We start from the raw sequence: 55,580 nt of genomic DNA, 5'->3' as shown, positions 1-55,580 counted from the left end.
GCCCGGCACGAAGTTCATCCGCTCCGCCTGCCGCAGCGTCGTCGCGTGGCCCTCCACCCACAGCAGCCTGCCGTGCGCGTCGCACACCGCCAGCAGATGCCGGCCGTCGGCGGCGAACGACCCCAGCAACTCCCGCATCAGCGGCATGACATGGGCCAGTGGGTGCTCCGAGCGACAGGTCCCGAGGTCGCTGTCCGCGAGTTCGATGTCGGCGCTGCCGTCCGGGTGGACGCCCGCGCGTGCCGACCGCCGCCAGGAATCGGCGACCACACCGCGCACCGGACGCGGCACCGTGCCCGCCTCGGTGAACGCCGCATGCGCCCGGTGCAGGGCGCGCACACGCTCGGCAGGGTCGGCTCCTGGCTCGAGGGCCACCCAGGAATCGGTCACCTTGGCCTCCCGCGGGGGCGATGTGCTGGGGACATCGTGGCCCGGGCCGGGCCCGGCGACAACCGTGCCGACCCACAGTCCCTGCCCGTGCCGCGACCACCCGCCCCGACCGGCCTCGTGAGCGGGCCGGGGACGCGACGCCGTACCGGCGCGCGGGAAGGAAAACCGGTCATGACATCACCGCAGGTGGGAACCCGGCAGGGGCCGGGACGCGCGGCCGGCGATCACGATTCGCCACCCAGGAGGTCCCGGGGCACAATGTGTCGTTCATCCCCCGCAGGTCCCGGACCCGCGGGGGAGTGACACCAGTCCCACCAGCAACAAGGGAGATGCACATGTCGTCCAAGAGGCGTCGGAAGAAGAAGGCGCGTCGCAAGAGCGCGGCGAACCACGGCAAGCGTCCGCAGTCCTGAGCCCCTTGCGCGCTTAGGCGGAGTTCCTCCGCCCACCGGCGGGACGGGAGACGTGCGGACCGCACGTCTGCCGTCCCGCCGGCCCGCCCGGCGCCGCTGCCCGGCATCCCCGTCCGGCGACCGCACCCCGCGCCGACCGGATCCTCCCCGGGCACGGCACCGGACGTCCGGACTCCTCCGTGCCGCACCCGACCCGGCGGTTTCCCGACGGGCCCGGGCCCCCGGCCGTGCAGGCCCGCCACCCGCTCCTTCTTGGGGCACCATGTGGGGCATGGCCGAGAACCGGATCGTGAACACCCACCAGTCCGAGGCGTGGAACGGCTACGAGGGCCGGCACTGGGCCGAGCACCAGGCGCGCTACGACGCGCTCAACGATCCCGCCAACGCCCCGCTCCTCGACGCCGCCCGCATCCGTGACACGGACCGGGTCCTGGACATCGGCTGCGGCAACGGCCGCCTGACCCGGCTGGCCGCCCGCACCGCGGCCCACGTCGTCGGCGTCGACCTGTCGGAGCCCATGCTGGAAAGGGCCCGGGCGAGCGCGGCCGAGGAGCACCTCGACAACGTCTCCCACCTCCGGACCGACGCCCAGGTCCACCCCTTCGACGAGGCGTCGTTCGACGTCGCGGTGAGCCGCTTCGGGGTCATGTTCTTCGCCGACCCGGTCGCCGCCTTCACCAACATCCGGCGCGCCCTGCGGCCGGGCGGGCGGATCGCCTTCGTCTGCCCGCAGTCCGTGCTCCGGATGGACCAGGCGGTGATCTTCGCGGCGGTCGCGGAGCACGTCACGCTGCCCGATCTGTCCGCTCCGGCGGAGACGGGCCCCGCCGCCTTCGCCGACCCGGCACGCGCCGAACGCGTCCTGACGGACGCCGGGTTCGACGACGTCAGCGTGGAACCGGTCGAAGTACCGCAAGGGTGGGGCCCCGACGCGGCGGACGCCGCGACGTTCCTGTTCGGCTGGGGCCCCATGCGCCACTGGCTCCGCGATGCCGCCCCCGACGCCGTCGACCGTGCCCGGGAGGCGGCCACCGAGGCGTTCCGCGCCTACGAGACGGACGACGGAGTCCGCCTCATGGCCCGCCACTGGCTCGTGACAGCCGTCCGGCCGGGCGGCCCTGTACCCGGCCCCGGGGCGTGAGGGCGACCGGCCCCCCAACGCCCCGCAGCCGCCGCACTCCGTCACCGGTCCCGATGACCGCCCCGGTCACGGAGACCTGACCGTCGCGTTCGAGACCCTCGCGTCGCCCGGAGACCCCGTCACGACCCTGGTGGTGCACACCACCGGACCGGGGTCGCTCTCAGCGCGCGCCCTGGCCCCCTCTGTCGTGCTGGACCTTCCCGGAGGCCACTGCCGAACCGGGGCAGTGACGCCGCGCCCCCAGCCAGAGCCCGAGCGTGAGCCCGGGCGCGAGCCCAGCCCGCCCCCGGTAGTTCGCGGCCGGCCACTCGCAGGTCGCGCGGGCCGCACCGGGGCCCGGGGTGGGCCATTCGGCTCCGGCCGGCTCGCCGGTCGCACGGCCTGCCTGTGGGGTGGACACGAATGCGCCGCCGACGTCCGCGCAGCCGCAGCAGGGCGTCCGGCCCCCTCGTGGAAGGACAAGGCATGCACATATCCAGAGCGACCGCGGGCCGCCGTGGCCGCGCCGTGGTCGTCGCCGCAGTGGTGGCCTGCTCCGTCACCCTGACCGGCCCGGACTTCGCCGCCGCCGGGGGCGGTCCGACTTCCGATGTGCCCGTCCCGGAGCTGGACTGGCAGCCCTGCGTCGCGGGCAGCCCGTTCGACTGCGCGACGGCCGAGGTGCCCCTGGACCACCGGAACCCCGCCGGCCGCACCATCGAACTGGCCGTCGTCAAACGCGAGGCGACCGACCCCGCCCGGCGCATCGGCACCCTCTTCTTCAACCCCGGCGGACCCGGCGGGCCCGGGACCGTGCAGATGCCGCAGAACTACGAGGCGTTCCCCCGCGAGGTGCGGGAGCGATTCGACATCGTCAGCTGGGACCCTCGCGGGATCGGCAACAGCACCGCCGTGAACTGCTTCGGCAGCCCCGAGGAGGCAGCCGCGTGGGAGGAGACCAAGGCGGCCGGCTTCCCGGTCGGGGCGAAGGAGCGCAAGGCCTCGACCGCCGCATACGAGGAACTGGCCCGCAACTGCGAGAAGCGCGACGCCGACCTCCTGCGCCACGTGTCGACCGCCGACACCGCCCGGGACCTGGACCTGCTCCGCCGCGCGGTCGGTGACGAGCAGCTCACCTACCGCGGCAACTCCTACGGCACCTACCTGGGCGCCACCTACGCCAACCTGTTCCCCGGCAAGGTCCGCGCGATGGTCCTCGACAGCGACTGGAACCCCTCTGCCTGGACGAACAACGGCTCCGCCGACGCTGCCCGGAGCACCAGCTTCACGCGCCTGGGCTCGGACCTCAGCGCGGCAGGCGTCCTGGACCAGTTCCTGACCCTGTGCGGGTCCACGACCACCGCCCACTGCGCCTTCTCGGCCGGCAGCCCGGAGGCCACCCGGGCCAAGTACGACCGGCTGATGGAACGGCTCCGCGACCGGCCGATCGGCCCCTGGACCTACGCCCGCACGGTCAGTGCCATGGTCAGCGGGTTCTACGTGGTGCACCCCGGATGGACGGAGGTCGCCCGCGTCCTGCAGGAGCTGTCGCAGGGCCGTGAACCGCAGCCGGCCGCGTTCCCGCCCCCGCCCCCGGTGAAGAACCCCACCCCGTACACGGGCGAGGAACAGAGCACCGCCGTGCTGTGCGGCGACAGCCCCAACCCGCGCGACCCCGGCGTCTACCACGGCCTGGAGGAGGAGAGCGCCGCGCGAGCGGGCGACGTCGGACGCCACTGGACCTGGGCCACCTTCGGCTGCACCGCCTGGCCGGCGACCGCCGCCGACCCCTACCGCGGCCCGTGGAACACACCGACCGCCAACCCTCTCCTGATCATCGGCACCACCCACGACCCGTCCACGCCGCACCAAGCCGCCGAGGCCATGGTCGAGCACCTGGCCGACGCCCGTCTCCTCACGGTCGAGGGCAACGGCCACACGACCCTGCTGAACCCCAGCAGCTGCACCAACGCACACGAGAGCCGCTACCTCGTCGACGGCGTCCTTCCCCCGGCCGGAACGACGTGCCGTCCGGACACGCCGCCCTTCGCCGACCCCAGGCCGAGCGGCGGCGTCGCCTCCGGAGGGGGCGGCACGGCGGAGGGCGGTGCCCGGACGGCCTGACCCTGACCCGGAGCGGCGGACGCCGCGGGCGTGAGAGGCGTGAGGCCGGCCGCCTCCGGGCGGCCCGAGACCTGAGAACGGCGGGAGCCGACCCCCGGGTCCCGCCCGCGCGGCCCCTGTCACCGACCGGGCGGCACCTGCGGCCCGGCCCGGCGACAGGGGCCGTACACCAGCCGTCCTACCAGCGGTTGCGGTGCACGACCTCGGCCACCGGACGACGGCTGACCGGGCCGAACGTGCCGCGCGGCCACCCCACCGGGATCGCCGCGAAGGTGTTCATGTCATCGGCAATGCCGAGGGCGGCCTTCCACTCGTCCTCCAGCATCAGGTGCCAGATGGTGATGTTGGCGGCCAGACCCAGCCCGCGCGCGGCGAGCAGCAGGTTCTGCACACCGGGATAGACGCAGGACCCTTCCGCGAGGGCGTTGAAGCGCTCCTGGATCCGCCCCATGCGCGCCGTGGCGTCGGGTCCCAGTTCCTCCGCGTACCGCTGGAGTCCCTCCGGCTCGAGCCTCGGCTCCGGGAACCGGTAGCACGGGATGATCAGCGCGGGGGTCTCGGCGAAGTGGTCGCGCTGGTATTCGATGGCCGCCACCATGCGCCCGTACGCGGCCTCGTCCATGCCGGCCGGGGCGTACTTGCCGGTCGTCGCCAGGTAGGCGTCCACACAGCGCTTCCACAGCGGCGCCAGCTCGGCCATCACCGCCGGGTCGGTGACGACGACGTATTCGTACCGCTGCATGTTGCCGCCGCTGGGGCCCCACACCGCTGCCTGTATCAGCCGGTCCAGGAGGTCGTCGGGCACCGGGTCGGGCCGGAGCCGGCGCATGGCCCGCATGGTGGACATGGTTGCGAAGAGGGCAGGATCGAGAGCGCCGTCGGCCGGGGCCTCGGACGGCGTGACGTCAAGGTTCATGATCGCAGTGTATGGACGACCGGCAGCGCGCAGGAACCCATCTCGTATACACGTTCACCTTCTTGACGACCCGTCGGAACGAGCCCCGCGTGCGGCCGGCCGGCCCAGGTACGGCCGTCCCCCGGGGCCGCGCCCTGCCGTCAGCCCGGTGAGGGAATGGCCCTGCCCCGCTGCTACGGCCGCAGGACGGGGTCGGTGACCCCGCCGGGACAGGCCAGGCCGTCGACATCCCAGCCCGCGCCGCGCGCACCCGCCAGGTAGGCACTCTCGTAGAAGGCGAGGACGGCGGCGCGTCGGTCGCTCTCGGTACGGACGTCGTCGTAGCGCAGGACGGCCAGGTGGCTGCTTCCGCGCGGCTGCCACCGGGCGGCCGCCGGCTCCAGCGGTGCGTCGGCCAGGCCCGCGGGCTCGGGCGCCGTGTACGCGTAGAACGCGGGCTCCGGGAAGGTGTCGTCCCCGAACCAGAAACCGAAGCTGATCACTTCCCGGGAGTACGCCTCCCGGGTGACCGCGTCCGCCCCCTCGGGCTGCTGGACACGGCGTTCGGAGAAGCGGGTGTGGGCGAGGTCGAAGGTGTGCCAGAAGTGGTGCACCGGACTGACCTTCCCCGAGTAGCCCGCCGCGAACTCCTCCAGAACGGAGGCCACTTGACTGAGAACCCGCCAGTATCGGTTGGCGTGCACGGGATCGTAGGTGGCGTGTTCGGTGTCGTCGGCGAACGGCCGCCCCGAGTCCGGCAGGTCGAACGGCCGGGGCAGCGCGGGCCGGGTCCGTACGCCCAGTGTGTCCAGCGCGTCCATGACCGCCGCGTAGAACGACGCCACGGACCGGCCGGCGAGGGGGAACGAGACCTCCCGGCCGTCGAGGGCCGACACGACCAGCCGGTGCGCGACGAAGTCGAAGTCGATGGTGAAGATCGGGTTGCCGTCCACCTGTCCCATGGGGGAGGTGGTGGTGCCCCGCCCCGTGAGCCGGAAGGGGACGTTCCACCAGTGGTTCCGCTGGACGCTCGCCGCGAGCCGGATCTTGCCGACGACCTGGGCGAACCGGTGGAGGGTCTCCTTCGTGTCACGCCACTCGGCGAGCGGGATCGGCGGAAACAGTTCCATGATCTTCCCTCTCCTCTCCCGCAACGCTGCCGGCGCCCGGCCGAGGGCACTGAAGACCATCATGACCACTGCGGTCCGGTGTGGCACGTCGCCGGACCGGCGGGAGGGGCGCCGGGCGGGGGAGCCGGGCAGGCTCAGTGCGCCGCGAGGACGCAGAACTCGTGGCCCTCGGGATCCGACAGGCACGTCCACGGGACGTCACCCTGACCGACGTCGAGACCGGTGGCCCCGAGGGCACGCAGACGGGCCACCTCGGTGGCCGTGTCCTCCCCGGGGTGCGGCAGGTCGAGATGGACACGGTCCGGCGTGGCCTTCCGGTCCGGCGTGCGGAGGAACTCGAGGTACGGACCGGAGTCCGTCGGCGACCGGAACACCGCCCAGTCGTCGGTCACGTCGTGCGGTGTCCAGTCAAGGGCCCCGCCCCAGAAGCGGGCCATGGCCCACGGGTCGGCACAGTCGACGACGACCGCGGCGATCGGCCCGGTGTCCCGGTAGACATCCCGGGGCTCCAGGACACAGAACTCGTTGCCCTCGGGATCGGCGAGGACCTGCCAGGGCACGCTGCCCTGGCCCACCCGCGCGGGGGTCGCACCGAGGCCCCGGAGGCGGGCGATCAGCGATGCCTGATGGGCGGCCGAGGTGGTCGCGAGGTCGAGGTGCACACGGTTCTTCACCGCCGGTTTGGGATCCGGCACGGGGACGACGTCGATGCCGAGGCCCACCGGGTCCGGCCACACGAGGCCGCCGCCCGGGCCGACGTAGGTCGTCGCACCGGCGTCGTAGGCACTCCACCCGAGTGCCTCCGCCCAGAAGCGGCCGACGGCCCGGGCGTCCACCGCCTTGACGTTCATCTGCACAGGTCGCAGCCCCATGCCGCAGATCCTATGGCCGGTGTCCCGCCCCGCGCCGTCCGGTGGCCTGCGGGACATCGACGGCAGCCCGGCCGGGCGCCGCGCCACGCACAGCCGACGTGACGGGGGAGTGGCCACCGACGGGACCGGGCGGCAACCGGCTGCCGCACCGACCGCCCTCACGGCTTGACTTCGCAGGTCGGAGCGTGTTCTCTGCCGATGCGCGGGTTCGTCCTGACGGGGGGTCACCTCATGAAGTCCGTACGTCGTACCTGCACCACCGCCCTTGTCGCGGCCGCAGTTGTGCTGGGCCTCGCAGCCTGCTCCGGCGTCGGTGACGAGGCCGCCGAGAAGGTCGACGACGAGATGATCCGTGAAGTCGACCGGCAGATCGACGAGGTGTACGAGGTCACCTACGAAGTGACGGGCGAGAAGGCCGACTTCATCGAGTTCAACGCGGGCGGCGGGGACGCGAGCGACCCGGAGTTCGAGACGGTGGACGACCCGGCACTGCCGTGGAAGAAGACGGTGAAGCTGCGCGGCATCGAAGCGCCCACCGTCCTGCCCGTGCTGGTCGAGCCCGACGCCGGCTCGGGGCGGCTCACCTGCAAGATCGTGTACCGGGGCAGGACGCTGGCCGAGAAGTCGGGCGCCGCGGCCGTGTCGTCGGCCGGCTGTGTCGCGGTCTCGCCGATCACCGGGTGACACCGGTGTGGTGGGCCTCCGGGGAGCCTGCCGCGTCCAGTGCTCCGCCGGAGGGGAGGGACGCCCCCGGCTCTGGCGGACGCGTCAGCGCACCACGCGATAGGTCACGTGGGTGACCAGGCTCGCCGACCGCACCCGCAGCTGCTCCAGCTTCATCCCCGGCACACCGTCGAACAGCCGTGTGCCGGCGCCGAGCGTGAACGGCGCGATGTGCAGGCGCAGTTCGTCGACCAGACCGGCGGCCAGGTACTGGTTGGCGGTGGTCGCGCCGCCCATGATCGAGACGTCGCCGTCACCGGCCACCGCCCGCGCACGGTCCAGTGCGCCGCCCCGGATGCCGTCCGTGACGAAGTGGAAGGTGGTGCCGCCGTCCATCGGCTGCGGGTCGCGCGCGTGGTGGGTGAGGACGAACACCGGCGCGTGGAACGGCGGATCGTCGCCCCACCAGCCGTTCCACGGCCGGTCCCAGGCACCGCGCACGGGACCGAACATGTTGCGGCCCATGAGGAACGCCCCGGCCTCCGTCATCTGTTCGGCCTCGGCGCGGTTCTCCTCCGGCGTGTCGAACATCCAGGCGTGCAGCAGGGAGCCCGTGCCGTCGGCGCCGTCGTCGCCGAACGGGCGCTCCTCGCTCTGGTTGAAGCCGGCGGCGTACCCGTCGACCGAGACCGTGAGGTCGCAGATCACCTTGCCCGTGCGTGCGTTCATTGCCGTGGGGCTCCTGGTGGGCGGGTCATGGGCGGGTCACGAATCGAGCGGGCGGCAGCGCGGTGCGGGCCGCCTCTAGGAGGGCTGCCACCGCTGCCACAGCATCTCCAGCCCCAGCACAATGGCACACAGCACCGCCACGGATCCGGGAACGGCCACGAACACCACGTGGATCGGGTCCCTTTCATCCGGAAGGAAGAGGTCCACCCATCCCAGGGACAGGGCGAGAGCCGTGGCGATTCCCCCTACTCGCGAGGCCCATTCGAAAAGGCGGGCGTGCCACGGCTTGGAAACGTCGGAATTCCTGGAGCGCACGTCGATGCTGAAGAAGATCAGCAGCACGGCGAGGAAGGAGATCAGGCTGACCATGTCGGCCGACGGCATCTGACGCATGGCGCGACCATAGCCCCGGCACCCCGCGAATTCCGTGAACCGCGGGCGCGCGGTCGTCACCGCAGCCCACCCGTTCCCGACGGTCACCGGGCCGGCTGTTCCCGCCCGGCGCCGACGTCCGTCAACGGGGCTCGGGACCGGTCCTGGGCGCGTAGCACGCCGGCAGTGCGCGCTTCACGTCGTACGCATGCGTCACGCCGTCGGACCTTCCTGTGAGTGAGCGGCGCTGCGGATCATCGCGGGGGCGGGGCGACCGGTCAAGGGCGGAGCGGGACCGAGGGCTCACAACCGGTCGAGCAGGTCGGCGGCCAGGGCGCGGGCCTGCCGCAGGCACCGGCTGTCACCCTCCAGACCGGCCCGGGTCATGGCGCCCTCCAGCAGATACGACAGGTGTTCTGCCGTGGTCCGTACCGTGTCGGGACGATCGGGCAGCAGCTCCCCGAGGTGTTCCGCCATGATGCGTTCCACCTCCGCCTTCTGCCGGCCGACCAGGGCCCGGGTCTCGTTCCCGACCGGCATCTCCGCCGCGGCGTTGAGCAGGGCGCAGCCACGGAAATCCTCGTCGTCCACCGGCGACGTGCTGTCGATGTACGTGTCGAAGACGATCAGAATGCGGTCGCGCGGATCCTGCCCGGGCCCGAGGCGGGCCTGATAGCGCGCGAGCCACGCCGCGTGCCGGGCTTCCAGATAGGCCCGCACGAGCTCCGCCTTGGACGCGAAGTTGTTGTACAGGCTCATCTTGGCGACGCCGGCCTCGGCGGTGATCGTGTCGATTCCGGTCGCCGTGATGCCGTCGCTGTAGAAGCGCCGTGCCGCCGCGGCCAGGATGCGGTCCCGCGCCGGCCGCCGCCGTCCCCCGCTCGGTACCTGTCTGCTGTCGCTCATCCGGCTCATCCCTCGCCTCACTTCGCTGGGTAGACTAGTCTACCTAATGTCGGCGCGTGTGGTGGTCGTCCGTGATCACGGCCCGTGCCCCCTCCGAACGTCAGCAACCTGAGGAAGGCACCATGACCGTCCTGACCGACAGCCTCGTCGTCGACGGAGTGCGTCTGGCCTACCGGGACCGTGGCCGAGGCGAGCCCGTGATCTTCATCCACGGCACGCCCTCCCACTCCTACGAATGGCGCGACGTCGTCCCCCACATCGAGGCCAGCGGACTCCGCGTCATCACCTACGACCTGCTGGGCTACGGCCGGTCCGAGCGGCCGGCGGACCGGGACACCTCGGTCGCCGCCCAGACCGGCCTCCTGGAACACCTGCTGGACACGCTGGGCCTGGAGCAGGTCGACATCGTCGCGCACGACATCGGCGGCGCCATCGGTCTGCGCTTCGCCATCGCCCACCCCGAGCGGGTGCGCCGACTGATGATCATGGACGCGGTCAGCTACGACTCCTGGCCGTCCCCGACCTGGCAGAAGATCATCGACGAACAGCTGGACGAGGCGGCCGCGATGTCGCAGGACGACTTCAACGCCCTGCTGACCCGGCAGCTCACCATGGCCGTCGCCGACCCCTCACGCATGACGGGCGACGTCCTGCGGGCCTACCTGGAACCCCACCAGTCCCCGCTCGGCCGGGCCTCCTTCTTCGAGCACCAGGTGCGCCACTACGACTCCAGGTACACGGAGGAGATCAGCGACCGGTTCGACCGCCTGACCATGCCGGTGCGCATCGTGTGGGGCGAGGAGGACCAGTGGCAGCCCCTCCACTACGCGAAGCGGCTCAGCGGCGACATCCCCGGCGCGGAACTCGTGGTCGTCCCCGGCGCGGGCCACTTCCTCATGGAGGACGCCCCCGACCGCCTGGTGCGGGAGATCCGCGACTTCCTGGCCGCCCCGGTCGGTTGATCATGCACCGATCCGCCCGGTCGCGCGACCCCGGTACCGGTCCGCCCGGTCGCGCGACCCCGGTACCGGTCCGCGCGTCGGCGCGGGGCACCCGTCCCGCCGGGCGCCCCCGTCTCAGGCGCCGACGACCGCGTCGTGCAGGGCCCAGCCCATCGCGCCCGCGCACCAGCTGATGTTGCCGAGCACGGCGACGTCCAGGTCGTGCCGCGGGTAGTGGTACAGCCGGGCACTGGCACCGTCCTCCTCGCCGGTGTGCCCCCAGCGCACCACGGTCCCCTCGGCGTCGAGGAGGTGGGTGAGACCGAAGCCGTACATCCAGCGGTAGCCCCGCACCCTCTCCTCGCGTTCGTCGACCTGCGGCGTCAGCGCCAGGGACGTCAGCTCCTCGCCCAACAGCCGCCCGTGCCGCAGCGCGTGGGCGAAAGCCGTCAGATCGGCCGCGCTGCAGGTCGCCCCTCCGTCGGCCGCCGCGTGGGGCGTGGTCGCGTAGTGGTTCGTCCGGTACGGGGCCGGGCCGTCGGCGGCGGTGAGGTAGCCCTCGGCGACACCCGGCCCCGGCTCGTCCAGGGCGGGGAAGCCGGCCGAGGTCATCCCGGCCCGGGCGAAGACCTCGTCGGCGACGACCTCGGTGGAGGGCCGGCCGGTCACCGATTCGATGAGCAGCCCGAGCAGGATGTAGCCGGCTCCGTTGTAGAGGTGGCGTTCCCCGGGCGGGAAGTGGGGCGGCTTGCCGGCGAACAGCGGCACGTAGTCCCGGTCGCCGCGCAGCAGGTACAGCGGGTGGGACGCGGTCAGGGCGGCCCACTCGGCCTCCCAGTCGTCACTGCCCTCCTCGAACCAGTCGCCGATGCCCGACGTCATCGTCAGCGCATGGCGCACGGTGACGCGCGGATCGAGTCCGGGCATGTGCTTCCGTACGAAGTCCACGAGCGCATCGTCCAGACGGACCAGCCCGTGCTCCACGAGCTGGAGGACTGCCACCGCGGTGAACGTCTTGGACACCGACGCCACGCGGAAGGCCGTGTCGACGGTGTTGGGCACCGCCCAGCGTCGCGACGCCATCCCGAACGCACCGGTGTACACCGGCTCTCCGCGACGCGTGACCCGGACCGTGCCGGAGAATCCCTGATCCTCGGCCGCGGCGCGCACCACCTCGTCCAGGCAGCGCGCATCGAATCCGTCCGTCGTCGCGACCGTCACCCGCAGACACCTCACCGTGGAAGTTCCCCATCGAACGGTGACGATTGTCCAGCACGGCCACCGGCCCGCTACGGCCGCCCCACCCCGGACACCGCGCGCCCCGGCCACGCCCCGCGCGAGGGAGGCGACGCCCACCCCGGCCGGCGGCGTTCTCCTACGGTGTCCTGCACGCCACGCCCCCTCTCCCCGTCCACCGAACGGGGCCTACGCGTGGGCATGCGGATCGAAGCCCTCCGGCGCCTCGTCCAGAAAAGTGGTGACCGTGCCGATGCGGCCGTCACGGTCGAAGGCGAGGACGTCGGTGCCCGTGGCGAACTGCTCTCCGCGGACATCGAGCTGCCACAGCAGCCGGGCGTGACCGTGGTGGATCTCCGGCTCCCTGCGCGCCCGGAACGCGACGTCCCCCATGTGCTGCACGAACTGCCGGCGAAAGCCGATCAGCGCCTGCCGCCCGGCGAGGACGCCGACCGGTGCGCAGTAGCGGACCTCCTCGCCGAAGACGTCGGACGCCTGGCCGGCCCCCTCGTCGTCCGGCGAGGTGTTCCAGAACCGCAGGTAGCGGTTCAGGTTCTCCTCGCACCGGTCGATGGCCGGGGCGTCGGTGTCGGTGGTGTGCGTCATGGCTGATGTCCTTCCGTGAGGTGCTCGTGCGCCGCCGTGGCGAGTGTCCGACGGCCTGCGCGGTCCATGTCCCGACTGTGCGGCGGGCCGCCGTCCGGTGTCGATGACCTGTGAGGTCATTGCCGCCGGACACTTCATGGGAGAGCCTCGGAGCATGGTCACCTCGGAACCGGTCGGAGTGCTCGTACGGCGTTGGCGGGACCGCCGCAGCCGGTCACAGATGGACGTGGCGCTGGCGGCGAACCTGTCCACCCGGCACCTGAGCTGCATCGAGACCGGACGTGCCGTCCCGAGCCGGCAGATGATCGAGCGCCTCTGCGACGAGCTGGACGTGCCGCTGCGGGAACGCAACGCCTTCCACCTGGCTGCGGGCTTCGCACCCGTCCACCCCGAGCGGCCGCTCGACGATCTCGGTGCCGCCCGGGAGGTCGTCCGGGCGGTGCTCGCCGGCCACGAACCCAGCCCGGCGCTCGCCGTCGACGTGCGCTGGGAACTGCTGTCCGCGAACCGGGCCGCGACGGCCTTCTTCACCGGCCTGCCCGCCCCGCTCCTCGCCCCGCCCGTCAACGTGCTGCGCGCCACGCTGCATCCGGACGGCCTGGCGCAGCGCATCCGGAACCTCGCCCAGTGGCGCGCCCACGTACTGCGGCGCATCCGCCGCCAGCTCGCCCGTACGGCGGCCGAGGGCCTCGCGGACCTCCTGGCCGAGCTGGAGTCCTACCCTGCCCCCGCCGAGGAGGAGCCGCGCAACGATCTCGCCGTTCCGCTGCTGCTGTCGTCGGACGACGGTGATCTCGCGTTCCTCTACACCACCACGGTGTTCGGCTCTCCCCGGGACGTGACCCTGGACGAGATCGCCATCGAGACATTCTTCCCCGCCGACGCGGTCACGGCCGAGGTGCTGAGGAAGGCGGCCGGGGCAGACGGACGACCGGAGGCGGGCTGACCGGAGTTCGCCCGCCCCGGCCACCGGTGACCCACCACCACGGACGGGAGCGGGGAGGCGTCGGCGACCTACGGGGCCGTCAGGTCCGAGGAACGCGCCGGCCGGAGCGGGGGACCGCACGCCTCTCACCCCGCATCGAACCCCTCACCGGCCGCCACGTAACATCACCGTGCTTGCTCTGACTTCGCGGTTTCACTGGGGGAACATCGTGGGTACCGGCGCTCGGAAGCGCCTCGCTGTCATGGGCGGAACACTGGCCGCCGCGCTGCTGGCGACTGGCCTGGGTCTGTACGCCACGGACAGCGGGCCGTTCCGCGACAACTACTGCTGGGGCGCGTGGGAGGCGAACAGCGGCCCGTCGTTCCTCGACGACGGGAAACTGGACGAGCCCGGATCCCACCGGAAGAGCAGGGAGACCGCCACGCCGTCCGCCGGGCACCCGCGCGGGTCCTGCTGGGTCGAGGTGACCTCGGGCGACGACGACGACACCACGCAGGACGCGGTGCGCTTCAGTGAGAAGGTCACGGTCCAGGTCGGCCCGCTCCCGGCGGCGAAGGCGGGGCGGCACGACTGGCTGGCGCAGCACTTCCACGGATCGGCCGCGCCGCTGCCCGACGGGCTCGACGGCATGGTGGGCCGCCACCGGGCCATGCTGGTGCTGCCCGAGGAGTGCGACGTCGACGGCACACCGTCGGTGGTGACGCTCCGGGGGGAGAGCTGGGGAGACGGATCCGCGGGCAGGAAACCCATGCCCTTCGCCATCGGCACGCACTCCGACATGGCACGCCTGCTGCTGGACGTCGCCAACACGACTATGCGGCACATGGGTTGCGCACCCGAGGAACCTCTGACCATTTCGTCCCCGTTCGTCACCGTCGCGGAGGACAGCGAGATCTTGGGCGACCCGCTCTGCCGCATCCCGGGCGTGCGCTTCGAGCTGGGACGGGACCGCACGGTGCGCTTCCAGGAGCAGGTGGGCGCGGTGACCGACCGGCTGCAGACCTGTTCGCTCGTCTGGAGCGCCACCCCCGGAAGCGAGGACGAGCCGGTGGCGCAGTACGTCATGACGAGCTCGCCGCGGATGACCGCCCTGTTCGGCGGACTGCCGGAGGGTGAAGACCACGGTCTGGTCCGCGCCACGTGCGACGGCCGGGAGACCGTGTTCTACGGGCACGTCCAGGGCGCTGCCGCGGTCGACCTGGCCGCGGTGAAGCGGTCGTTCAAGAACTTCGTCGCGTCCGTGGGCAACCGCATCGGATGCAGGACAGAGGGCAAGGCGTGACCAACGAGGGCAACGACGACCAGAACACTCCCGGCGAGGCGAACGGGAACGGGAACGGGAACGGGAACGGCCACGGCAACGGCGACGGGAACGAGGCCGTCCCGGACGCGCCCGCCGGCGGGGGCACGCCCGGCGAGCCCGCCCCCTCCCGCACAACACCCCCCGCACTCGGCGACATCACTCCCCGACGGTCATGGATACGCCGGGTTCTCGGCCACCGCACCGCGGTCGCCGCCACCGCGGCCGGCCTCGTCGGCGTCCTGCTGGGCGCCGGAACGGTGGCCTGGCGCACCGGCACACTGCCCCTGGCCACGTCCGACCCGTGCTGGGACTCCCTCAGCGAGGGCAGCGTCTCCGCACTGTTCGGTGACCGCCGGCTGGAGGTCGAGGAGCAGGAGCTGCGCCGCGACCCGCGCGTGGCGTCGCTCTCGTACGGGCAGTGCAGGATCACCAGCTACGAAGGCGAGCGGGCACGCCGGCAGGCCATCGTGAAGGTGCACCAGCTCGACGGTCTGTACGGCAAGGACGGCCATACGTGGCCGGCCGAATTCCTTTCCAGCCGCATGGTCGCACTGGGCGGCGACCTGCCGGGCATGGTGTCGGCGTCCCGCGCGTGGCTCGCCCTGCCCCAGAGCTGTGTGGGGCGGCCGGGCAGGATGGGAGGCGCCACCGTGGTCGACGTGGCGCTGGGCGAACACGACTTCGACTCCCAGTTCGACTTCGACCGCAGGGACCGTGCCGCCATGGCCCGCGTGATCGTCGACGCGACCAACGGCGTCATGCGTGATTTCGGCTGCACGGGAACCTATGCGGCCCCCGGGAAGCTGCCCGATCTGCCCACCTGGGGCGACCTGCGGCCGGACTCCTTCTGCGGTGTGAAGGGGCTCGAACTCCCCGCCCGGCACCGTAAGTGGCTGGAGGTCAGCCGCGTCGGCGGCGACGGCGGAGCGGCCCGGACCTGCGAGGCGGGCCAGGACTATGGCGCGCGAGTACGGATGTCCACGGTCGTCGACCCGACCGTCTCCGGGATCTACAGCCTGCAACTGCGCAGCAGCAGTGCCTCGGTGGGCGGGACGCGGGGACGGGGGGTGATCAGCCCGAACCGTGCCGTCTACCGAATCGAATGTCAGACGGGTGACGTCGTCATGACCGTGGAAACCGTGGACCGCACCGACGGCGCCGACTTCGTCAGGGATCTGCTGCCCGGATACGTCAAGGCCGAGACGGAACGCATCGGCTGCGGCTCGGTCGACATCGAGCTCCCCACACCCTGACGGGAGCGCCCCCTCTGCGGCGCGCCCCAGGAGTCAGACGAGAGGGCAGGTGAACGGCAGGACGCGCTCGCTGAGTTGGCCGGTGAGGTGGGTGGGGCCGAGAGCGGCGTCGGTGAGCCAGTCGGCCCGTGTCAGCTGGTCCAGCATCGGCTGCAGTGCGGCGGAATCCGTCGCCACCCAGGCGGCGAGCGCGTCGAGGGGGATGCCCTCCTCGCCCCCGCCGAGGCGCCCCGACGCGTCGGTCCGGGTCGCCAGCTGCAGGGCGAGCAGCCGGACGGCCGAAGTCGCCCTGGCCTTGCGGAGCTTCTTGTCGAGGACGACTCGCTGCGCCCAGCCGCTGAGCTTCGGCCGCACCTTCCTGCCGAACGAGAAGGGGCCGGAACCGTCCGCCGGGGGCCGCAGACTCGGCACGGTGATGGGCGTGGGGCTCTCGGGCCGGGAGGCGAGCAGGTCGTCGACGGTACCGGGCATGCTCAGCCAGCCGCAGCCCGTCAGCCGTCCGATGAGTTCCTCCGGCTCGTCCAGGTTCAACGCCCTGACGTCCTGCCCGACGAGGTTGCCGGTTCCGGTGTGCGCGGCGCGCAGCGTCAGCATGAGCACCAGCAGCCGGGCATCAGCGCCAGGCAGCGGGCTGTGGTCGGCGACGTGGGCGAGGACGGAACGAGCGTGCTCCCACTGCGTCGGTGAGGTCAGCAGGCGCGCCACGGCCGGCGTGTCGCCGTCGGCGCACTGACCGGTGCGCTGCAGGTGCTGCATGCGGGCCGTGGCCGCGGCCTGCTCAGCCCGCTGGGCCTCCAGCCGCAGGCTGATGTCGCCGGTGACGTCGGCCCAGGCGGCGAAGGCACGCGCCTTCCGCTCGTGCAGGCCGGCGAGCAGGGCCAGATCGGGCTCGGGCCGCTGCTGGTAGTCACGGAACTGGCTGCCCAGTTCGACGAGTTCGTCCCGCAGCACGACCGGCTGCAGGTCGTGCGGCACGAAGCGCTGCGCGATCCTGCCCAGCGGCGGGCGACGTCGCGCAGGTGCGGAGCGGGGCTCCGGCACCGCGCGCGAACGGGCCGGGGACGAGGGAAGATCGGAGAACTGGGGCACGCCGACGGGCGACGACGCCGGTCGGTCGGCGGGAGGCGGGGGAGCCTCGCCCGCGCGCCCACCCGCCCGCGCGGTGTCGACGACCTGGGCACCGGGTGTCGCGGCAGCACAGCGTGAGCAACACTCCCACGCCTGCCACCAGCGCCCTTCGCGGTCGGTGATCACGGCCAGCACGACCGCCCCGCCGCACCGCCAGGGCGGGACCCGGTCCTGCCGTTCGGTGGACCGGACGTGCATCCGGCAGCTCTCGGAGCGGCACGCGCAGTACGTACCCTCCCGCGGCTTGGAAGCCGCGCGCAGGTGGGCCTTCAGATGGGCGACCGCGGCGGCCCGGCCGGCCGCCATCGACGGCAGGCGCTGCTCCGCGCAGGCGGGGCGACTGCACGAGACCCGCACCACCGAAGTGTCCCGGCCTGCCGGGTCCAGACGCACCGTCCACCGCCGGCCGAGAACCCGCTCGTCCGGCTCGTTCGCAGCGACCTCCGCCATCCTGCCCTTCCTTCCGCGCTCCGCGTCCAGCCCCACCCCGCCTCACCGCACCGGACACGGCACAGCGGTGCGCTCACGGTACGCGGCCCCGGCACCCGCACCGCACACGAACGGGAGCGCCCCGGACCAGCTCCGGCCCCCGCAGACGGGCCGCCCTCACGCCCTCGCCCGCGCGAACCGAACCAGGCCCCGCGTCTCCCGCACCCGCCAGGAGCCCGGCCCTCGGGCCCCACCGGACTTCACCCGCCCAACCTGGCAGCTCCGGCCCCCGCTGCCGCCCGTACACACCGGCACTCTGACGACGGAGCCCCGCCTCACTCCAGGGGAGCGGCAGAATTCATTCATTCGGGTGGGCGCCCTGTTGACGAGCTGAAGGCGCCCATCGACCCCGGCAGGCCTCCAGAGGCGCTGCCCGCAATCGCCCCTGCCCCACATGCCCGGCGGCCCTCACCCTGCGGACCTCACATCTTCCCGGCCTTGCTCCACCGGTCCGCCTTGCGTGCCAGGGCCCTGGCCTTGCGGCGCGCCCCGGGCGGAAGCTGGCCGAGAAGGATGCGGGCAGCGCTGCGGAGCCGGGGCGCGGCAGAGGTGCGCTGGAGGACGCGCTGGGGGAGCGTGGTACGGCCGGGCCGGCCGACCGACAGCCGCAGTTGACCGGACGGGCCGCCCCAGTCGGGAATGACGAGCCGGGGCTGCATCCCGTCCGCCGTCGGACCCGGCATCAGGAGGGACCCCGGTTGTGCGGGCGAGGAGGACCTTCCCCGGGTGATGCGTGCCCGGCGGCCGACGCCGAGCAGTTGGGCGCTGCACCACACCGTATAGGTGCCCGGTGGCAGCGCCTCGCCGTTCGCCACGGTCCCGGGGTCGAGAACCGTCTCACCCGTGACGACCACACGGTGGCGTCCGGGCCCCACGGGCTCGGTGCGGGCCGTCAGGTCACCCTCCAGGAACCACCACTGGTTGCGCTCCGTGTCGTGGAGCAGGAGGTCACCGTGGGCGTGTCCGAGCGGGTGCGGGACCTCCCAGTCCTCGGCCCCGTGGATGCCGGCCAGCAGCTCGGGGTCGAGGTGGAGGCGGCCGTAACGCTCGACGAGGGTGAGGCGACCGCCGTCGGGGCGGACCATGCCGGCCGTGACCTTGAGGTGGAGTCTGCCGTCCCGCCAGCGGACGTCGTCCACGGTGACCTGCGGCCTCACTCCCGCCGTCCGGCGGGCGAGGTCGATCAGGGAGTCCAGGCGGCCCTCCTCCAGCAGGTGCGCCCGGAGCCGGCTGATCGCGGGCAGGCCGTCCCGGACGCCCGGCGGGAAGCTCTCGCGCGCCAGACGGCGTACGACGGTGAAGTACCGCTCGAGATCGCGGCCGGTGCGCTGCAGGACGCGGGGCTCGATGACCGGGCGGAGGAGCTCGACGCGGTAGGAGCGGCGGAGCAGGTGGTCCTGGAGCGGACCCGCCGGGATGACCTCCTTCACGGCGTCGACGACGTTCCGCAGATGACCGTAGTAGTCCTCGGGGGTGGTGGCGCGGCTGCTGGTGTTGCCGCCGTCCTCACGGCGGTTCCACAGGTAACAGGGGGGACCGGCGAGGATCGAGACGGTCTTGGCGCGTACGTAGGCCCGGGCCATGAACAGCTGGTCCTCCAGGCGGACGGGTCCCTCGGGGAACTCGATGCCGTGTCCGAGGAGGAACTCGCGGCGGAACATCTTGTGCGGGGTGAGGCTCTCGAAGAGGGGCGCGTCCTCGATCGTGCACTGTTCGACCGTGCGCTTGAAGACGTTGCTGGGGCCCGCCATCGTGCCGCCGACCTTGCCCATGACGATGTCGGAGTTGTTGCGGACCGCGAGGTCGTGGAGGCGTTCGAGAGCCTGCGGGGTCAGTTCGTCGTCCTGGTCCACGAACTGGACGTACTCGCCGCGCGCCACCCGTACCCCGACGTTGCGGGGCTTACCGGGCCACCCTGAGTTCTCCTGGTGGATCACGCGCACGTGGCGGTGCTCGGCGGCCAGCCGGTCCAGGCGCTGCGCAGAGTCGTCGGTGGAGCCGTCGTCGACGTAGATGATCTCGTAGGCGTCGGCGCCGATGCTCTGACGGAGCAGAGACGGGGCGCAGAGGTCGAGATAGGGACCCCCGTTGTACACGGGCACCACGATGCTGACCTTGATCACTGATCTCCCTGGAATCCGCGCGATTCAATCCCTTTCGGGAGAAATGGTGTCCCACATGTGGGGCCAAGGGAACGATTGGGGCGCACGAATGCCGACCGCGAGGCGGGTGTTGGCGTCGCGCCGCCGTCTTTTCGCTGGTCAACACCTCTCTCGCGCGTACTGCCGTCGATGACGACGGGCGGTGCGTCCGGCGCGTCGGGAGCCACGCCATCGGATCATCGGACGTGCGGCGCCCGTCGACTGCGGGACGTACCGCCCGCGGGGCGGGCGCCGCCGCCCCTGGTAAAATGTCCGCGTTGGCCTTCGGCCCCCTCAACAGGGGCGCGCGAAGGCTTTTTTCATGCCCTCACACCCCTCACACCCCTCCGTGCCCGGCACGTCACCCACGACCACCGCCTACCGGTCCCTCCTCCGCAACCGTGAGTTCGCGGGCCTGTACGTGAGCTTCGCGCTGAGCGTGGCCGCGAGCACCCTCTCGGGCTTCGCGCTCGGCACGCTGGTCCACCAGCAGACACGGTCACCCTTCCTGACCGCCGTGAGCATGTACGGCGCCACGTTCGCCACGGTGCTCGGTGCCCTGACACTGATGTCGGTCGCGGACGGCCACCGTCCCCGCCGTACCCTCGTCGTCCTGCAGGGCGTCGCGTCGGCGGGCGCCGCCGCCCAGGCGGTCCCGGGGCTGCCGTTGACCGTCCGGTTCGGCCTGCTCGCCGTCCTCGGCTTCTTCCAGTCGCTCGGTACCGGCACCCGCATGGGGCTGGTCAGCGAGGTGGTACCGGATACCGCGTACGCGACGGCACGTTCGCTGATGAACATCACCGCGGGCGGCACGGCGATTGTGGGGTACGCGTTCGGCGTCCTGCTGCTGCGCCACCTCACCGCGCGGGACGTCTTCGTCCTCGCCACGGCTCTGACCGGCCTCGGGCTGGTCGTCGTGGCCGCCACCGTGCGGGACCGTTCGATCCGCCCGACCCGGCGCCCCGGGCTGCGGCAGACCTGGACGGCCAACACCGCCCTGTTCGCGCACCCCGGCCGACGAGCACTGCTGCTGAACCTGTGGGTCCCCAACGGGCTCATCGTGGGCTGCGAGGCGCTGTTCCTCTCGTACGCCCCGGATCTGGCCGGAGTGTTCCTGTCCGCCGGAGCGGCGGGCATGCTCCTCGGGGACCTGACCGTCGGACGGCTGCTCACGGGCGACCGACGGAGACGCAGTGCCTTCGCGCTGAGGCTGCTGCTCGCGGCGCCGTACCTGCTGTTCGCCCTCCAACCGCCCGTGTTGGTGCTGACGGTGGCCGTGTTCGTCGCCGGTGCCGGGTTCTCCGCCACCCTGCCGCTCCAGGAACAGCTCCTCGCGTCGACCCCGCACCAGGTGCGCGGCCAGGTCCAGGGCGTCGAGTCGGCCGGCCGGATGACCTGGCAGGGCCTCGGCGCGGCCGTGGCGGGAGGGCTCGCCCAACTCCTCACCCCGGCAACGGCGATCACCGCGCTGGCCGCGGTCTCGGTTACGATCACCGTCGCCTCCCGGCCCTTCGTGGCCCGGGCAGGTGCGGCTGCCCCCGCCGACGGGTGAGTGAGTGCTGCCCCGGTGGCGCGGAGCCCGAGACCCCAGCGGGACGGTGTGCCACGTGCCGGCGCCACGCGCAGCCGGGTGCCCGCTCCGCCCGTGAGCCAGCTCCGCCGGTGTGCCCGCCCGGACGCGGCACTCGCCGGGTCGACAAGCCGCCCCACCGCCCCGCAGTCCCGCCGCCCGCCGACCTGAACGGGTCGGGGCCGAGATGCGGACGCCAGAGGGCCCGCTTAGCGTCGAAGAGTGCGGGCCGATACGCGCGCAGGGAGAAGCCGATGGCGGACGAGCAGCTGGAGCGGTTGGCGACGGAAGCATGGCTGTACGGCTATCCGTTGGTGACCGCCGGGGTGACCAAGGACGTCATGACGGCGGTCGCCGAGCGGGACGACGAGCGGCGCAAGGCTCCGGTGAACCAGTTCTGTCACATGCGCCGCACACCCGACGCCGCCTTCACCGAGGTGGTGTCGCCCAACGCCGACACCCTGTACTCCAGTGCCTGGCTGGACCTCTCCGAAGAGCCCCTGGTGCTGAACCTGCCGGAGTCCGAGGACCGCTACTGGATGGTGCCGATCCTCAGCGCGTGGTCCGACGTCGTCCACGCGCCCGGCAGCCGTCAGGACGGATCCGCCGCGGGACCCTTCCTGCTGACCGGGCCCACCTGGTCGGGCCGGGCACCGCAGGGCATGACGGTGCTGTCGTCGCCCACGGCTGTCAACTGGATCATCGCGCGGTACGCCACCGCCGGGCCGTCCGACTACGCGGTCGTTCACCGGCTTCAGGACGGCACCCGGCTCATCCCGCTGTCGCAGTGGACGGGAAACCCGGAGGACTACACCCCGCCCACCGACGCGACCGTCGCCGAGGGAGTCGACGCCGTCACCGCCCCCGTCAACCAGGTCCACCAGCTCGACGGCCGGGCGTTCTTCAGGCGGCTCAACCAGCTCCTCGTCGACAACCCGCCGAACCCCGCCGACGCGCCCTTCCTCGAGCGGGTGGCCCGGCTCGGCATCGCTCCCGGAGCGAAGCTGGAGGACCAGCCGCCGGACGTGCTCGCCGCGCTGGACACGGCCGCCGCCACGGGCCCCAAGACGCTCCAGGGGTTCAAGTCGCAGGCGGAGGCACCCGGGAACCAGGTCAACGGGTGGACCGTACACCGCGGGCTGGGCGACTACGGGACCGACTACCCCAAGCGCGCCATGGTGACCTGGGTCGGCTACGGCGCCAACCTCGACGTGGACGCCCTGTACCCGCACGCCACCAACGACGCGGACGGCCGGCCCCTCGACGGCGCGCACCGCTACGTCCTGCACTTCGACGCGGACCGGATCCCGCCGGTTCGGGGCTTCTGGTCGCTGACGATGATGAACGACCGCCAGCTGTTCGCCGACAACCCCCTGGACCGCTACGCGATCGGCGACCGCAGCGGCATGCGCACCAACCCGGACGGCTCCCTCGACATCTACGTCCAGCACGACAACCCGGGACCCGGCCGCGAGGACAACTGGCTCCCCGCGCCCGAGGGAAGTTTCAACGTCTTCCTGCGCCTGTACTGGCCGGACGAAGCGGCTCTCGGCGGGGCCTGGACCCCGCCGCCGCTGCGACGAACCAGCTGAACGGAACACGGGTACGGTTCGCGCGCGGACCCGCGTCCCCGCGTTCCGAGCCGCCCGCGCCGCCGGCCGGCCCGTCCGCCACGGGCCCGGGCGGCCCGACCGACCGGGAGCGACAGATCCGATGGTCCTCGATCTTCTGGTGATCGGTGCAGCCATCACTGCGGGGCCCCTGCACAACAGCGCCTTCATCCTGCTGCTCTCCGCGCGGAACGGCGTGCGCCAGGGCATGGCGTTCCTGCTGTCGTGGCTGGCCAACCTGATCGCGGTCATCGTCTGCGTGGTGCTGCTGACCGGCGGCAGGCAGCTCGTGCATCACAGTGCGCCCTCGACCGCCGCCGTGGCGGTGAAGCTGGCCATCGGCCTGGCGCTGGTGGTGTACGGCGCCCTCCGGCACCGTCGGCCGGCCCATCCGCGCCGGCCGCCCCGCTGGGCCGCCCGCATCGACGACGCCTCTCCGGCCGTGGCCGCCGGCCTGGCGTGGATGCTGCAACCCTGGGCGCTGGTCGCCGCAGGCGCCGCCACCGCTGTCGACGCGGACCTCTCCACCGTCGCCGACTGGTTCGCCCTGGCCTGCTACTGCCTGATCGCCACCCTCAGCCTCATCGTCATGGAGGCGTACGCCCTCCGGTCGCCCGAAGCCGCCGGCGCCCGCCTGCAGGCGCTGCGCGGCTGGATGGACCGCCATCAGGAATCGCTGATCGTCACGCTCTCCCTGCTGGCCGGCCTGTACCTGGTGGCCCGCAGCATCTACGACCTCGTGACGTGACGTGTGGCAGGGAGGCGGTGGCCCGGCACGTCACGCCGGGCCACCGCTCACCGGTGCGACGGAGACGGATCAGCAGACGGCGGTCCGGTCGTAGCGGCCGCCGACGGTACGGAAGTACGCGCTCTGCTTGTTCTTGATGGACTTGCAGGACGTGTCACGCCAGTTCTTGACGACGACCTTGACCCGCATCGTCTTGCCGCACTTGTTGTGCAGCCATGCCTGCATGCCCCCGTCGGGGTTGTTCACGACACTGCGCTGGATGCACGCCGGAGCGGTACCGCCCGCCGTGATCTGCACCGGAGCGGCCTGCGCCGGAGCGGCCCCGCTGACGACACCCGCCAGCACGAGAGCCGTCGCGCCGAGGATGGTCGTGCCCTGCTTCCTGAGCATGTGTACCCCCTTCTGCCCCGTGCCGTGTGCACGGGTTGTGGTCGCCAACGAAGTTACGGACCACAGGGGCCGCGGGCATCGCACGCCGGTGTGAGAGCGCGGTAAACCGGGGCGGTAGCGCACCGTACGGCCGTGGTTGGAGGGCCGGCGGCGATACGTCCCGGCGTCTCCTCCGGCCGAGATGCTCCGCCGCGGCATCTGCTGAAAAATGGAAGCCGCCCGCTCTGCAGAAGGGGGCCCGACAAGTCCATCGTTTCCCGGGGGTTCCACGGCCGGGCGCGGGACACCCGGCACACACTCCCGCCGGGGCAGTACGAGACCACCGGATTCCCCGTGCTCTCCGCCGGCCCCACCCCGGTGGTGCCGCACGACGAGTGGGAGTTCACCGTCCGCACGGAAGCGGGGACCGAACACAGGCGGAGGGACAACGTGGGGATCGTCGTCGACCACCTGGAGGCCGCCGTCGCCTTCTTCACCGAACTCGGCATGGAACTGGAGGGTGAGGCGCAGATCGAGGGCGCCGTGGCGGACCGGATCCTGGGCGGCTTCGACGGGGCCCGCAGCTCCATCGCGATGATGCGCACCCCGGACGGCCACGGCAAGCTGGAGCTGACGCAGTTCCACGACCCGGAGGCGACCGTCGGCGGACCGCTCGACCCGCCGCCGCCGAACACCCTGGGCCTGCACCGTGTCATGTTCGCCGTCGACGACATCGACGACATCGACGACACGATCACCCGCCTGCGCCGCCACGGGGCGGAACTCCTCGGTGACGTCGCGGAGTACGAGAACGCCTGCCGCCTCTGCAACCTGCGCGGCCCGTCGGGCATCATCGTGTCCCTGGCCCAAGAGATCGGCTGACCCCCGGGAAGGGAATGCTCCCGGGACGGCCCACGGGCACCCGCCTGCCTCAGTCGAGGAGCGCGGTCGCCTCGACCTCCACGAGCACGTCCGGCTCGAAGAGGTACTCGACGCCGATGAGCGAGGCCGGAGGCATGGGGAGACGAAGACCGATCTCCTCGGCGACGGACTCCACCCCGGCCATGAAGTCGCCGGTCTTCTCCGGGCTCCACCGGGTCACGTAGAACGTCAGGCGGAGCACGTCCGCGAAGGACGCCCCCGCGCCCGCCAGGCCGACCGACGTGTTGCGCAGTGCGTGGGCGACCTGACCGGCCAGATCGCCCGGTGTGACCGGCGCCCCGTCGGCCCGGCGGGCGACCTGGCCGCTGACGTGCACGTGCTTCGTTCCCGTGCCGACAGCGACGTGGTGGTACGGGGTCGGCTGCAGCATGCCGGCCGGGGTGAAGTGCTGAACGCTCATGGTCTTCCCTCTTCCGTTTCAGGTATCTGTAAGCTACCTAGTAGGAAAAGGACACTTCAACGAGACCAGGTTTCGCCATGGATACCGACGCCGGACTCCGCATCGAGGCTCCGCACCGGGAACTGCTCGACCAGATCCTCGACAAGTGGTCGCTGAGTGTCCTCAACGAACTGTGCGAACGCCCGTGCCGCTTCAACGAGTTGCGCCGGGCCATCCCTCAGGTCACGCAGAAGTCGCTGACCGCGACGCTCCGGAGACTCGAACGTAACGGCGTGGTCGAACGCGAGGTCGTCTCCACCCGGCCGGTCGCCGTCAGATACCGGATCACGCCGCTCGGCAAGACACTGCGCCACCCCGTCGACGTGCTGCTGGCCTGGGCCGCCGAGAACATGCCCGCCATCGCGAGCGCACGCGAGGCATTCGACGGACGGGAGGAGGAGGCGAACGCCTGACGGCCCCGCCGGCCTCCCCGTCCGCCTCACGCGTGGCTGCCGACCGTGAGACGTATCAGGCACCCAACTGCCGCAGCAGGTCGGACGAGTCGTGCAACGCCGGCGTCGCGAGCGCCCATGGCCGGGAACGAACCGCTGACGCGAACCGGCGACGCCGTCCGCTCGGCGTCACCACGGAAGGGGGCCGTAGCGGTCCTGGCGCAGCGCCCCGGCCGGCCCGCCTGGATCTCGCACGCCCACCAGACACGCGACCAACTCGCCGCCCACCTGGCCGGGGCACGCCGGATCCCGTACCCGGCCCGGGGCTGAGCGCGCCGACCGAGGCCGCCGTTCACTCAGCCGTACGGCCCCACGCCAGTCGTGCCACCCGCGGCCAGTCGGCCGTCGCCCCGGCCGGTGTCCGGGCACCCGGGCGGCGGCGCGGCACCCGGACCCGCAGCGCGCCGGGGGCACTGCGGCACACCACCGGCGAGGGCAGTTCGACGTGCTCCCCGTCGATGCCGACCGGAAGGGTGGCCGTGTCCCCTTCGACGACGACCTCTCCGGCGTTCACCCGCACGAGCCCTCCGGATCGGGCGCCGCGCACCAGCCGGGCGGCCTGGGCGGTGTTGCCGACCCGTACGCACACCACCCCGGGGAGACCCGAGTCCAGGCGTTCGCGGCGCCCCGGACGGGCCGCGTCGACGACGCGCCCGTAAGGGTTGTTGCTGACGAGAAGGGCCCGGAGCCCGTCCACGGACACCCCGTCGGCCCGCGCCCGCAGAGTCGGCGCCCCATCGCCGGTGAGAAGACCGGGCAGGGTGCGCAGGGTCGTCCGGGATTTGGCCTCCCGGTACGCCGGGTCGGTGACGACGAACCCGTACGCGCCGAACGAGACGTTGTTGACGAAGACCCGGTCTGCCGCGTAGCCGAGGTCGACGCGCAGTTCCACGCCGTCGGTGAGCCCTTTCAGTGCCGCTGCCGGATCGTCACGGTCGAGGCCGAGGTCGAGCGCGAAGTGGTTGCGGGTGCCGGCGGGGATGACCAGGAAGGGCAGATCATTGCGCGCCGCGACCTCGGCGACCAGCGCCTGCGTGCCGTCGCCGCCCGCGACCGCCAGCAGGTCCGCGCCCTCGGTGACCGCCCGGCGGGCCAGCTCTGTGACATCCTGGCGGCCGTCGAGCAGGACCACGTGGCAGCCGGCCGCGCGGGCCCGGTCGACCAGGTGGAAGCGGTCCACCTTGCCGCCGCCGGACCAGGGGTTCATGAGCACCCAGGCGTGGCGGGGCGCCTCCACCACCACCCGCCCGGACTGCCCGAGGCGGCCGGACGGGTCGTGGATGCCGGGGCCGAGTGCCGTACGGGCCGCCGTGACGGCGAGCGCCCACAGGGCGACGGCGACCAGGGCCGGCCCGAGCATGCCGGAGACCGCGTACAGGGTGAGCACGGTGACCGGCGCGACAACGGACAGCACGGCTCCGAGAACCCGCAGCACACCGGAGTGGGCCAGGACCCACCACACCCCCACCGCCGCGAGCGCCAGTCCGGCGATACCGACGAGCACCCACAGCACGCTCCGCAGCCCGGCCGCGGCGAGCGGCACCGCCACGCTCGCCGCCAGAGCGAGCAGAGCGAGGCGTGCCCGCCAGACCCCGGGCCCGGGGACGACCGGGGCTGCCCCGGGCTTCCCGGGCCGCACGGCGTCCGCGCCCTGCGCGGTCCGGCCGCCGCCCCTTCTCCGCATCCTCGCGGCTGGTTCCGCCCGGGGCTCCTGCCGGATGACGTGCCGTCGTGCTGCCACGTCACCCCCGCGCCGGCGCGACCTCATGCCCGATGGGTCGGAGACCCCTGGAAGAGGGGACGGTCCTCCTCCGAGGCCGGACGGCCCTCGCTCAGGCTGTCGAGGGTGCCGCGCGGGACCACGCACAGGGCCCAGATGATGAAGCCCGAAATGGTGATCAGCACGATCGACCACACCGGGTAGTACGGCAGGGAAAGGAAATTGGCGATGATGACGAATCCGGCGATGACGACCCCGGAGACCCGCGCCCAGGTCGCGGTCTGGAGCAGCCCGATGCTGACGATCACGCCGACGACGCCGAGCGCCAGGTGGATCCAGCCCCAGCCGGTCAGGTCGAACTCGAAGACGTAGTTGCGCGTGGTGACGAAGATGTCGTCCTCGGCGATGGCCATGACGCCCCGGAAGAGGTCGAGCAGGCCGACGAGGAAGAGCATCACGGCAGCGAAGGCCGTGAGTCCGGTCGCCCACTCCTGCTTCGCCGTGGGAGTCGGCCGGGTGTGTGTGGCGGACATCGTGCGCCTCGATTTCTGTGCGGCGGATGTGTTCCGCGGGGCCGGATCGTCAGTGACCGGAGGCCCGCGTGGTGCTGCCCGACGGTTCCGCCGGACCGTGGCCGGCCAGGACCAGGTCCTTCGCCCGGCGGAACTCCTCGTCGGTGATGTCACCGCGGGAGCGGATCTCGGACAGCTTCGCCAGTTCGTCCACGCTGCTGGTCCGGCCACCGGCGGCGGCCTGCCTGATGTAGGCGTCGAACTCCTCCTGCTGCGTGCGCGCCTGCTTCATCTCCCGGCGGCCCATGTTCTTCCCGCGGGCGACCACGTAGACGAACACGCCGAGGAACGGCAGCAGGATGGTGAACACCAGCCAGCCCGCCTTCCCCCCGCCGCTCAGGTCGTCGTCGCGGAAGATGTCGACGACGACGCGGAACAGCAGGACGAACCACATGATCCACAGGAAGAACAGGAGCATGCTCCAGAAGACGCTCAGCAGGGGGTAGTCGTACGCCAGGTACGTCGTCTGCGCGCTCATCTCTCTCCTCCGTCCAGGGGCGTCCGCCAGGGCGCCCTCCGCGTGCTGTCCTCAGCGTGGGCACGGCAAGTGCCGGGTGGCCTCACCCGAAGCGGGTGAGGCCGTGGGCCGGGGGCGGCGACGGCCGGGGGTCCGAACCCACCGTGCGGTGGTGCGGTGACGGCAGCGCAAGGAACCTTTCCGCACCCCCCGGCAGCCCCGCGTCAGGCCGCCGGAGCGCTGGAGGAGGGCGAGGAGGGCACCGGGGGCACGGCTCTGCGGAGGGCGGCCCGCCAGGCGAGGGCGACCGCGGCCTCGGCCAGACCGAGGAGGACGAGCCACAGGCCGAGCAGCCGGGTCAGGGCCCGGGCCGACTCGGCCGGCAGGGCGAGCACCACGATCCCCGCGACGATGCCGAGCACGGCGACGACCACCACGACGCCCCGGTGCGGCAGCTCCTCCGCGGCGATCGCCGTGTACAGGGTGAGCAGGCCCGACACGAGCCAGACGACTCCGACGATCAGCGAGAGTGCGGCGATCGTCTGCAACGGGTTCCGCAGGCACAGCACACCGGCCAGGACGTACAGCACGGCCAGGAGCAGCCCCGGCAGCCGTTCGTGCCCCTCCCGCGCGAAGACGGCCACGAACCGGAACGCCCCGGTGACGAGCAGGTAGAGACCGATGAGCACCGCCAGGACGTGCAGGGTCGCCTCCGGCCACACCAGCACGAGCAGGCCGGGCACGAGCGTGGTGACGGCGGACCCCATGAGCCAGGTCCAGGAACGGCCCACCCGCGCGAGCAGGTAGGCGGAGTCACCCGGCACCGCACCCGGCCCCGGGGCGGTCCCGCCGATTCCTGCCCCCGGTGCGGAGGGCGAAGTCTGGCGGCCCCCACGCGGCACGGTCATGATTCCTCCTCGCGTCGCACCCCCGCCCGACGCCGTCGCTCACGCGCGGATCCCGAGCGGACGGCGACGCCGGCGGGGGAAGCACCCGACCGCTCCCCCCGACGGCTCCAGCGTCACGCCCCCCGTCGCGCGACCGGCTCACCCACCACGGGTGAGTGACCCGGGCAGCGCCGTCCAAGGACCGCCCCTGCCCGTGTCACTCCGGCAGTTGGCGTATCTCCACGACCCGGAGTCCCAGTGACTGACAGCGGGCGAGCAGCCCGTACAGGTGCGCCGCGTCCTCCACGGGGCCGAACAGCACGGTCTGCCCCGCCATCACCACGTGGCCCAGCTCCGGGAACGCCCGGGCCAGCGGCTCCGACACGTGTCCCTCGACCCGTATCTCGTAGCGCACGCAACTGCCCTTCCGTGGACGGCCGCGGACCGGTGGACGAGCTCGTCACCTGTACGTCCACCTGCGATGGTCCGCCCGGCCGCTCGGCACGGCCTCACCCGGCACAGGTGACCGGCAGGGGAGAGGGATCGGCGCCCGGCCGGGGGATGCCGGGCATCAATGCTTCAGGAAGATCTTGAACGAGATGATCAGCAGGCCGAGCAGCAGGTTGATCGACGCCGTGGCGGCCATGAGCCGCGGTGAGGCACCCGCCCGCCGTGCCGCCGCCACCGACCAGCCCACCTGACCGGCCACGGCGACGCACACCGCCAGCCAGAGGGCACCCCGCACGTCCAGCCCCAGCAGCGGGCTGACGGCCACCGCGGCGGCCGGCGGGACGGTGGCCTTGACGATCGGCCACTCGTCCCGGCAGACGCTCAGCACGACCCGGCGGTCCAGGGCCTGTTGCGCCAGGCGCGCCCCGAACAGATGGGCGTGGACGTGCGCGACCCAGAACGCCACCCCGGTGAGCAACAGCAGCAGCACCAGCTCGACGCGGGGGAAGTCGCCCAGGGAACCCGCGCCGGTCACCACGGACGCCGCGAGCATGGAGCCGTAGACACCGCCCGTGTAGTCCGCCCGGGCCCGCTGCCCCGCACGGCTCGTCCCGCGGCTTGCCCCCGAGCCGGTCGCAGCTCTGGTCCTGCCCACGGATGACTCCCTCCGGCTCCCGCCTGCTCAGCCTGCGGATCCGCCGGCGCCCGTGCCGGCCGACCCGGCAGCCCCGTCCGCTCCCGTCGTCGCCGACTCGGCCGGCTGCCTCCCGCGGCTGCTTCGGGCGGCGGTGGGCAGGTGGTGGGTGACCAGGAAACTGGCGAGGACGATGCCGCCGGTGGCCAGGACGGCCGCCTTCAGACCGTCCAGCTGCGCGGAGGCGTAGGAGTCCGCCAGCGCGTCGACCTCGGACGGGGGAAGGCCGGCCCGCTCCGCTGCCGTCCGCACCTGATCGGTGGGGACGAAACTGATGCCCGCCTGCAGCGCGACACCGACCTCGTCCCTCGTGGCCTCGGACAGCCTGGGGTTGTCCGTCACCTGCGTGGTGGCGGCATGGGCCAGCGCGCCGATGAGGATCGATCCGATGAGGGCGGTGCCCAGCGCGGAACCCAGATTCTGGGCCGTGAACTGCAACCCTCCCGCCTCACTGCGCTCCTCCTCCCCGACAGCGGACTGGATGACGTTGCCGAGCTGGGAGGCGAGCAGACCGATCCCCACGCCCAGCACCGCCATGGCCCCGGCGAACTGGGCGTCGTCGATAGCCGGGTCGATGGTCGCCAGCAGCCACACGATGGCCGCCGCCAGGATCAGCAGTGCGAGCCGCACGACCCGCCGCGGCCCCAGGGTGCGTCCCAGCGAGGAGGCGGACAGGGACGTGACGAACATGGTCACGGACACCGGCAGCAGGCGCAGCCCGGTCTCGAACGCGTCGAAGCCCTGTACCGCCTGCAGATACAGGGGGATCGTGAAGAACAGTCCCAGCAGAATGAGATTCTGGCTGAGCAGCGCCATCAGACCGGACCGCAGCACGGGCCGGCCCAGCAGTGACAGGTGCACCAGCGGGTCGACACCTCCGCCCTCCCGCCGCCGCTCCCAGGACCGGAAGGCGGCCAGCACGACCGCCCCGGCACCGACGACGAACAAGGTCGGCGCGAAGCCCAGGACGGTGAACGGCGGATTGCGCGGCTGCACCCACCCCCAGGTGCTGCTCTGCAGCACCCCGAGCACGCCCAGCCCCAGCCCGACGGCGGACAGTACCGCCCCCACTCCGTCCAGCCGCGGCCGTGCGCCCGTCGCGGCGGGCGTTGCGATCACCCGGCGGCACAGCAGCACCGCCACCACGACGACGACCTCCCCGGCGAAGACCAACCGCCAGGTCAGGTACGTCGTCACCCAGCCGCCCAGCAACGGGCCCACCGCGATCCCGGCCCCGGCGAGCCCGCCGATGACCGCGTACGCGACGGCCCGGTCCCGACCGCGGTACGCCTCCGCGACCAGCGCTGCCATGGCCGGCAGCACCATCGCCGCCCCCAGCCCCTCGATCACCGACCAGCCCAGGGTGAGCACCCACAAGGAGGGCGCCACGGCGGTCAGGGCCGACCCGACGCCGTAGACGACCAGTCCGAGCAGGAACATGCGCCGCCGCCCCAGGATGTCCCCGAACCTGCCCCCGATGAGCATGAAACTGGCCATGACCAGCGCGTACAGGGTGATGACGGCCTGGATGGCGGTGACCTCGGTGTCGAAGTCGTCGACCAGCTGACTGATGGACACGTTCATGACGGAGGTGTCCAGGACCATCAGGAACTGGGCCGTGCCGAGGACGATCAGTGCCCGCCAGTGCTTCACGCCGTCCACCTCGACCTCGCCGTGTCGCAGCAGTACGCCCCACGGCCGGTCACCGGCCCGGCCCGCACACCACCGCTTCCTCCCACGGCATCCGAACGACGGGCACCCCGCCTCACCCGCCACGGGGGAAGGGCCGCGCCGCTGAACGGACAGGCATCCCCGCCGGGCGCGTCCGATCCTGTCGCCGTGCTCAGGGCGTGGCTGCCGACAGGCCGGTCGCCCGCCGTGTCCACGCGTTGGACCAGTCCCGCGTGGACAGCACGAGCAGGTAGCCGTCGGGGTCCTGGATCGTCACACCCCAGGTGTCCCAGTACGGGTTGTGCGCGGGCACCCGCTTGCCGCCGTGCTGCTCCAGCCTGTCGACCAGGGAGTCGGGTACCGGTTCGCCCCGAGGTAGACGACCAGGAGGTCTTCGGGGGTCGGCCGCGGCTCGACGGGAGCCGCCGGGTCGTGGACGAGTTCGAGGTGCCAGCCGGCGTCGGGCCAGCCGGCCATGAGCAGCGAGGCGTCTCCCGGCGTGCCGTCCGCGGCGTGCCGGTACAGGATGTCGAAGCCGAGGCCGAAGACCCAGAAACGTTCCGCTGCCCGGAGGTCGCGTGAGGGCCGGGCGATGCGGATGTGTGCTGCGGCGTCAGCCGGCATGGGGTGTTCCTCCTGAGGGGGCGGGCCTGTTGAGCACCCGCGACGGCGTGCGGCGCTGTGGGTGGGAGCGAGCTTAGGGATCGCGTCACCGCGTGCCATCGGGCGCTGGTCCTACGTCTGCGTGCCGAGAATCCCGGTCGCGCCCGCGCACGTCCGCCGGCTCGCGCAGTTCAAGGACTTCGCAGCAGCCGCCTCCCGCCGGGCGGCCGTCGACGGCGCCCGAAAGCCGGCTTCGGCCTGAGGCCGCCGCGGGGGCCCGTACCTCCGGGGTGGGTGGGGCCCCGCGGGCCACGTGCCCGCGTCGCGGGGCGGCGTGACGCAGCGGAAGCCGGCACTCCTCCACCCCGCCGAGAAGGCCGCCCGCCCCCCGGCCCGGCCCAGTCCGGTCCCTTCCGGTCCGGGCCGAAGGTCAGTCTTGGAGAACGGTGTCGTCGAGGACCGCCCGGATGGTGTCGACGGTGTGTGGGGTGGGGGAGTGGAGGATGCTGTAGTGGTTGGTCCCGGGGATGCGGTGGGTGGTGACGCGGGTGGGGTCGAGGTGGGCGGTGGTGATCTGGTCGGGGGTGTAGAGGGCCCGCGGCTCGTCGAGCAGCCCGCGTTCGGCGTGGAAGAACGTGGCGCGGACCTGGCGTCGGTGGAGCGCGGCGTGCGTCTCGGGGTCGGTGAGGATGTCCGTGCCGTCGGCGCGGACGGCGTCGAGGACGCAGCTGCTGCGCAGGTTCGGGGCCGTGCCGGTGAGGTCGTGGTCGACGTAGGCGGCCAGATGGGCGTTCCAGTGCGGGGCGAGCGCGGGATGGGCGCGGAAGTACGCCTGGTAGGCCTCGCGGGTTTCGAAGGTCATGCGGAGGCGATCCATGGCGGGACCGATGACGGCCTGGAGGAGCTGGTCGATGTCGGTGCCGGGGGGCGCGGGGAACGCGAGGCCGCCGTCGACGAGCACGACGTGCGGGAAGCGATCGGGATGGCGGGCGGCGGCGAGGGCGGCGACGAAGGCGCCCATGGAGTGCCCGATGAGGACGGCCTGCCGGCGGCCCAGGTGGTTCAGGAGACCGACGGTGTCCGCCACGTGCGCGGCCAGCCCGTAGGGGCCCGGCAGGCCCGCGCTGTCGGCGCGGCCGCGCAGGTCGGGGGCGTGGAGGTCCAGGTGGGGGAGGGCGTCGGCGAGGGCGGTGAAGGCCAGGGAGTTGGCGGTGATGCCGTGCAGGGCGATGACGGGCGGCCCGGAGCCGGGCCAGTGGCTGACGGCGAGGTGGCCGCCGTCGGCCGGCACGGTGAGGGTCCGCCGTTCGCGGACGGGACGGAAGGTGGGGTGGGTGTGTGTCATGGCTGCTTTCCGCGCCGGAGGTTCGGTGGGGCCGCCGGCGGCCGGGACGGTGACATCCCGCCCGCGGCCGGCCCCGTCGTGGTCGCTGGTCGGTGCCGTCACTGCTTCCTGCGGCGGAGGTTGGCCAGCCCGCCGGGAGCGATGTACACGGTGACGACGAACAGGGTGCCCAGGATGAGCATGGGCTCGATGCCCAGGTGCAGCCCGCCGAGACGCTGGTCGAGGTAGGTGAAGAGCACACCGCCGATCAGCGGCCCCCAGCGGGTTCCGCTGCCGCCGAGGACGGCCATCACGAGGAGCGTGAGGGTGAACTCGGGGGTGCTGGTGTGAGGGGTGGCCCCGGCGGTGACCAGCAGGTGGACGGTGCCGCCGAGCACGGCGAGCGCGGAGGCGAGGGTGAACGCGGCCAGCTTGTGCGTGTAGGGGTTGCGGCCGAGGACGCCCACGCGCTGCTCGTTGTCCCGGATGGCCTGCCAGATGCGGCCCGTGGGGCGGCTGGTGGCCGTCCACACGATCGCGGTGACCAGGACGAGGTAACCGAGGGCGAGCCAGTAGAGGTTGGCGGTGTTGGCGACGCCGGTCAGGGCGGCCGGAACCGCGTCGACGTACAGCGGCAGGCCCTCCTCACCGCCGGTGAGGCCGCCGGGGTTGCGTTCCACCCAGATGGCGCCGGCCTGCGCGAAGGCGAGCGTCACCATGGCGAAGCCGACGCCGCCCAGCGCGAGGGTGCGCAGGGAGATCGCGCCGAGGACGACGGCGGCGCAGGTGCCGAGGACGAGGGTGAGCAGGGCGGCGGGCACCAGGCCGAGGCTGAGCTCGGTCATGGCGAGCTGCGTGCCGTAGGCGCCGCCGGCGATGTAGAGGGCGTGGCCGAAGGAGAGCAGGCCGGTGCGCCCGAACATCAGGTCGTAGCCGGCGGCGAGGCCGGCGAAGACGAGGCACAGCGCGAACAGCTGCAGGGAACCGGGGGAGTTGACGGGCCCGTCGAGCAGGAACGGGATGGACAGCGACGAGTAGGGCAGCAGCGCCAGCACCAGCAGGACGGCGGCCGGCAGGGTGAGGGGCCGCAGGCGTCGCAGCGGCCCGCCGGGCGAGGAGGCTGCGGCCGGCTTCGCCGCGGGCGGGGCGGCGGGTGCGGTACGGGGGGTGCGGGTGGCGGTCATGCCGTGCCTCCTGCGGTGCTGGCGGTACGGGTGGTGCGTTGGGCGGCCAGGAGGCGGCGCAGACGCTGCAGTACGGTGGGGCCGGTGGCGGCGGGGCGGGTCAGGACGACGGCCGCCAGCAGGACGACGACGGCGAGGTCTCCGTAACCGCCGGCGTAGTAGTTGGCGTACTGCTGCACCAGCCCGACGGTCAGCGCGGCGACGGCGACGTTGGTGATGGAGTACAGGCCGCCGATGATGACGACGACGAACGCGAACACCAGCAGCGAGGTCCCCTGGTGCGGGGAGAGGGAGCCGAAGTAGAGGCCGCCGAGGACACCGGCGAGACCGGCCAGCGCCCCGCCGAGCGCGAAGACGAGGGTGAAGGCACGGGTGACGTCGATGCCCAGGGCGGTGACCATGGCACGGTCCTCGACACCGGCCCGGACGATGAGACCGTAGCGGGTGCGGGCCATGAACAGGCGCACACCGATCAGGACGACGACGGCGACGGCGATGAGCACGAAGCGGTTGACGGGCACCCGGGCCCCGAGGATCCCGACCGTGCCGGTCAGGGCGTCGGGGACGGGGAAGGGCCGGGCGTCCGCCCCCCACACGGTCTGCACCAGTGCCGGAAGGGCCAGCGACAGGCCGACGGTGACGAGGATCTGCTCCTTCACCCGCCCGTACAGCCGCCTGATGAGGACCAGTTCCACCACCACCGCGAGCCCCAGGCCGGTCGCGGTGCCGACGACCGCGGCCAGCAGCAGCCCCGGGACGCCGCCGACGGCGTCCGCGGTGAGCCAGGCCGTGTAGACGGCGACGGTCAGGAACGCGCCGTGGGCGAAGTTCAGGACGTCCATCAGCCCGAAGATCAGGGCGAGTCCGGAGGCGATGAGGAAGTACAGGGCCCCCAGGCCGAGTCCGGTGAGGGTGAGCAGGACGAGGGTGTCCATCAGGCGGCTCCGGAGGTGCTGGTGTGACGGCCGACGCCCAGCAGCGCTGTCGTGCGTTCGGTGTCCGTGAGCAGGTCGTGCGCGTCGCCCGTGTGCACCACCCGGCCGGCGTCCAGGACGACGGCGTTGCGGGCGAGGCGGCGCACCACGGCCAGGTTCTGCTCCACGAGCAGCAGCGGGACGCGTTCCGCGGCGCGCTCGAGGACCTCGGCCGTTTCGGTGACGACGCGGGGTGCGAGCCCCTTGGTCGGTTCGTCGACGACGACGAGGGTGTTGTCGTTGAGCAGCGTCCGCGCCAGGGCGACCATCTGCTGCTGACCGCCGGACAGCGTCCCGGCGCGCTGGGCGCGGCGGGCGGCCAGCTCCGGGAACAGGTCGTGGACGAGGTCGTAGTGGTGGGTACTGCCCGGGCGTTCGGCGAGGGTGAGGTTCTCGGCGACGGTCAGGTGGGCGAAGATCCCGCGGTCCTCCGGGGCGTAGCCGATGCCCCGCCGGACGGTGCGGTGGGTGGCCTCGTGGGTGATGTCGTCACCGGCGAAGGTCACCCGTCCCGCGGTGATGCGCCCGCCGTCCGGGAGCAGCCCCAGCACGGCCCGCAGGGTGGTGGTCTTGCCCACGCCGTTGCGCCCCAGCAGGGCGGTCACACCGGAGGCCGGCACGTCGAAGGTGACGTCGGTGAGGATGCGCGAACCGGTGATGTCGACGCTCAGGCCGCTGACGGACAGGACCGGAGCCGACGGCGCGGTCGAGGATTCTGGTGCGGTCACAGGGCGTCTCCCAGGTAGGCCTGCTGCACGGTGGAGTTGGCCATGACCTCGTCGGGCGGGGCGGCGGCCAGCAGGCCGCCGTGGTGCATGACGGCGACCCGGTCGGCGAGCCCCAGGACGACGTCCATGTGGTGCTCCACGAGGAGCACGGTGCGGCCCTCCTCGCGGTGGAGGCTGCGGATGAGATCGGTGAGTTCGCCGGTCTCCTCCGAGGCCACGCCGGCCATCGGCTCGTCCAGCAGCATCAGCCGCACCCGGTCGGGCCCGGGGGCGAAGGTCGGGGCCAGGAGCATGGCCAGTTCCAGCTTCCGCTTGTCGCCGTGCGAGAGCCCGGCCGCCAGGTCGGGGCCCCGCCCGGCCAGCCGGACCCGCGCCAGCACACCGGCCACGTCGGCGGACGTGACACGGCGGATGCCCGCGCAGCGCGCGGCCAGCTCGACGTGCTCGGCCACCGTCATGGTCGCGAACACCGAGGAGGACTGGAAGGTCCGGCCGATACCGCGCCCGGCACGCCGGTGCGGGGCCAGGGAGGAGATGTCCCGTCCGTCGAGGCGGATACGGCCCGCCGTGGGCCGGGTCAGGCCGCTGACGAGGTTGAACAGCGACGTCTTGCCGGCGCCGTTGGGGCCGATGACGGCCAGGAGCTCACCCTCCTCCACGGCCAGCGACACCTCGCGGATGATGTCGGCCCCGCCGACGGACCAGCTCAGGTCCTCCAGTTGCAGTACGGGTGCCATGGACTCAGCCGATCTTCTTCTCGGCCGGTGCGACCTGCTCGGCGTCGAACGTACGGGAGACCTCGGGCGCGCCCGCCGTGGTGAACTTCGCCTGGAACGTGGGCTGCAGCAGGGCGTGGTCGCCCGCACGGACGGTGTTGGAACCCTTGATGCCGGAGAAGCTGAAGCCCTCCAGCGCCTTCACCATGGCGTCGGTGTCGCCCTCGGCACCGCCGGCCTTGACCGCCTCGACGACCATCTGGGCCGCGTTGAAGCCGTCCGGGGTGAACAGGTCCTCCTGCCACTTCTTCTTGCCGAAGTAGGCACGCATGGCCTGCGCCTCGGGCGTACGGGTGGCCTCCGGCACGTAGTGCGCCAGCAGGGTCACCTTGTCGCGCGCCTTGCCGAACACCGGGTAACTGGCCCGGATGTCCAGGCCGGTGACGACGGTGGCCGCGTCCAGCACACCCTGCTGGTCCAGGGTGGACCACATCGACTGGGCGGTGTCGCCGGCCCACGCCACGAACACCATGTCCGGCCCGGCCGCCTTCACCTTGCTCGCCACCGGCGTCAGGTCGGTCGCGCTCGGCGGGGCGAGCACCGAGGTCACCGTGGTACCGCCGGTCCCCAGCACGGACTTCACCGCGGCGGCGTTGGCCTGCCCGAAGGCGTTGTCCTGCGCCAGGACGACGACCTTCTTGCCCTTGGAGTCGCCCAGGATGTTCTTGGCGGTCACCACGTCCTGGTACGTCTGCCGGCCCGAGCGGAAGGTGTAGCGGTTCACACCGGTGACCGCGTCGGTGGCCGCGGGCCCGCTGATGTACAGCGTCTTGTTCTGCGCCGCCACCGGCGCTATCTGGGTGGCCACACCGGAGGCAGCGGTCCCGGCGATGATCGGAACGCCCTGGCCGATGCGCTGCTTGGCGAGGGAGACACCCTTGGCGGGGTCGCCGCCGTCGTCGTCCTTCAACACGCTGATCTTGATGCCGTCGACGCGGCCGGTGCCGTCGGTGGCGTGGTCGAGTCCGGCTTCGAAGCCCTGCAGGTACTGCTCGCCGTAGGAGGCCAGCGGTCCGCTGGTGGAGGTGATCAGGGCGATCTCGACCTCCTTGTCACCGGAGGCGGTGCTGCTGCCCGGGCTGGAACAGGCGGCGGTGAACAGGGCGGCGACGCCGGCCACGGCGGCGGAGAGGACAACGGATCTACGCATGCTCGGTACAGCTCCTTGAGGCGGTGGCGATACGCGGAGAAGGCCGAAGGGCACCGGGGCCGCCTGCGCGGATCACCGTGCCCTCAGCGACACCCGGCAGTGTGGTGTGCGCCACCCGACCGCCACAATGTGGCTCACCTACATGTATGGGGGTCGGGTCATGTGGTCGACACCTGCACCTCCCGCGGGTGCGACGGGTACTGCGGCGCCCTTCCCGCGACAGCGGCGGCCGGCACACCGAGCCCCCGGAGCACCCCGACCGTGATGCCGCCAGGCGTGCCCGCCCCGCGCACGCGGCCCCCGGCGAGGACCCGCCCCTGACCATGTCCCGTACCCTGCCACGCAGTTGCCCCGATCACCGGTATTACAGTCGGTGCGCATGAACGCTCCCCTCCCCACCCGGCGCACCCTCATCGGCCTGGCCGTGGTCACCGGCGCCTCCGCGCTGACCGGCTGCGCCCAAGGCGACGAGCCGGACGGGACGGGAAAGAGACCGCCACCCACCCGACCCACCACGGACACGTCCGCACTGGGCGAGGCCCCGCCCGCCGCCGACGCCCCGTCGGCAGCGTCACCCGGCCGGGCCTGGCGCTACACCCATGTCCCGCCCGGCGGCCAGGACGCCTCCTACCGCGCCCTGGCCGTCACGTCACGGGACGACGTGTGGCTGCTGGGCACGCGGGACGAACCGTCCTTCGCCCCGTTCCTGGAGCACTGGGACGGCAAACGGTGGGGCGAGCCCGAGCTGCCCGACGAGCTGAGGAGGGGCGACCGGCGGTCCGTCTTCGCCCTGGCCGCGGGCGCGCCCGGTGAGCTCTGGCTCGCGCAGCGCACGGTGGACGGCACCGGCCGTCCCGCCCGTCTCGCCGTCCACCACCGCGCGGGCGGGGACTGGCAGCGCCTCCCCGACCCTCCGGCCGTCCAGGGCGAGCGGTGGCCGGGCGGTGCCATGGACGGTGCCTGGTGCGTGGCCTCCGGGACGCACCTGTGGGCGAACCTCTCCGGCAAGGTCGTCCACTGGGACGGACAACGCTGGGACGTCCCCCCTCTCGCCTTCTCCGCCGCCGCCCTGGCCGCCGCGCCTGCGGCGGACGGCGTTCCCCGCGCCTGGGTGGCCGGTGCGGCGGACGCCGAGTGCGGTCAGGGTGGCGCGTGCTACCCGCAGCCCGCCTCCGCGCGATGGGCGGACGGTGCCTGGCAGCAGATCGACGCGCCCACGTACCGGTTCCCCGACCCCGTACCGCCCGAGCCGTCCGCCACGCTCGACACCGTCGTCCACGATCCCGTGAACGACCGACTGTGGGCCCTCGGCCGCCATGACTTCAACCACGGCGAGGCGGACGTGGAACCCGACAGCGAGGACATCGTGCTGACCGGTGACGGCACCGGGTGGACGAAGGTGAGCGTCTCCGACCAGGGCCGTGCCTTCGCGACCGCCACGACCGTCCCCGACGGAACCGGTGGCCTGCTCCTGGACGCGTGGACGCGCCGGACCCGGGACGGCACGGTGCACAAGCTGCGCGCCCCGGACCGGCTGCCCGAACCGTCCGAGGTGCCGAAGCCGAAACGCCGGTACGACTTCGAGCAGCCCTTCGACATCGCCCGGACATGCCTGATCCCCGGCACCCGAACCGTGCTCGCGGTGGGAGTCGTCCGCTTCAACAACTCCTCGGACACCGGCGACCCGCCATTGCGCCCCGCACTCGCCCGCTATGACGCGGACCGCGCGAGCTGACTGCGCCCGCCGGCCCGCCCGGCCTGGCCCGGCCCGGCATCTGCCGGGGGGCCTCACTCCTGCCTCGGCGGGCGGGCGGGCTCTCGGCTCTCACCGGTCCGGCTGCTCGTACTCGTCGACCGTGCCGTCGCCGTTTTCGTCGTACAGGTACTGGTAGGAGCCGTCGTCGTAGGCCTTGCGATAGCGCATGCACCTGCCCACCGCGCGCAGTTCCGGCTCGTTGCTGTACCAACCGCGGTGAAAGGTGACCTGGATTCCGTCGTCGAACGTGGTCATGATGCCCCGCTCGACCTTCTCCACCGTGCGCCCGTCCGCCCGCCAGGAGGCTTCCAGCGCCTTCATCGCAGCGCGGTAGTCGTCGCCGTCCGCGAAGTCCAGCTTCCAGGTGTAGATCGGCTGGCTGCGCGTGACGTCGCCGTCGTCGAAGCCGAAGTCGTCGACGCAGGAGGAACTCCCCTCCTTGACCGGGGAGGGGTCGCCGGCGGGCGCCGGTGAGAGGGCGCGGTACACGGCGTTGCCGGCCCCGGTGGTGGCCCGCACATGGGCCCGCAGGTCCTCCGGCGTGCCCACCGGGCCGCCCGCCACCGCCTCGCACCCCTTGGCCACCAGCGCACACAGCGCGACGAGCGTGACGACGACGGCGGCGGTGATGAGGGCGGTTCTCTTCTCCATGCCGACGATCAAAGCGGAGCCCCGCCCGCGTGGGCACGGATCAGCTACTCAGGCGGCCTGAGCGCTGATGCTCATCCCGGCCGGCGGCCGTGTCTGTGGGAGCACGGGCGGGCGCGGAGGCGGGGGCGGCTACGCATCGAGCACGGCGGCGACGGCCTCGACCTCCACGAGCTGGTCCGTGTAGCCGAGCACCGTGACGCCCATCAGCGTGCTGGGGACGTCGTGGTCGCCGAACGCGTCCCGGACCACCTCCCAGGCGGTCACCAGATCCTCCCGCCGGTCCGATGCCACGAGAACCCTGGTGCTGATGACGTCCTCCAGAGACGCGCCGGCCGACGCGAGAGCAGTCCGCATGTTCTCCACAGCCCTGGATGCCTGGCCCGCGTAGTCGCCGACGGCAGCCGTGGAGCCGTCGTCATGGAGCGGACACGCCCCCGCGAGGAAGATGAGCCGGGACTCGGCGGGCGCCGTGGCCGCATAGGCGTACTCGGCGACGTCGGACAGGGAGTCGGAGCGGATCAGGGTCACGGCACGAGCCACGGTCGTCGGGGTCCTTTCGAGCGAGTGCAGGGTGCAGACATCCTGCCCTCCGCAGGGCTGTCACCGCCTGCCCTTTTTCCGGCCGGCGCCTCGGTATCAGACGTCCTGGAGATGGGCCGCGATACGCGCCATCGTCCGGGCGTTGTCCTCGAACAGATGGGCCTGCATACCCACCGCCCGGGCGGCAAGGACGTTCGCCTCCGCGTCGTCGACGAACAGACAGCTCTCCGGTCGCACCCCCAGGCTCGCGCATGCTTCCCCGAAGGCCTCCGGATCCGGCTTCTCGACACCGATCTCGTGCGAATAGACGATCCGCTCCACCAGTTCGTCGAAGCCGTACAGCCCCGTCTCCCGTTCCCGGGCGCCGACGAAGCTGTTGCTCAGGATGCCCAGCCTGCAGTGTCCCCGCAGCCCCCGCACATGAGCGATGAGTTCCTCGTTGGGCGTCCCCAGGTACTCCGCCCACAGGTCGGCCATGAAGGCGTCCACCTCGGGGCCGGCGAGGCCCAGGCGCGATCCCACCTGCTCGTGCACCTGGCGTTCACTGATCCCGCCGACGCTTCCGGCCTGCCACACGTCACGCATCCGCTCGTGGATGGTGCCGGGCGGCAACTGCAGCCGCTCCTCCCACCGTTGGACCCACCCAGTGTCCGGCGTGATCTCCAGCACGCCGCCGATGTCGAGGATGATGCACGGTGTGGCCACGACAGTCCCCTCCCTTTCGCTTGATGTCCCCGGCAGGGCAGGAAGCACCAGCCCCGGTTCACCGGTCCTCCGAACAGGGACACTGTCGGCCTTTCCGCCGGGGCAGGGTCAAGCGATCTTGGGTTCCTGTGGCAGTTCTGTTGCGGCCGTGGGGCGAGTGCGGCCGTGGGGCGAGTTGGCCGCAGGCGGAGTAGCCAGGGCGAGGGCGGGGGCGCGGCCCGGGACGTGTTCGGGATCGGGTCAGGAGCTGCTGCGCGGAATAACCAGGCCGGACTCGTAGGCGAGGACGACGAGTTGGGCGCGGTCCCGGGCGTGGAGTTTGGTCATGGCCCGGTTGATGTGGGTCTTGGCGGTCGCCGGGCTGATGACCAGACGGTGGGCGATCTCGTCGTTGGACAGGCCGTGGGCGGCCAGCACGACCGCCTCGCGTTCGCGGCTGGTCAGCTCGGCGAGCCCGCTGCCGCTGCCGGTGCCTGCGAGGGTGCGCGGTGGCTGGGTGAGGTACCGGTCGATGAGTCTGCGGGTGAGGGCGGGTGCGAGCAGCGCGTCACCACGGGCGGCGACGCGTACGGCGTGCAGGAAGTCCTCCGGAAGGATGTCCTTGACCAGGAAGCCGGCCGCTCCGGCGCGCAGCGCGTCGACGACGTACTCGTCCATGCCGTAGTTGGTCAGCATGACGACGTGCACGCCGGCCAGGGCCGGGTCCGCGGCGATGCGGCGGGTCGCTTCGATGCCGTCCATGACGGGCATCTGGATGTCGACGAGAGCGACATCGGGCAACTGCTCCTTGACGAGCGCCAGGCATTCCCGGCCGTCGGCGGCCTCGGCCACCACCTCGATGTCGTCCTCGAGGTCGAGCAGCGCACGGAAACCGCTGCGGATGAGCGGCTGGTCATCGACCAGGACAACCCGGATCACGAGGCTCCGTTCGTAGGCAGTTCGGCCTGCACGGTGAAGCCGCCCGTGCTGCGCGGCCCGGTGTGCAGCCGCCCGCCCAGGGCTGTGACGCGTTCCCGCATGCCGAGCAGCCCGAGGCCCGGCCCGAGTGTCGGTGCGGAGGGCGGCACGGCGGTGCCGTCGTCGTCGACGCGCAGGGCGAGAGCGTCCGGCCGGTAGTCGATGAGCACCCTGGCCGTGGTGGCAGCGGCGTGCCGGGCCACGTTGGTGAGCGACTCCTGAACGATCCGGTAGGCGGTGCGGCTCACTGCAGCCGGCACGGCATGCGGATGGCCCCCAATGGTCAGCGTCGTCTCCAGACCTGCTCCCTGGAACCGCTCCACCAGCTGAGGGATGTGATCGAGGCCGTGCGGCGGGCTGGTGTCGTCGTCGCGCAGCGCCTCCAGGGTCGCGCGCAACTCCCGGCTCGCCTCCCGCCCGGCTTCCTGGATCGCGAGCAGGGCAGGGGAGATCTGCTCACCTCGGCGCCGCGCCACATGCACGGCCACCTCGGACTGCACCTTGATCACCGAGATCTGGTGGGTGAGCGCATCATGCAGTTCCCGCGCGATGCGCAACCGCTCCTCGTCGGCCCGGCGGCGCGCGGTCTCCTCGCGGGTGCGCTCGGCTTCGTCGGCCCGCCGTTCGGCCAGCCGCACCGCCTCCCCGGCGGCGAAGGCAGCGATCAGCCAGGCGAGCTCGAGCGTGTTGCGGGCCTGCGCCACGGCTTCGCCCGGGCCCGCGTCGTGCAGGACCAGGGCCGTGAGGGGGAGCAGAACCAGCAGGCCGACGGAGACGGCCAGTGTGACGGTGCGGTGCCCGGCACGTACCGCACCGTAGACCGCGACCAGGTAGGCCACGGTGAGCACGTCGAACCCGGCCCCCAGATAGCCCACCGCACACAGCCCGGTGACGGCCAGGACCACGCGCGGCACCCGGCGGCGCGCGGCCAGCGCCAGCCCGCCGGCTACCAGCAGCACGGCTCCGAGCAGCTCGCGCGCTCCGGACGGATGCGCCCCCGACAGCCCGGTGACCAGCAGCAACGCCGCCACACCCAGAGCGATGGCCCCGTCGGTGACTGCGGCCGGGACAGCGAACCGTCCTTTGTCCATAGGTGCACCGTAACCGGATGGGGTGGTGGGCGCGTCCGGCCTGTGGACGAGCGGACGGCTACCACGTCCGCGGTACCGGCGAGCCGCCTGCCGCCCCCGCGGTACCCGGGTGCCGCCGCGGCAGCAGAGGCAAGTGTCCGCGTCTGCTGGACGACCGGCAGGCCCGCCGGCGCGCATGCTCTGGATGGCAGCACCGAAGCACGGAAGAGCACGGGCGGCAGCCAAGAAGGGCTGCCGCGGAAGAGAAGAGGAAGGGGAGCGGCATGAGCGTTTCAGCAGCACTCATGGCGGCCGCCGAGGGCGGCATCATCGGCGACGGACGCACCGGGGCCAACCTGGCTCTGGCCGCGGGGGCGCTCGGGCTGGTCATCGCCTGGCTGGTCCTGTCGCGCACCGGCCGCCGGATGAGCACCGACCGAGCGCGCACCGGCGGGCTTGCGGCCATCGCGGCGGGCACGGCCGGCACGGTTCTCGCGGTACTGCACCTGGCCACCGCCAGTGGCGGCCCGGGCACCGGCAACGGACTCGTCGGCGCCGTCGTGGCCGTCCCGCTCGGGCTGGGCGCCGTACTCCTCGGCCGCAGGGCCCTGACCCGGTGCCGCAGCGCCGCCCGGCCCGCCGATCGGACGACCGCCTGACAGCCGGCTCGAAGACGTAAGCGTCCGAGACGTAAGCGTCCGAGACGTACGGCCGCGACCGATGCGGCCCCGGCGTCCCGCCCGTCAGCCGAAGACGTCCAGGACATCCGCCCAGGAGGAGCCGCCGCCCTCGGCGGGCCGGGGCCGCACCGGGCGCGGCTCCGGGTAGGTCTCCGCGGCGGCCCGCGCCCGGACGATGTCGGGCCCGCCGCATGCCTCGACCGCGAAGGTGCCGAAGACCTCGGCGAACGCGGCCGGATCACGGAACTCCACGCCGAACGCCCGGCCGTCCCGCAGCGGTACCCAGACCACCCGGTCGCGCCGCGCCCATTCCCGCACCGGCTGCTCGTCGGCGGTCGACCGGCCCTCCAGCCACAGCCGTGCCACGTGCAGCAGGTTCACCTTCTCCATCGGCAGCCGCTTGCGTCGCACCCGCAGGTCACGCACCGTCAGTTGCACGCGCTGGTCCTTCTTCGGATACCAGACGACACCGACCCCGAAGGGCAGCCACAACATGAGCCCGATCAGCGGCCAGACCAGTGCGTCCCCCCACGACCGCAGCAGCCCGCCGTCCAGGACGGCCAACGAGCCGAAGACGACCACCCACTTCGTCGTCATGCGCCAGAATCCGGTGCCCTGCCGATACAGAACCCGTCGCTTCCCCGTCATCACCATGACCGCACGCTATCCGCCAAACCCGGCACCGCCGTCGCCCGAACTCGGCGGCACCGGCCCCGCGCTCGCCCCGTCGCCGTCGCCGTCGCCGTCGGCCGGGCCGCCGCCGTCCACGCACGTCATCGACACGACCACGGGCACGTCCAGCCCTTGGGCCGCTTCCCCGGGCAGGGGGGCCACAACGGTCCAGTTGCCCTTGGCGAGGGTGAGCGTCTGGGCACCCATGTCCGGCCCGGTTCGCCAGCCGTACTCGGAGCGGGCCCGTGCGAAAGCCGCCCGCACAGCGGCCTCCGCCCTCTGCAGCGAGTGCCGGCCGTGCAGCCGCTCCAGGCACCTTCCGGAGCCGTCCGACGGCTCCCTGTCCACCTCGATGCCCTCGGCCGCCAGAACCGACCGCACCTCCGACACCGCCGTGTCCGCAGACAAGGCAGCACCGGAGAACCGGGGCGGCAGCGGCTCGGGCGGCGTAGGCACACACGCTGCCACCCCCGCCAGCACCGTCGCGACCAGACCTGCCCGGACCGTACGCCGCATGCGCCGTCGAACGATGGTGCCGCCCCCTTTGCCCCGTACCCGGTCACCATGACCCGCCGACTATTGTGCCGCCCCGACACTGCCCCCGGACCGCAGCCCCTCGACCGAGACGCTCGGAAACAACAACATGAGCCTGCCGCGCGGTACAACGGAGGGCCGTACGAGGTGGGTTGTGCACCCGGGCAGCGCTGCGGCCGCGCGACTGCCCCCTCCAACCCCTGGACCAGGCAAGGAGCGCGACCCGCTGATGCAGTCCCCCGACTCCCCGCACTCCGACGACACTCGACAGGCCGGACACTCCGGTCACCCGGCGGACGATCGCCCCCACCACCCGGACGACGATCGCACCCTGCTCCGCGGAATCCTTGCCGTGCCAGTGGTGCTGCTGACGCTCGCGGCAGCGTTCTGCCTCTGGTTGGCGATGAACACCCAACCGGACGGAGATGACGACCAGGCCGCCTACGGCGGTATCGAGCTTGGCTGCGCCCTGGCCATCGGTTCCGCAGGCGCGGCGGGAGCCCTGTGGCTGGCGCCTTCGGTGCGGCGGGTCATGAGGTGGCCGTGGGCAGTACCGGCCGTGACGCTCGGGGTGGCGGCCGCGGTGCGGTGGGGCCTGTCCGGCCCCGGATAACGCCCCACCATGTACGCGGAACGCACGTCCGAAGTACGCGATACGTGCGATCCCTGGTCTACAGTGGCGGCCAGGAGGTATCCGTGTCCGAGTTGTTCGATGCGATCGACGCGCTGGTCGCGTCCCGCGCTCCGCTGCCGCCGCCGGACGAGCGCAGGCGTCTGCGCAAGGCCCACGGCCTGACGGTCGAAGAGGTCGCCACGGCGCTGAAGGTACGCCGTGCCACCGTCAGCGGATGGGAGGCCGGAAAGACCGAGCCGCGACCGCCGGAACGCGACGCGTATGCCCGGCTCCTCCAACAGCTCGCGGAACTCTACCCACCCCCTGCTGCCCTGGCCGTGCCCGCGCGGGACACAGCGGCACCGGCGGCCACGAGCCCGCTCGATCCGAACGAACCGGCGGCACCGGCCGCACCCGCTGCACCGGCCGAACCAGCTGCAGAGGCCACCCCACCACCCCCGCCCAGCGAGCCCGCCATTCCACCCCCCGGCGCTGCAACCGAGACGGGCCGGGGCGCCACTCAGCCCCACACCGCTCCCGGGGCCCCCGCCCCGAAGTCGGCCCGCATCTCCGCCCCCTCCCCGGTGTCCGCAGGCCCAGCCGCAAGGACGACAACCTCAGCGGGCACGCCGGAGGCACCCGACTCGCGCTTCGCCAACGGGCCACTCGCCGTCGTGGATGTGGACGCCGAGGGCGGCCGAGTGCTGGCGTACTGCACCGGCGGTCTGATGCTGGAGGTGCCTGCCAAGAGCATCCCCGCCCTGATGGACTGGACCCTGCGCGAGGCCAAGCTGGGGCAGCCGAGGCTGTCCGGGCCGGGCCGGGACGCCGATCCGCTGCTCGTCCTCACCGGGGCCGCGCTGGAGCGCTACGGTCTGCCCGCCGCACTGTCGGACGGTGAGCGGCTGGCCGGACGGATCGGGGAGGGGCACAAGGTCGTCAAGCAGCTGACGCGTGCCGGCTGGAAGCTCACCAAGCGCGGCTTCGGACCGTGGGCGCGGATCTACCGCCCTGCGCAGGGAGCGGAGCGGTCCTGCGTGCAGGTGTGCATCCCGTCGTGGAACGCACTGGACCCCCGCCATTGGGGCGACGCCGCCGATCTTCCCCCGGCGGAGCTGGCCCGGGTTCTGGGCGTGTACGCGTCGAGGGTGATGACACCGTGCGGCTCGACCGCGGTGACCGGCCTCGAGCTGATGACCGCGCTGCACCCGCCGACCCGCGCTTCCCAGCCGGACGCGGACGGCCGCCGGCATTCCGAGCGCAACCCGGGCAGCCTGGGCAGCGACCCGGTGGACTGCGCACCGTGCGAGGCCCCGGACGGGCATCCGCTGCTGAAGGATCTGCCGCGTTTCCACGTCCGAGGCCCCGGCGAGAAGCTGTTCGAGGAGGCGTACGACTGGGCGCGGCCCATGACGGACGCGGAGTGCACCCTGCGCCACCTGGTCGGCATCGACGTCAACATGGCCTTCGCCGCGGGCGCCAACGGCCTGAACGTCGGTCTGGGTGCGCCCACGCACGTCACGTCCCCGGTGTTCGACCCGAAACTGCCCGGCTCGTGGCTGGTCGACCTGTCTCACATCGACCTGTCCCGCGTGAAGGCCGGCAAGGAGTGGGTGGAGCTGGACGGCGACCTGCTGCCCTCCCCGTTCACGCCGAAGGGCGAGCGGCCGACCGGCCCGGCCTGGTACGCCACACCCACCGTCGCCTACGCCCAGGAGCTCGGCTACGAGGTCCGCCCGCTGGAGGCGTACGTCCGCCACGACAACGGCCGTTACCTGGACGGCTGGTACCAGCGGCTGCGTGACGCCTACCTCGCCACCATGGCCGACCTCGGCGTCCACGCCGACATGGCCCCGGCCGACTTCCTCGCGGCGATGGACGGCTGGGCGGGGCGTGACCCGGAGCTGGCGATCGTCGTGTCGGCGGTCAAGGCGACGGTCAAGGGCGGCCTGGGCAAGCTGCGTGAGCGCCCGCGCGGTGAGGGCTGGCGGCCGGGGGAGCCGTGGCGGGCTCTGTCCCGTCCGACGTGGCGCCCTGACATCCGGGCGGCGGTCATCTCGCGCACCCGCATCAACCTGCACCGCAAGATGGTCCGGCACGCGGCGTTCACCGGCCAGTACCCGGTGGCGGTCCTGTCCGACTGCGTCGTCTACGCCGCCGACGGCACCAGCCCGCTGGACGTCCTGCCCTACCGGGACGGCAAGCCGCTGCCCGGCGGTTTCAAGCTGGGCGTCAACCCCGGCCTCGTCAAGCACGAGGGCACCCAGAGCGTCCTGTGGGGCGAAGAGGTCCGTGAGCGCTTCGACGCTCCGGAACTCAACCTCGCCCGCTACATCAAGGACGGCACCGTCACCGGCGTCGACGACGGAGAGTAGGAGAGGCGGCCGAGATGAGCCTGTTCGGGGACGGCCTGGACGCCGCGGTGCACAAGTCCTTCACCCGCCCGGCGCCCAAGAGCGCACCTGCCCAAATGCGGTACCTGGTCCGGCAGATGAAGGGCACGCGCGCGGTTGCCCAACTGCTGCGCGTCTCCCAGCGCACCGTCGAACGCTACGTCAGGAACCAGATCAGAAAGCCCCGTCCGGACCTGGCCGCGCGCCTGGAGCGTGAGGTGACCAAGCGGTGGCAGCCACGGATCAGGGCCAGGGCCAAGGCACAGGCAGCGAGCACGGGGGGCATCGTCATCGACACCCGCGCCCGCCTCGGCTACACCGCCCCGATCGGGTCGACGGACCAGGACCGCATCCGGCACCTGACCGTCGCCCTGCCCCCCGTCTACGCCGCCCGCCTCTTCGACGCCCAGGAGGCAGGCGCCGGCGACGCCCGATTGCGGGAGATCGCGGCCGAAGCGCTCAAGGAGGTCTACTTCCAGGACGGCGGCCGCCGCGCGGGCAGCCTGGAAGAGGTCCGGTTCACCGACATCGAGCATGTGGAATTCGAGCTGTAGAGACCGCACCGGCGTCGGCACGACACTGCCCATGGGCTGAGTCGTGGATGATGTCAGCTTCAGTCGCACGCCTGAACTGATCGCGTCGACAGCCCGACTGCACTCCTCGTGGCTCGCCGCGCGTGACGAGTGGCCTCCAGGCGCCCACCAGGACGGCACGGGCCTGCGTCTTGCCCCCGATGGCCACCTCGACAGCCCCGGCGTCCTCTCGGAGTGGGTCGCACGACTGCACCAGCAATCGGACAGGTCGGTCGCTGTGTGCGAGGAGCGCGTGCATGCCACCCACTGGTGGATCGTCGAGGGCGCCGACTACCTGCGAGCGAGCGACCTGCGGCACTACCTGAACGCCCTCCTGCTCGGCATCGGCGGGCACATCGGCTACAGCGTCCGGCCCTCCTACCGGAGGCGCGGCCTGGCAACGTGGGCTCTCGGGGCGGTACTCCCCGAGGCCCGAGCGCTCGGCTTGGACCGCGTCCTCGTGACGTGCGACGACGACAACACCGGGTCGCGCCGCAGCATCGAACGCAACGGCGGCGTCCTGGAAGACGTCCGCACCACCAGCGCGGGCATCAAGCGCCGCTACTGGATCACCCTGTAGGCGATCGTGCGAGGGCCTATCACCACCCCGCGCCTCCGACAGTGATCAACACGGTGCCGTAGGCCTTTCCGGCCCTGCCTTCTGGGGGCTTCGTCCGTGATCGCGCCGCCGAGCGGCACGGACGCGCGACGGGACCCCGCACCCTCACTCGTCCCCGCCGTGCGTCTAGTGAGAGCGGGTGGGACGATGGGAACCGGAGTCCGTCCGGCCCGCAACTCGCCCATGGGCCCTTCGGCTTCGTGGAGCCTTCTCCGGTTCCGGGAGGCTGTATGTCCTGGTTCCCCTCCCACACCCGCGGTGCACGCAGCGCCCTCGCAGGGCTGCTGCTGTGCGCGCTGCCCTGGGCCGGCCCCGGCGCGGTCGCCGCCGCAGCGGACACGGACCCTGATCCGTCACCGGCTGCGCGTACCGAAGCCGGTGACGATGAGGTCAGCGGACTCGTGGACATCGGCGACGGACGCAAGATCTACGCGGCCTGCAAGGGCACCCACGCCCGCAGCGGCTCTCCGACGGTGGTCCTCATCGCGGGCAAGGGCAACGGCGCCGAGGACTGGATGTCGATCCTGGACCCGGACGACCCCGCACACGACGCGCCCGGCGACGACCTGCCCTGGCGGGAGAGCGGCATACACCGCAGCAGCGACTCGGTGTTCTCGCAGGTCTCCCGCTTCACCCGGGTGTGCACCTACGACCGCCCGGACGTCCGCGCCACAGGTGGCGACGTTTCCACGCCCAGGCCGCAGCCGCACACCATCGACGCCGACGTGCACGACCTCGGCGCACTGCTGACCGCCCTCGGCGAGCCGGGACCCTACGTCCTCGTGGCCCACTCCTACGGCGGTCTGATCGCCACCCTCTACACGCGCACGCATCCGCAGAACGTCGCGGGCCTGGTGATGGTGGACGCCGTCACCGAGCACATGACCGAGGTCGCGAGCCCCCAGGCGGTGAAGAACTGGGACGCCTCCAACGCCCAGACGTCACCGCAGTCCGGAGAAGGAGTGCGCCTCCTCGACGCCTTCAAGAAGATCAACACCGCCGCCGAGCCGCCCGCCGTCCCGGCCATCGTGCTGTCCGCGGACAAGCCGTGGCGCGTCGACCTCCTGCCCCCCGAGGCAAGGAAGGGCGAACAGGTCACCTTCGAGAACTGGCTGGCCTCCCAGCAGCGCCTGAGCGCGGCCCTCGACGCCCGGAAGTACATCAAGAACACCGACAGCGGCCACGACATCTACCTCTACCGGCCCCGCCTGGTCATCGACACGATCCGCGACGTCGTCGACGCATCACCCTGAACCGCCGACGCCCCGACCGGCCCTCCTGGCCGGCGCTGACACGGAGGTCGTACCGGAGCCGGTGGCTGCGGGCGGGCGCCCATCCAGTACATGGCGGGGTCGATGTCGCGTGCGCTCCAGCCGTCGGCGTGTGCTGAGCCGTGGCGCAGGAGGTCGTCGAGGAGTTGCGTGGAGCGGCCGCAGCGTCCCGGCGCGGGGGTGAGGGTCAGACCCAGGGAGCCGATTGCGTGGTGCACGCGGCGGTCGTAGACAGCCATCCGCGCGGCGTTCGGGTCGACCGCCGGGTACCACCCCGCGGCATTCGGTCAGGTCCGATGGATTTGTGCCGTTGATCGGCAATCCGCCTCCAAGGTCACTGAAGCCCCGCTACACAGGATGCTCCGGCTGACCGCGCATGCGGTCCGCGCGCGCATCACGGGGCTGGGGACGGACGAGGAACTGGGGGAGTGATGGCAGCACGTCGCTGGCACCGGCGCTTGAAGAAGCGGACGCGGAGGCGGCTACAGGGCTTGGCTGCGGTGGCGGCAGCGGCAGCCGTGGTGTGGGCGGTCCGGAACTGGTCGGTGGTGTGGCCCGTCCTGGTGTCGGTGTGCGCCGCAGCCGTGTCGGGTGGGGCCGGATGGAAGCTGCTGCGGGCGCACCGGAACGCGGTCGGCGAGGACCGCGCGTGGCGGGCGCAGGAGGAGGCCCGGGCACGGGAGTTGTCGATGGCCGAGGTCGACGCCTTGTCGTGGCAGGAGTTCGAGGCATACGTCGCCGATCTGTGCCGACGGGACGGCTGCACGAAGGTCGAGGTCAGCGGCAGGAGCGGCGACCTGGGCGCGGATGTGGTCGGCTACCTGGCCGACGGCCGCAAACTGGTCGTCCAGTGCAAGAAGTACGCGCCGCACCGGAGTGTGTCCTCGCAGGACATGCAGAAGTTCGTCGGCACCGCCCGCCTCGAACACGGCGCCGACATCGCGTTGTTCGTCACCACCTGCCGCACGTTCACGAAGGCCGCGCTGGGGCTGGCGCTGCGCCAGGACATCGTGGCCCTGCACCGCGACCTGCTGGGCGCCTGGGTCAAGGGCGCTCACCTGGAGACCCTGATCCCGCTGAACGGACACGGCGGTGGCACGAGGCGGCGCCCCACAGTCTGACCATTGCACCGTCGCGACCCGGCACCCGGCCGTCACCGCGACCCGTCACCAGGGCGACGAGCATTCCCGCCGCCGGCCGCGATCCGCACCTCGCACAACGGGGATGCCGAACACCGCCCCTACGGAGATTCTCAGGCGCGCACAGGACTCCCCGCCGCCAACGAGACCTGAGCCGGGCCCTGGCCGAGGGGCCTGCCCTCCTGCGCGACGAGGCGACAGAAGGACGGAGCCAGGTCGCCCCGGCCGTCTCCGGGCCGGGCGGGCCGGGCCATCCGGCCGGAGCCGGGGCCCTTGACGACACGGCTCCGGCCGAGGCCGGTCAGATCAGCAGACGCAGGGCCGTGTCACTGATCCCCGCCCGCAGGCTCTGGCCCCAGGTCAGTGACAGTGCGTCCGACTCCATGCCGTCGCCGAAGACGACGAGACGGTCGCTCTCGACGGTGACCCGCAGCCCCTCGGCGCCGGACAGGGTGCCGGCCGCCCGGGAGGTCCCCGTCGCGGGAGACGGCCAGGCTTCGCGTACGAACCACAGCAGACGCCGCTCGGCCGGGGAGGGCAGTGCCAGGGTGCTGCCGCGCTCGAGCCACAGCGAGCGCAGCCATCCGGTTGCCCCGGTCCCCGTTCCGACGATGATGCCTGACGACGCCTGCGCTTCCGGGGCGGCGCCGTCGCGGTCGGGGCCGATCCGGTAACGGACGGTCTGGTGGCTCGTCGGCCCGAGGAAGATCTCGTTCAGGGCGACCAGCCGCTGAGTGTCGTCCGCGACCGCCTCCACCATGGTCAGTTCCTCCGCCGCCGGGCCCCGTTGGGCGGCGGCCCGCAGCAGCCTGCCGGCGTCTGCGGGCCGGTGGCGTACGAGGACGCCCGGATTGCGGCCGGGATCGGTGTCGATGCCGACCACCGGCTGGCCCGACAGGTACTTCGCCGTGTTGGCGACGAGGCCGTCCTGTCCCACGACCACCACGATGTCCTCCGGGCCGAAGAGGAACCGGTCGAGGTCGGACCGTTCGACGCGGGCCTGCCGCCAGGTCAGCGGTATCGCGGCCGCCACGTCGGCGATGGCCCGCGCCGCGCGGCGATGGCGGTCGGCCACGTCGGTGATGCTCCTGCCCCGTGAGGCGAGGAAGAACTCCGCCTGCCCGCGGGTGCCGTGCCGGGCGAGCAGTTCCTCGTACTCGGTCGTGCGGTGGACGAGCACGGCGCGCGGGGCGAGGCTCACGGCCGTGCCTCCGCCACGGATTCCTCTGCGCTGCCGGCTGCCGTCGGCGCCGCCGCGCCGAGCTTGGCCAGCAGGCCGGTGAGGACGTCCGGCGACAGGGTGAGGCTGTCGACGCGGGGCAGGTTCTCGGCGAGCCGGGTCACCGCCAGCGCGTGCAGGACGGCCGGGCCCACCTCTGCGTGGACCCGCAGCCAGGCGGCCTGCGTCTCGGCACGGGCCGCGCCGGTGCGTTCCGCCGCCTCTGCCTCCGCGCGGGCGAGGCGCACCATGCGTGAGGCCTCGGCCTCCGCCCGTACGGCGTCGGCCGCCGCGTTCTCCTCCGCCCGGCGGCGTGCGTTGGTGCCGTTCTGCTCGACCAGTTGCTCCTCACGGCGAGCGAGTTCGATCTTGCTGGCCAACTCGTTCTCCGCGATGGCGCGTTCGCGCTCGACCGCCACCGCGCGCCGCTCGTAGGTGGCGCGGTCCGCCTCCTGCTGGATCTGTTCCCTGGCCGGCGTGCGCAGCGCGCGCTCGACCTCGGGCTCGGGCCGGACGGCCACCACGCGCACGGCGACCGCCTCGATGCCGGTGGCGGGCAGGCGGGGATCGGCGGCCAGACCACTGCTCACCCGCTCGCGGACCGTGGCGACGCCGTCGGCGAGGGCGGACGCCAGAGGGGTACGGGCGAGCACGTCGAGGGCGTGCTGCTGGGCGGATTCGGTGAGCAGCGTGGCGATCTGCTCCAGGGGCGCGCCGCGCCAGGCACCGGAATCCGGGTCGATGGAGAAGTCGAGGCGGGTGGCGGCCGTCGCCGGGTCGTGGATCCGGTAGGTGACGGTCGCCTGGACGCCGACGTCCTGGAAGTCCGAGGTGCGTGCGTGGAAGGCGACGGCCAGTTCCCGGTCGTCCACGGGCACTTCGGAGAGCGAGGCGGTGAGCGCCCGGAACCAGAAACTCAGCCCCGGTCCGTCGTGCACGAGCCGGCCGTTCCGGTGGTACCGCACATGGGCAGTGGGCGCGGAGCGCAGGTGACGCCAGCCGAGGCGTGAGGTGATGTCGGCCATGTGAGACCCCCCTTTTTCGTCGCCATGACGATATCCATCGAGCGCTTCTATCGTCAAGGAGACGAAAACCCACATGCCCGCACCTGCCGCCTGCCCCGTTATCTTCTTCGCGGTCCTGCAAGAGGGCCGCTGGCCTCCGGGCCCGGCATGACTGTTGCCCCCTGTCGATGGGATGACCTGGGGGGTG

56 protein-coding genes and 1 pseudogene (1 of these 57 running past the window's edge) are annotated in these 55,580 nt (G+C 72.4%); 21 read left to right on the top strand and 36 right to left on the bottom strand.

The genetic code is table 11. From position 1 onward, the window contains the following. On the bottom strand, positions 1–390 hold the start of the coding sequence (locus ACIRPP_RS30575; protein WP_403649585.1) for a GAF domain-containing protein. Its footprint begins 912 nt before the window's first position; 390 of the gene's 1,302 nt are visible here — the first part of the coding sequence; its start codon is at positions 388–390; the stop codon falls past the left edge of the window. A 335-nt stretch (positions 391–725) separates the two neighbouring features. On the opposite strand from ACIRPP_RS30575, the gene ACIRPP_RS30570 reads away from it, so the two are divergent. The 3 genes from ACIRPP_RS30570 (at position 726) to ACIRPP_RS30560 (ending at position 4,047) form a co-directional block, all read left to right on the top strand. After that, positions 726–803 (top strand): 50S ribosomal protein bL37, encoded by a 78-nt coding sequence (locus tag ACIRPP_RS30570; RefSeq protein ID WP_382554740.1) that lies wholly within the window; start codon positions 726–728, stop codon positions 801–803. A 271-nt stretch (positions 804–1,074) separates the two neighbouring features. Beyond that, positions 1,075–1,944 (top strand): class I SAM-dependent methyltransferase, encoded by an 870-nt coding sequence (locus ACIRPP_RS30565; RefSeq protein ID WP_403649582.1) that lies wholly within the window; start codon positions 1,075–1,077, stop codon positions 1,942–1,944. 465 nt (positions 1,945–2,409) lie between these two features. Then, positions 2,410–4,047, top strand: coding sequence for an alpha/beta hydrolase (locus tag ACIRPP_RS30560; RefSeq protein WP_403649579.1), 1,638 nt, complete (start codon positions 2,410–2,412; stop codon positions 4,045–4,047). Between the two features lie 178 nt (positions 4,048–4,225). Here the strand turns inward: ACIRPP_RS30560 and ACIRPP_RS30555 are convergent, their stop codons facing one another. From ACIRPP_RS30555 to ACIRPP_RS30545, 3 genes are all read right to left on the bottom strand, one after another. Beyond that, positions 4,226–4,963, bottom strand: coding sequence for a nitroreductase family protein (locus ACIRPP_RS30555; RefSeq protein ID WP_403649576.1), 738 nt, complete (start codon positions 4,961–4,963; stop codon positions 4,226–4,228). A gap of 173 nt (positions 4,964–5,136) precedes the next feature. Further along, positions 5,137–6,072 (bottom strand): DUF5996 family protein, encoded by a 936-nt coding sequence (locus ACIRPP_RS30550; protein ID WP_403649573.1) that lies wholly within the window; start codon positions 6,070–6,072, stop codon positions 5,137–5,139. Positions 6,073–6,206: 134 nt separating this feature from the next. Next, positions 6,207–6,944 (bottom strand): VOC family protein, encoded by a 738-nt coding sequence (locus tag ACIRPP_RS30545; RefSeq protein WP_403649570.1) that lies wholly within the window; start codon positions 6,942–6,944, stop codon positions 6,207–6,209. Positions 6,945–7,175: 231 nt separating this feature from the next. Between ACIRPP_RS30545 and ACIRPP_RS30540 the strand changes: the two genes are divergently transcribed. Beyond that, on the top strand, positions 7,176–7,628 hold the full coding sequence (locus ACIRPP_RS30540; RefSeq protein ID WP_403649567.1) for a hypothetical protein: 453 nt from the start codon (positions 7,176–7,178) through the stop codon (positions 7,626–7,628). A gap of 84 nt (positions 7,629–7,712) precedes the next feature. Here ACIRPP_RS30540 and ACIRPP_RS30535 read toward each other — a convergent pair whose 3' ends face one another. From ACIRPP_RS30535 to ACIRPP_RS30525, 3 genes are all read right to left on the bottom strand, one after another. Then, positions 7,713–8,336 carry a dihydrofolate reductase family protein gene (locus ACIRPP_RS30535; RefSeq protein ID WP_403649564.1) on the bottom strand — a complete coding sequence of 208 codons (624 nt, stop codon included), beginning with the start codon at positions 8,334–8,336 and terminating at the stop codon, positions 7,713–7,715. A 75-nt stretch (positions 8,337–8,411) separates the two neighbouring features. Beyond that, positions 8,412–8,729, bottom strand: coding sequence for a hypothetical protein (locus tag ACIRPP_RS30530; RefSeq protein ID WP_192231168.1), 318 nt, complete (start codon positions 8,727–8,729; stop codon positions 8,412–8,414). Positions 8,730–9,011: 282 nt separating this feature from the next. Continuing rightward, positions 9,012–9,614: a TetR/AcrR family transcriptional regulator gene (locus ACIRPP_RS30525; protein ID WP_403649561.1), complete on the bottom strand. Its 603-nt coding sequence runs from the start codon at positions 9,612–9,614 to the stop codon at positions 9,012–9,014. Between the two features lie 122 nt (positions 9,615–9,736). Here ACIRPP_RS30525 and ACIRPP_RS30520 point away from each other — a divergent pair, with 122 nt between their 5' ends. Further along, the gene (locus tag ACIRPP_RS30520; RefSeq protein WP_403649558.1) at positions 9,737–10,576 is read left to right on the top strand and encodes an alpha/beta fold hydrolase; all 840 of its coding nucleotides are present in this window, start codon (positions 9,737–9,739) and stop codon (positions 10,574–10,576) included. Positions 10,577–10,690: 114 nt separating this feature from the next. Here ACIRPP_RS30520 and ACIRPP_RS30515 read toward each other — a convergent pair whose 3' ends face one another. Both ACIRPP_RS30515 and ACIRPP_RS30510 read right to left on the bottom strand, forming a co-directional pair. After that, positions 10,691–11,776, bottom strand: coding sequence for a serine hydrolase domain-containing protein (locus tag ACIRPP_RS30515; protein WP_403649555.1), 1,086 nt, complete (start codon positions 11,774–11,776; stop codon positions 10,691–10,693). Positions 11,777–11,980: 204 nt separating this feature from the next. Then, complete coding sequence (locus ACIRPP_RS30510; protein ID WP_403649552.1) at positions 11,981–12,397, bottom strand: isomerase; 417 nt, start codon at positions 12,395–12,397, stop codon at positions 11,981–11,983. Between the two features lie 154 nt (positions 12,398–12,551). On the opposite strand from ACIRPP_RS30510, the gene ACIRPP_RS30505 reads away from it, so the two are divergent. The 3 genes from ACIRPP_RS30505 to ACIRPP_RS30495 all read left to right on the top strand — a co-directional run bounded on the left by ACIRPP_RS30505 (position 12,552) and on the right by ACIRPP_RS30495 (position 15,899). After that, positions 12,552–13,343 (top strand): helix-turn-helix domain-containing protein, encoded by a 792-nt coding sequence (locus ACIRPP_RS30505; RefSeq protein ID WP_403649550.1) that lies wholly within the window; start codon positions 12,552–12,554, stop codon positions 13,341–13,343. 241 nt (positions 13,344–13,584) lie between these two features. After that, positions 13,585–14,625 (top strand): hypothetical protein, encoded by a 1,041-nt coding sequence (locus tag ACIRPP_RS30500; protein ID WP_403649547.1) that lies wholly within the window; start codon positions 13,585–13,587, stop codon positions 14,623–14,625. Then, positions 14,622–15,899 carry a hypothetical protein gene (locus ACIRPP_RS30495; RefSeq protein ID WP_403649544.1) on the top strand — a complete coding sequence of 426 codons (1,278 nt, stop codon included), beginning with the start codon at positions 14,622–14,624 and terminating at the stop codon, positions 15,897–15,899. The genes ACIRPP_RS30500 and ACIRPP_RS30495 overlap by 4 nt, the downstream gene beginning before the upstream one ends. A gap of 33 nt (positions 15,900–15,932) precedes the next feature. On the opposite strand, the gene ACIRPP_RS30490 is transcribed toward ACIRPP_RS30495, so the two are convergent. Next, positions 15,933–17,477 carry a hypothetical protein gene (locus ACIRPP_RS30490; RefSeq protein WP_403649541.1) on the bottom strand — a complete coding sequence of 515 codons (1,545 nt, stop codon included), beginning with the start codon at positions 17,475–17,477 and terminating at the stop codon, positions 15,933–15,935. A gap of 461 nt (positions 17,478–17,938) precedes the next feature. Next, positions 17,939–19,639: a glycosyltransferase gene (locus tag ACIRPP_RS30485; RefSeq protein ID WP_403649538.1), complete on the bottom strand. Its 1,701-nt coding sequence runs from the start codon at positions 19,637–19,639 to the stop codon at positions 17,939–17,941. 340 nt (positions 19,640–19,979) lie between these two features. On the opposite strand from ACIRPP_RS30485, the gene ACIRPP_RS30480 reads away from it, so the two are divergent. The 3 genes from ACIRPP_RS30480 (at position 19,980) to ACIRPP_RS30470 (ending at position 23,585) form a co-directional block, all read left to right on the top strand. Next, on the top strand, positions 19,980–21,209 hold the full coding sequence (locus ACIRPP_RS30480; protein ID WP_403649535.1) for an MFS transporter: 1,230 nt from the start codon (positions 19,980–19,982) through the stop codon (positions 21,207–21,209). Positions 21,210–21,481: 272 nt separating this feature from the next. Continuing rightward, entirely contained in the window at positions 21,482–22,819 is a 1,338-nt protein-coding gene (locus ACIRPP_RS30475; RefSeq protein ID WP_403649532.1) for a DUF1254 domain-containing protein, read from the top strand. Positions 22,820–22,940: 121 nt separating this feature from the next. Next, positions 22,941–23,585 (top strand): GAP family protein, encoded by a 645-nt coding sequence (locus tag ACIRPP_RS30470; protein WP_403649529.1) that lies wholly within the window; start codon positions 22,941–22,943, stop codon positions 23,583–23,585. Positions 23,586–23,654: 69 nt separating this feature from the next. Here ACIRPP_RS30470 and ACIRPP_RS30465 read toward each other — a convergent pair whose 3' ends face one another. Next, a complete protein-coding gene (locus ACIRPP_RS30465) occupies positions 23,655–23,975 on the bottom strand; it encodes a hypothetical protein (protein ID WP_403649526.1) in 321 nt (106 codons plus the stop codon). Positions 23,976–24,404: 429 nt separating this feature from the next. Between ACIRPP_RS30465 and ACIRPP_RS30460 the strand changes: the two genes are divergently transcribed. After that, positions 24,405–24,836: a VOC family protein gene (locus tag ACIRPP_RS30460; RefSeq protein WP_403649633.1), complete on the top strand. Its 432-nt coding sequence runs from the start codon at positions 24,405–24,407 to the stop codon at positions 24,834–24,836. Between the two features lie 49 nt (positions 24,837–24,885). Here the strand turns inward: ACIRPP_RS30460 and ACIRPP_RS30455 are convergent, their stop codons facing one another. Beyond that, a complete protein-coding gene (locus ACIRPP_RS30455; protein ID WP_403649523.1) occupies positions 24,886–25,296 on the bottom strand; it encodes a RidA family protein in 411 nt (136 codons plus the stop codon). A gap of 77 nt (positions 25,297–25,373) precedes the next feature. On the opposite strand from ACIRPP_RS30455, the gene ACIRPP_RS30450 reads away from it, so the two are divergent. Next, positions 25,374–25,748: a winged helix-turn-helix transcriptional regulator gene (locus ACIRPP_RS30450; protein ID WP_403649520.1), complete on the top strand. Its 375-nt coding sequence runs from the start codon at positions 25,374–25,376 to the stop codon at positions 25,746–25,748. Between the two features lie 331 nt (positions 25,749–26,079). On the opposite strand, the gene ACIRPP_RS30445 is transcribed toward ACIRPP_RS30450, so the two are convergent. From ACIRPP_RS30445 to ACIRPP_RS30380, 14 genes and pseudogenes are all read right to left on the bottom strand, one after another. Then, the gene (locus ACIRPP_RS30445; protein ID WP_403649517.1) at positions 26,080–27,471 is read right to left on the bottom strand and encodes a diacylglycerol/lipid kinase family protein; all 1,392 of its coding nucleotides are present in this window, start codon (positions 27,469–27,471) and stop codon (positions 26,080–26,082) included. An 80-nt stretch (positions 27,472–27,551) separates the two neighbouring features. Then, entirely contained in the window at positions 27,552–28,040 is a 489-nt protein-coding gene (locus ACIRPP_RS30440) for a hypothetical protein (protein WP_403649514.1), read from the bottom strand. A 49-nt stretch (positions 28,041–28,089) separates the two neighbouring features. Beyond that, a complete protein-coding gene (locus ACIRPP_RS30435; RefSeq protein WP_403649509.1) occupies positions 28,090–28,557 on the bottom strand; it encodes an SHOCT domain-containing protein in 468 nt (155 codons plus the stop codon). Between the two features lie 203 nt (positions 28,558–28,760). Then, positions 28,761–29,444 carry an HdeD family acid-resistance protein gene (locus tag ACIRPP_RS30430; protein ID WP_403649506.1) on the bottom strand — a complete coding sequence of 228 codons (684 nt, stop codon included), beginning with the start codon at positions 29,442–29,444 and terminating at the stop codon, positions 28,761–28,763. 196 nt (positions 29,445–29,640) lie between these two features. Beyond that, a complete protein-coding gene (locus ACIRPP_RS30425; protein ID WP_403649503.1) occupies positions 29,641–29,838 on the bottom strand; it encodes a hypothetical protein in 198 nt (65 codons plus the stop codon). A gap of 156 nt (positions 29,839–29,994) precedes the next feature. Further along, positions 29,995–30,528 carry a hypothetical protein gene (locus ACIRPP_RS30420; RefSeq protein WP_403649501.1) on the bottom strand — a complete coding sequence of 178 codons (534 nt, stop codon included), beginning with the start codon at positions 30,526–30,528 and terminating at the stop codon, positions 29,995–29,997. A gap of 27 nt (positions 30,529–30,555) precedes the next feature. After that, on the bottom strand, positions 30,556–32,220 hold the full coding sequence (locus ACIRPP_RS30415) for an MFS transporter (RefSeq protein ID WP_403649497.1): 1,665 nt from the start codon (positions 32,218–32,220) through the stop codon (positions 30,556–30,558). A 190-nt stretch (positions 32,221–32,410) separates the two neighbouring features. Continuing rightward, positions 32,411–32,862, bottom strand: a pseudogene (locus ACIRPP_RS30410) (VOC family protein). Between the two features lie 409 nt (positions 32,863–33,271). Then, positions 33,272–34,186 carry an alpha/beta hydrolase gene (locus tag ACIRPP_RS30405; protein WP_403649494.1) on the bottom strand — a complete coding sequence of 305 codons (915 nt, stop codon included), beginning with the start codon at positions 34,184–34,186 and terminating at the stop codon, positions 33,272–33,274. A 98-nt stretch (positions 34,187–34,284) separates the two neighbouring features. Further along, positions 34,285–35,349 (bottom strand): branched-chain amino acid ABC transporter permease, encoded by a 1,065-nt coding sequence (locus ACIRPP_RS30400; protein ID WP_403649491.1) that lies wholly within the window; start codon positions 35,347–35,349, stop codon positions 34,285–34,287. Beyond that, positions 35,346–36,284, bottom strand: coding sequence for a branched-chain amino acid ABC transporter permease (locus ACIRPP_RS30395; RefSeq protein WP_403649488.1), 939 nt, complete (start codon positions 36,282–36,284; stop codon positions 35,346–35,348). The genes ACIRPP_RS30400 and ACIRPP_RS30395 overlap by 4 nt, the downstream gene beginning before the upstream one ends. After that, positions 36,284–37,051, bottom strand: coding sequence for an ABC transporter ATP-binding protein (locus tag ACIRPP_RS30390; protein ID WP_403649485.1), 768 nt, complete (start codon positions 37,049–37,051; stop codon positions 36,284–36,286). The genes ACIRPP_RS30395 and ACIRPP_RS30390 overlap by 1 nt, the downstream gene beginning before the upstream one ends. Continuing rightward, the gene (locus tag ACIRPP_RS30385) at positions 37,048–37,788 is read right to left on the bottom strand and encodes an ABC transporter ATP-binding protein (RefSeq protein ID WP_403649482.1); all 741 of its coding nucleotides are present in this window, start codon (positions 37,786–37,788) and stop codon (positions 37,048–37,050) included. The genes ACIRPP_RS30390 and ACIRPP_RS30385 overlap by 4 nt, the downstream gene beginning before the upstream one ends. A 4-nt stretch (positions 37,789–37,792) precedes the next feature. Further along, entirely contained in the window at positions 37,793–38,977 is a 1,185-nt protein-coding gene (locus tag ACIRPP_RS30380) for an ABC transporter substrate-binding protein (RefSeq protein WP_403649479.1), read from the bottom strand. 379 nt (positions 38,978–39,356) lie between these two features. Here ACIRPP_RS30380 and ACIRPP_RS30375 point away from each other — a divergent pair, with 379 nt between their 5' ends. Continuing rightward, entirely contained in the window at positions 39,357–40,712 is a 1,356-nt protein-coding gene (locus ACIRPP_RS30375; RefSeq protein WP_403649476.1) for a hypothetical protein, read from the top strand. Positions 40,713–40,802: 90 nt separating this feature from the next. Here the strand turns inward: ACIRPP_RS30375 and ACIRPP_RS30370 are convergent, their stop codons facing one another. The 5 genes from ACIRPP_RS30370 to ACIRPP_RS30350 all read right to left on the bottom strand — a co-directional run bounded on the left by ACIRPP_RS30370 (position 40,803) and on the right by ACIRPP_RS30350 (position 44,677). Then, complete coding sequence (locus ACIRPP_RS30370; RefSeq protein ID WP_403649473.1) at positions 40,803–41,384, bottom strand: hypothetical protein; 582 nt, start codon at positions 41,382–41,384, stop codon at positions 40,803–40,805. Between the two features lie 129 nt (positions 41,385–41,513). After that, positions 41,514–41,924: a RidA family protein gene (locus tag ACIRPP_RS30365; protein WP_403649470.1), complete on the bottom strand. Its 411-nt coding sequence runs from the start codon at positions 41,922–41,924 to the stop codon at positions 41,514–41,516. A gap of 96 nt (positions 41,925–42,020) precedes the next feature. Continuing rightward, the gene (locus ACIRPP_RS30360) at positions 42,021–42,629 is read right to left on the bottom strand and encodes an HAD family hydrolase (protein ID WP_403649467.1); all 609 of its coding nucleotides are present in this window, start codon (positions 42,627–42,629) and stop codon (positions 42,021–42,023) included. A gap of 240 nt (positions 42,630–42,869) precedes the next feature. Further along, the gene (locus tag ACIRPP_RS30355) at positions 42,870–43,547 is read right to left on the bottom strand and encodes a response regulator (RefSeq protein WP_403649464.1); all 678 of its coding nucleotides are present in this window, start codon (positions 43,545–43,547) and stop codon (positions 42,870–42,872) included. After that, positions 43,544–44,677: a sensor histidine kinase gene (locus ACIRPP_RS30350; protein WP_403649461.1), complete on the bottom strand. Its 1,134-nt coding sequence runs from the start codon at positions 44,675–44,677 to the stop codon at positions 43,544–43,546. Before ACIRPP_RS30350 ends, ACIRPP_RS30355 begins: the two co-directional genes overlap by 4 nt. A 263-nt stretch (positions 44,678–44,940) precedes the next feature. On the opposite strand from ACIRPP_RS30350, the gene ACIRPP_RS30345 reads away from it, so the two are divergent. Next, on the top strand, positions 44,941–45,315 hold the full coding sequence (locus tag ACIRPP_RS30345; RefSeq protein WP_403649458.1) for a DUF6223 family protein: 375 nt from the start codon (positions 44,941–44,943) through the stop codon (positions 45,313–45,315). An 84-nt stretch (positions 45,316–45,399) separates the two neighbouring features. Here the strand turns inward: ACIRPP_RS30345 and ACIRPP_RS30340 are convergent, their stop codons facing one another. Both ACIRPP_RS30340 and ACIRPP_RS30335 read right to left on the bottom strand, forming a co-directional pair. Continuing rightward, a complete protein-coding gene (locus ACIRPP_RS30340; RefSeq protein WP_403649455.1) occupies positions 45,400–45,933 on the bottom strand; it encodes a hypothetical protein in 534 nt (177 codons plus the stop codon). 66 nt (positions 45,934–45,999) lie between these two features. Further along, positions 46,000–46,416, bottom strand: a complete 417-nt coding sequence (locus tag ACIRPP_RS30335) for a hypothetical protein (protein ID WP_403649452.1) — start codon at positions 46,414–46,416, stop codon at positions 46,000–46,002. Positions 46,417–46,771: 355 nt separating this feature from the next. On the opposite strand from ACIRPP_RS30335, the gene ACIRPP_RS30330 reads away from it, so the two are divergent. From ACIRPP_RS30330 to ACIRPP_RS30305, 6 genes are all read left to right on the top strand, one after another. Beyond that, the gene (locus ACIRPP_RS30330) at positions 46,772–47,155 is read left to right on the top strand and encodes a hypothetical protein (protein ID WP_403649449.1); all 384 of its coding nucleotides are present in this window, start codon (positions 46,772–46,774) and stop codon (positions 47,153–47,155) included. A gap of 83 nt (positions 47,156–47,238) precedes the next feature. After that, positions 47,239–49,530 (top strand): telomere-associated protein Tap, encoded by a 2,292-nt coding sequence (gene tap, locus ACIRPP_RS30325; protein ID WP_403649446.1) that lies wholly within the window; start codon positions 47,239–47,241, stop codon positions 49,528–49,530. A gap of 14 nt (positions 49,531–49,544) precedes the next feature. Continuing rightward, the gene (gene tpg, locus ACIRPP_RS30320; RefSeq protein WP_360594965.1) at positions 49,545–50,102 is read left to right on the top strand and encodes a telomere-protecting terminal protein Tpg; all 558 of its coding nucleotides are present in this window, start codon (positions 49,545–49,547) and stop codon (positions 50,100–50,102) included. A gap of 271 nt (positions 50,103–50,373) precedes the next feature. Next, positions 50,374–50,700: a GNAT family N-acetyltransferase gene (locus ACIRPP_RS30315; protein WP_403649442.1), complete on the top strand. Its 327-nt coding sequence runs from the start codon at positions 50,374–50,376 to the stop codon at positions 50,698–50,700. Positions 50,701–50,969: 269 nt separating this feature from the next. Then, on the top strand, positions 50,970–51,992 hold the full coding sequence (locus ACIRPP_RS30310; RefSeq protein ID WP_403649439.1) for an alpha/beta fold hydrolase: 1,023 nt from the start codon (positions 50,970–50,972) through the stop codon (positions 51,990–51,992). 518 nt (positions 51,993–52,510) lie between these two features. Continuing rightward, the gene (locus ACIRPP_RS30305) at positions 52,511–53,131 is read left to right on the top strand and encodes a restriction endonuclease (protein ID WP_403649436.1); all 621 of its coding nucleotides are present in this window, start codon (positions 52,511–52,513) and stop codon (positions 53,129–53,131) included. 319 nt (positions 53,132–53,450) lie between these two features. On the opposite strand, the gene ACIRPP_RS30300 is transcribed toward ACIRPP_RS30305, so the two are convergent. Continuing rightward, a complete protein-coding gene (locus ACIRPP_RS30300) occupies positions 53,451–54,350 on the bottom strand; it encodes a hypothetical protein (RefSeq protein ID WP_403649433.1) in 900 nt (299 codons plus the stop codon). Further along, positions 54,347–55,393, bottom strand: coding sequence for an SPFH domain-containing protein (locus ACIRPP_RS30295; protein ID WP_403649430.1), 1,047 nt, complete (start codon positions 55,391–55,393; stop codon positions 54,347–54,349). Before ACIRPP_RS30295 ends, ACIRPP_RS30300 begins: the two co-directional genes overlap by 4 nt. Between the last annotated feature and the right edge of the window lie 187 nt (positions 55,394–55,580).

Source organism: Streptomyces sp. NPDC101219, assembly GCF_044767675.1.
Lineage (GTDB): Bacteria > Actinomycetota > Actinomycetes > Streptomycetales > Streptomycetaceae > Streptomyces.
Note: the sequence above shows the minus strand (reverse complement) of the source record. Positions and strands in the feature narration are given on the sequence as shown.

Excerpts from the sequence above, each read along its gene's own strand:
- ACIRPP_RS30570 (WP_382554740.1), top strand. The coding sequence starts at position 726 with ATGTCGTCCAAGAGGCGTCGGAAGAAGAAGGCGCGTCGCAAGAGCGCG.
- ACIRPP_RS30565 (WP_403649582.1), top strand. The coding sequence starts at position 1,075 with ATGGCCGAGAACCGGATCGTGAACACCCACCAGTCCGAGGCGTGGAAC.
- ACIRPP_RS30560 (WP_403649579.1), top strand. The coding sequence starts at position 2,410 with ATGCACATATCCAGAGCGACCGCGGGCCGCCGTGGCCGCGCCGTGGTC.
- ACIRPP_RS30555 (WP_403649576.1), bottom strand. The coding sequence starts at position 4,963 with ATGAACCTTGACGTCACGCCGTCCGAGGCCCCGGCCGACGGCGCTCTC.
- ACIRPP_RS30550 (WP_403649573.1), bottom strand. The coding sequence starts at position 6,072 with ATGGAACTGTTTCCGCCGATCCCGCTCGCCGAGTGGCGTGACACGAAG.
- ACIRPP_RS30545 (WP_403649570.1), bottom strand. The coding sequence starts at position 6,944 with ATGGGGCTGCGACCTGTGCAGATGAACGTCAAGGCGGTGGACGCCCGG.
- ACIRPP_RS30540 (WP_403649567.1), top strand. The coding sequence starts at position 7,176 with ATGAAGTCCGTACGTCGTACCTGCACCACCGCCCTTGTCGCGGCCGCA.
- ACIRPP_RS30535 (WP_403649564.1), bottom strand. The coding sequence starts at position 8,336 with ATGAACGCACGCACGGGCAAGGTGATCTGCGACCTCACGGTCTCGGTC.
- ACIRPP_RS30530 (WP_192231168.1), bottom strand. The coding sequence starts at position 8,729 with ATGCGTCAGATGCCGTCGGCCGACATGGTCAGCCTGATCTCCTTCCTC.
- ACIRPP_RS30525 (WP_403649561.1), bottom strand. The coding sequence starts at position 9,614 with ATGAGCGACAGCAGACAGGTACCGAGCGGGGGACGGCGGCGGCCGGCG.
- ACIRPP_RS30520 (WP_403649558.1), top strand. The coding sequence starts at position 9,737 with ATGACCGTCCTGACCGACAGCCTCGTCGTCGACGGAGTGCGTCTGGCC.
- ACIRPP_RS30510 (WP_403649552.1), bottom strand. The coding sequence starts at position 12,397 with ATGACGCACACCACCGACACCGACGCCCCGGCCATCGACCGGTGCGAG.
- ACIRPP_RS30505 (WP_403649550.1), top strand. The coding sequence starts at position 12,552 with ATGGTCACCTCGGAACCGGTCGGAGTGCTCGTACGGCGTTGGCGGGAC.
- ACIRPP_RS30500 (WP_403649547.1), top strand. The coding sequence starts at position 13,585 with ATGGGCGGAACACTGGCCGCCGCGCTGCTGGCGACTGGCCTGGGTCTG.
- ACIRPP_RS30490 (WP_403649541.1), bottom strand. The coding sequence starts at position 17,477 with ATGGCGGAGGTCGCTGCGAACGAGCCGGACGAGCGGGTTCTCGGCCGG.
- ACIRPP_RS30480 (WP_403649535.1), top strand. The coding sequence starts at position 19,980 with ATGCCCTCACACCCCTCACACCCCTCCGTGCCCGGCACGTCACCCACG.
- ACIRPP_RS30475 (WP_403649532.1), top strand. The coding sequence starts at position 21,482 with ATGGCGGACGAGCAGCTGGAGCGGTTGGCGACGGAAGCATGGCTGTAC.
- ACIRPP_RS30470 (WP_403649529.1), top strand. The coding sequence starts at position 22,941 with ATGGTCCTCGATCTTCTGGTGATCGGTGCAGCCATCACTGCGGGGCCC.
- ACIRPP_RS30465 (WP_403649526.1), bottom strand. The coding sequence starts at position 23,975 with ATGCTCAGGAAGCAGGGCACGACCATCCTCGGCGCGACGGCTCTCGTG.
- ACIRPP_RS30455 (WP_403649523.1), bottom strand. The coding sequence starts at position 25,296 with ATGAGCGTTCAGCACTTCACCCCGGCCGGCATGCTGCAGCCGACCCCG.
- ACIRPP_RS30450 (WP_403649520.1), top strand. The coding sequence starts at position 25,374 with ATGGATACCGACGCCGGACTCCGCATCGAGGCTCCGCACCGGGAACTG.
- ACIRPP_RS30445 (WP_403649517.1), bottom strand. The coding sequence starts at position 27,471 with ATGCGGAGAAGGGGCGGCGGCCGGACCGCGCAGGGCGCGGACGCCGTG.
- ACIRPP_RS30440 (WP_403649514.1), bottom strand. The coding sequence starts at position 28,040 with ATGTCCGCCACACACACCCGGCCGACTCCCACGGCGAAGCAGGAGTGG.
- ACIRPP_RS30435 (WP_403649509.1), bottom strand. The coding sequence starts at position 28,557 with ATGAGCGCGCAGACGACGTACCTGGCGTACGACTACCCCCTGCTGAGC.
- ACIRPP_RS30430 (WP_403649506.1), bottom strand. The coding sequence starts at position 29,444 with ATGACCGTGCCGCGTGGGGGCCGCCAGACTTCGCCCTCCGCACCGGGG.
- ACIRPP_RS30405 (WP_403649494.1), bottom strand. The coding sequence starts at position 34,186 with ATGACACACACCCACCCCACCTTCCGTCCCGTCCGCGAACGGCGGACC.
- ACIRPP_RS30400 (WP_403649491.1), bottom strand. The coding sequence starts at position 35,349 with ATGACCGCCACCCGCACCCCCCGTACCGCACCCGCCGCCCCGCCCGCG.
- ACIRPP_RS30395 (WP_403649488.1), bottom strand. The coding sequence starts at position 36,284 with ATGGACACCCTCGTCCTGCTCACCCTCACCGGACTCGGCCTGGGGGCC.
- ACIRPP_RS30385 (WP_403649482.1), bottom strand. The coding sequence starts at position 37,788 with ATGGCACCCGTACTGCAACTGGAGGACCTGAGCTGGTCCGTCGGCGGG.
- ACIRPP_RS30380 (WP_403649479.1), bottom strand. The coding sequence starts at position 38,977 with ATGCGTAGATCCGTTGTCCTCTCCGCCGCCGTGGCCGGCGTCGCCGCC.
- ACIRPP_RS30375 (WP_403649476.1), top strand. The coding sequence starts at position 39,357 with ATGAACGCTCCCCTCCCCACCCGGCGCACCCTCATCGGCCTGGCCGTG.
- ACIRPP_RS30370 (WP_403649473.1), bottom strand. The coding sequence starts at position 41,384 with ATGGAGAAGAGAACCGCCCTCATCACCGCCGCCGTCGTCGTCACGCTC.
- ACIRPP_RS30350 (WP_403649461.1), bottom strand. The coding sequence starts at position 44,677 with ATGGACAAAGGACGGTTCGCTGTCCCGGCCGCAGTCACCGACGGGGCC.
- ACIRPP_RS30345 (WP_403649458.1), top strand. The coding sequence starts at position 44,941 with ATGAGCGTTTCAGCAGCACTCATGGCGGCCGCCGAGGGCGGCATCATC.
- ACIRPP_RS30340 (WP_403649455.1), bottom strand. The coding sequence starts at position 45,933 with ATGACGACGAAGTGGGTGGTCGTCTTCGGCTCGTTGGCCGTCCTGGAC.
- ACIRPP_RS30330 (WP_403649449.1), top strand. The coding sequence starts at position 46,772 with ATGCAGTCCCCCGACTCCCCGCACTCCGACGACACTCGACAGGCCGGA.
- tpg (WP_360594965.1), top strand. The coding sequence starts at position 49,545 with ATGAGCCTGTTCGGGGACGGCCTGGACGCCGCGGTGCACAAGTCCTTC.
- ACIRPP_RS30310 (WP_403649439.1), top strand. The coding sequence starts at position 50,970 with ATGTCCTGGTTCCCCTCCCACACCCGCGGTGCACGCAGCGCCCTCGCA.
- ACIRPP_RS30295 (WP_403649430.1), bottom strand. The coding sequence starts at position 55,393 with ATGGCCGACATCACCTCACGCCTCGGCTGGCGTCACCTGCGCTCCGCG.